A 57473-nucleotide genomic window follows, 5' to 3' on the forward strand; every position below is an offset into this window, starting at 1 on the left:
CTCTGAACAGGACGCCCCGGGAGGAGGTGGGGGCCCTGAACCTTCGATCCGTCACCCTCGGGCCCGGATCAGTTGTAGGGGTGCGGCGACATCGGGGAGGAGGTCGATGTCACCGCGGGCTTCGGTCACGCCGGGAGGAGGTGGCGTGGCCGAGGCCGAAAACCTTATTGGCCGTAAGCCGCTTCCAGAGCGACGCGGCGGATCATCGAACGACCCAGGCCCAGGTCGGCCAGCTCGCGGTTGCTCAGGGCATCCAGTTCGCTCAGCGTTTCGCGGTAGACGCGATACTGGGCCATCCGCTGACGGACCGACCGGATCGCCGCCGACGCACGCTGCGTCGCACCGGTTTCGAAGTTGTTCGAAGCGCTAACAAAAGCCATCATCTGCCTCATACGTCTGTGCGGCGGTACCCTCGGCCCCGGACCCTTCCGGTTGCTGTGTCCGCCGCTGTTGACGCAAACATCGCCATTATGCTGCGGTTGCACAATCCCGGAAAAGGTCAATGCTGCCATGCGGCAAATGCATATGACGTGCTGACCTATTTTTTAATCTTTCGGGCGCCAAGGCTGCTGCTTCGCCGGGCATCCCGTGTCTGTCCCCGCCCTTGTCTGCCCCCGCGATCCGTGGTCCCACTCGGGCAGAACCAAGGAGAGTGTCCATGCCCGTGTCCCGCGACGATATTCTGTCCACCCTTCGCGGCACTGCCCTGCCTGACGGGGGGGATCTGGTGTCGCGTGACATGATCCGCGCCCTCACGGTTGAAGGCGGGGTCGTGCGTTTCGTGATCGAGGCGCCCTCGGCCGAGCAGGCCCAGACCTACGGCCCCGCGCGCGATGCGGCCGAGGCCGCCGTCCGTAGGCTGCCCGATGTCGCGCAGGTCTCGGTCGTTCTGACGGCGCATGGCCCGGCGGCCCGGCCCGGCCCCGGCTCCTCCGGGGCGCCGGCGGGTGCAGGGGGCGGCGCGGGCGGGGACGAGCCGCCCAGCCTCAAGGTGGGACGGCATCCCACGCCGCAGCAGGGGCAGGGGCCGCAGCGAGTCGCGGGGGTCGACCGGATCATCGCCGTAGCCTCGGGCAAGGGCGGGGTGGGCAAATCCACCGTCGCGTCGAACCTCGCCGTTGCTTTGGCACGCGAGGGGCGCCGCGTCGGGCTGCTCGACGCCGACATCTACGGGCCCTCGCAGCCGCGGATGATGGGGGTCAGCCAGCGCCCGGCCTCGCCCGACGGCAAGACGATCATTCCGCTGCAGGCGCATGGCGTCACGATGATGTCGATCGGGCTGATGGTCGATCCCGATCGCGCGGTCGTCTGGCGCGGGCCGATGCTGATGGGCGCGTTGCAGCAGATGCTGGGGCAGGTGGCCTGGGGCGAGCTGGACATCCTGATCGTCGATCTGCCGCCCGGCACCGGCGACGTGCAGCTGACGCTGTGCCAGCGCACGGCGATGACCGGCGCGCTGGTGGTGTCGACGCCGCAGGACGTGGCGCTGCTGGATGCGCGCAAGGCGCTCGACATGTTCCGCACGCTCAAGACCCCGGTCCTGGGGCTGATCGAGAACATGGCCGTCTACCACTGCCCTCATTGCGGGGAGGCGTCGCATCCCTTCGGCGAAGGCGGCGTGCAGGCCGAGGCCGAAAAGCTGGACCTGCCGTTTCTCGGGGCGCTGCCGCTGGCGCTGGACGTGCGCACGGGCGGGGACGACGGCCGTCCCATCGCGGCGGGGGATACGCCCGATGCAGCCCCCTACCGCGCGCTTGCCCGCCGCCTGGTCGCGGGTGGGATGGCGTGATCGCGTAACCCCCGGGTCCGTCCAGCGTCGGACCCGGGTGGGAGATCATGGGACGTGCTGGGCCTTATGGGAAACCATGGGACAGATCCGGGTCTTGCGGGGCGGACTTGCGGTGCCGGGGCCTGTCGTAACGCGTCTGGCCCCGCAGAATCCGGTAGAAGCCGCCCAAAAGTTCCCTCCGGCAGAATCACGACTCGGTGAATCGGCGGCTTGTGGCCCGCTGAGGGGGCAAAGTGCCTGCCGTGGACACCGGATCGGGGCAAGATGTTCCCTGATGTCCGCCCGCGTTAAGTAAAAAAGCGGAACTTTTTTGCCACACGAGGCGTGGCTATATATATGGCCGCTTTTCGGCTGGCCGCCTACATATGGTGTAAAATCCGGGTTATCCCCGTGTTATCCACAAATTTGGGCGGCGACCCGAAGGCCGTCCGGCGGGAAACCGGCCCGTTTTTCGTTGCGTCCCATGTTTTCCCATGGCATCCCTTGGTCATCGAAAGGCAGACGGGCAACGACGCAAACAAAGGCATCCAAGACCTTAAGGCGGCACAATAAAAGAAACGCAGGTTTCATACAGGCAGCCCCCTTCCTGACGATACTGAAATCCGGCGCGCGGGCGAGCAGACATCCCCCCAGGTGGCGCGCGCAGTCGGACGACCCCGGCGACGGGAGAGCGGCGGCGGATCGAAGAATGGCAGCTCTTCGGTCCGCCGTTTCGCGTTCAAATACCAGAATTCCGGGGGCATGAATAGAGCGGGGATCCGGGCTGTGGTCCAGACCTTCAGAGGCGATCACACGAACCCGCTGGACAGCAAGTCCCGTGTCTCGATTCCGGCCGATTTCCGCAAGGTGCTCGACATGGGCGATCCCGACCGCGAGGCGGGAACGCACCCCCGCGTGGTCATCGTCTACGGCGATCACAAGCGGCATCACCTGGAATGCTACACGATCACCGCCATCGATGAAATTGACGAGATTATCAAAGGCATGTCGCGCGGCTCTAAGAGGCGGCGTGCCCTGCAACGGCTGTTCAACGGCCAGTCGGTCACGGTGTCGATGGACGAAACCGGGCGGCTGGTTCTGTCCGCGCGGCTGCGTGCCGAGGCGGGGCTCGACAAGAAGGCCTACATCATCGGCAACGGCGACACCTTCCAGATCTGGAACCCGGAGACCTTCGACGAACTGGCCGACGCGGATCTCGATGCGGACGAGGATTTCGATCCCGACATCGATCCGACGGCCTACCTCTAGGTCCGGGGTATGACGGTCGACCGTTCCTCCGACGCTGCCGCACCGCACGTCCCGGTGCTGATCGGCGCGATCCTCGATCACGCGGCCCCGATCGCGGGCCGCTGGCTGGATGGCACCTTCGGCGCGGGGGGCTACACCCGCCGGCTGCTGGACGCCGGAGCCGAGACGGTCGTGGCTGTTGACCGCGACCCCAGCGTGTTCGATATGGCCCGCGACTGGGCCCCCGCCTACGGCGACCGGCTGCGGATGGTCGAGGGGCAGTTTTCGGACCTCGACACCCATGCCGGCGGGCCGCTCGACGGGGTGGTGCTGGATCTCGGCGTGTCCTCGATGCAGCTGGACCAGGCCGAGCGGGGCTTTTCCTTCCAGAAGGACGGCCCCCTCGACATGCGGATGAGCGGGCAGGGCCCCTCAGCCGCGGATCTGGTGAACGGGGCCGAAGAGCAGGTGTTGGCCGACATCCTGTTCCACTACGGAGAAGAGCGCGCGGCGCGGCGCATCGCCCGCGCCATCGTCGCCGCCCGTGCCACCGCCCGGATCGAGACGACGCGCGCCCTGGCGCGGATCGTCGAATCCTGCCTGCCGCGCCAGAAACCCGGGCAAAGCCATCCCGCCACCCGCAGCTTCCAGGCGATCCGCATTGCGGTGAATGATGAATTCGGCGAACTGGAGCGCGGGCTCGAGGCCGCCGAACGGGCGCTGGCCCCCGGCGGCTGGCTGGCCGTCGTCAGCTTTCATTCAATGGAGGACCGGGTGGTCAAACGGTTCTTTCAGCAGCGCGCGGGCGGCGGCGGCGGCGGCAGCCGGCACGCCCCCGTGGTCGAGGCCGAGCCGCTGCGCTTTGTGGAGGTCAGCAAGGGCATCACCGCCGACGCGGCCGAGCGCGAGGCCAATCCGCGCGCCCGCTCGGCGCGGCTGCGCATGGCACGGCGCACCGACGTGCCGTCGGGCGAGGTCGATCGCACGCGGCTGGGCCTGCCCAGGTTCGAGATCAGGGGGAAGATCTGAATGCGCAACATCCTCTACATCCTCTCGGCGATGGCGGTCATGGGGCTGGCCTTCTGGGCCTACCAGGAAAATTACCGCACGCAGGAAACGCTGAACCGGGCCGAAGGGCTGCGGGCCGATATCCGCGACGCCCGCGAGGAGCTGGCCATCCTGCGCGCGGAATGGGCCTATCTGAACCGCCCCGACCGACTGCTGGACCTCACGATCATGAACTACGACCGGCTGGGTCTTCTGCCGCTGGCGCCCGAGCAGTTCGCGCTGATTTCTCAGGTGTCGTTCCCGCCGCCGCCCGAACCCGAACCCGAGGTCCCCGAACTTAGCGCTGCCGACATCGCCGAGGGCAAGCTGAACGGCGTCTCGCCGGTTTCGATCAACCCAGGGCTCAACGCCCCGGAACAAGGACTCTTCCCATGATCCGTACGCCCCTTCGTCCGCTCGCGCGGGTGCTTCGTGCGCGCGAGACGGGCGAGAATCCCGACGCCATCGAACGCGAGAACCTGCGCCTGCGCCACGAGGAGATGCGCGACAAGTCGCGGGTGCGTGCCGAGGGTCGGCTGATGGTGCTGGCGCTGATCTTCTTCTGCGCCTTCGGCACGATCGGCGGGCGCATGGGGCTGATGGCAGCCTCGGAACCCGAAGAGCCGCGCGCCGCCGCCTCGGGCACCGCGATCACCGCGCAGCGGGCCGACATCACCGACCGCACCGGCCGGATCCTGGCGACGAACCTGCACACCTATTCGCTTTATGCCCAGCCGCCGCTGATGATCGACAAGGTCGAGTCGGCCGAGAAGCTGGTGCAGATCTTCCCCGATCTCGACCGCGACCGGCTGGTCAAGGATTTCACCGGCACGCGCAAGTTCCTGTGGATCAAGAAGCGCATCAGCCCCGAGCAGATGCAGGCCGTCCACGACATCGGCGATCCGGGCCTGCTGTTCGGCCCGCGCGAGATGCGGCTTTATCCCAACGGCAAGCTGGCCGCGCATATCCTGGGCGGCAGCCGCTTCGGCGAACAGGGCGTCAGCTCGGCCGAGGTGATCGGCGTCGCGGGCGTCGAGAAGGCATTCGATTCGTGGCTGCGCGACCCCGCCAACGAAGGCAAGCCGCTGCAGCTGTCGATCGACCTGACCGTGCAGTCCGCGGTCGAGCGGGTGCTTTACGGCGGCATGAAGCTGATGAACGCCAAGGGCGCCGCCGCGGTGCTGATGGATGTCCACACGGGCGAGGTGATCTCGATGGTCAGCCTGCCGACCTTCGATCCCAACGACCGGCCGCGCCCGCTGACCAAGGGCGACGCTTCGGACAGCCCGCTGTTCAACCGGGCGGTGCAGGGGGTCTACGAGCTAGGCTCGACCTTCAAGATCTTCGCCGCCGCGCAGGCGATGGAGCTGGGGCTCGTCGGGCCCGACACGCTGGTCGATGCCGACGCGCCGATGACCTGGGGCCGCTACCGGATCAAGGAATTCGAGGGCCACAACTACGGGCCGATGCTGTCGGTCCGCGGGATCATCGAGAAATCCTCGAACGTCGGCACCGCGCACCTGGCGCTGCAGATCGGCGCCGACCGGCAGCAGGATTTCCTGCGCAGCCTCGGGTTCTTCGACCCCACCCCGGTCGAGCTGATCGAGGCGCCCGGCGCCGCGCCGCTGATCCCGAAGAAGTGGAGCGACATCGTCACGATCACCACCTCCTACGGGCACGGCATGTCGGCCAGCCCGCTGCACCTGGCGACGGCCTATTCCTCGCTTCTGAACGGCGGGCACCGGGTCAAGCCGACGCTGATCAAGAACGAGACGCCGCAGCTGGGGCCCCGCATCGTCTCCGAACAGGTCAGCCGCGATTCGCGCGACATGCTGCGCGGCGTGGTCGAAGAAGGCACCGCCAGCTTCGGCGAGGTGCGCGGCTATCAGGTGGGCGGCAAGACCGGGACGGCGGACAAGCCCAAGCCGACGGGCGGCTACTACCACGACAAGGTGATCGCCACCTTCGCCAGCGTGTTCCCGGCCTCGGACCCGAAATACGTCCTGATCCTGACGCTGGACGAACCGGTCGAAACCTCGGGCGACAAGCCGCGGCGGACCGCGGGCTGGACCGCGGTGCCGGTCGCGGCCGAAACCATCCGTCGGGTCGCGCCGCTGCTGGGGCTGCGGCCGATCATTGAACCCGTGCCGGCCGATGAGCTAACACTCGTCTCGAACCAATGACCACATCGTAAAGGCACGTGGATGCAGGGCGAGACGCGAAACGCCACGCTGGCCGAGCTGGGCCTGACCCTGCCCGGCGGTAAAAGTCAGGAGATCACGGGCATCTCGGTCGACAGCCGCCTTGTCGACGCGGGGCATCTGTTCGCCGCGCTGCCGGGCACCCGGCTGCACGGTGCCGAACACGCGGCCGCGGCACTCGACCGCGGCGCGGTCGCGGTGCTGACCGACCGCGCCGGGGCCGAGGTCGCGCGCGACGCGCTGGCCGGGCGCGACGTGCCGGTGATCCTGGCCGAGGATCCGCGCCAGACGCTGGCCTTCGCCGCCGCGCTGTTCTACCGCCGCCAGCCCGAAACGATGGTCGCGGTGACGGGGACCAACGGCAAGACCTCGGTCGCCACCTTCGCCCGCCAGATATGGGAGGCGCTGGGTCTCAGTGCCATGAACCTCGGCACCACCGGGGTCGAGGGCGCCTATGCCGCGCCGCTCGGGCATACCACGCCCGAGCCCGTGACCCTGCACCGCCTGCTGTCCGAGGCCGCGCAGGCCGGCGTGACCCACGCCGCGATGGAGGCGTCCAGCCATGGGCTGGAGCAGCGCCGGCTGGACGGCGTGCGGCTGGCGGCGGCCGCCTTCACCAACTTCACCCAGGACCACCTGGACTACCACGTCGATTTCGACGCCTATTTCGCGGCCAAGGCGGGGCTTTTCGCCCGGGTGCTGCCCGAGGACGGCACCGCGGTCATCGACATCGACGATCCCCGCGGCCCCGAGATGGCCGCGATCGCCCAGGCCCGCGGGCAGGACCTGCTGACCGTCGGCCGGGCCGAGGGCGCGGCGCTGCGCATCATCGGCCAGCGGTTCGATCCCACGGGGCAGGAGCTGCGATTTACCTGGAACGGAGAGGTGCGGCAGGTTCGGCTGAACCTCATCGGCGGGTTCCAGGCCGAAAACGTGCTCGTCGCCGCGGGGCTCGCCATCGCCAGCGGGGCCGAGCCGGAGCAGGTCTTCGCCGTCCTGTCGCAGCTTTCGACGGTGCGCGGACGGATGCAGCTGGCCGCGCAGCGCAGCAACGGCGCGGCGGTCTTCGTCGACTACGCCCACACCCCTGCCGCGCTGGAAACCGCGCTGGCGGCGCTGCGCCCGCACGTCATGGGCCGGCTTGTGGTCGTCTATGGCGCGGGCGGGGATCGCGACCGCACCAAGCGGCCCCTGATGGGTGCCGCCGCGGCGGCGGGGGCCGACGTGCGCATCGTGACCGACGACAACCCGAGGTCCGAAGATCCGGCGGCGATCCGGTTGCAGATCACTGCCGCCGACGGTGCCGCGCTCGACATCGGCGACCGGGCCGAGGCGATCCTGCGCGGCGCCGCGGCGCTCGAGCCGGGCGACGCCCTGCTGATCGCGGGCAAGGGACATGAGACGGGGCAGACCGTGGGCGACGACGTGTTTCCCTTCGACGACGTCGAACAGGCCAGCCTGGCCGTTGCCGCCCTGGACGGTCACATCGCATGACACCTCTATGGACCGCGGCCGAAGCCGCTGCCGCCACGGGTGGCACGGCCACCACCGACTGGACCGCCACCGGCGTCTCGATCGACACCCGCAGCCTTCAGCCGGGCGACCTTTTCGTCGCGCTGGCCGACGTGCGGGACGGCCACGACTTCGTCGCGCAGGCGCTGGCACGCGGGGCCGCCGCCGCTCTGGTGTCGCGCCGACCCGACGGCGTGGCCGAGAACGCGCCGCTATTGGTCGTGGACGACGTGCTGCCCGCGCTCGAGGCGCTGGGTCGCGCGGGCCGGAACCGCAGCGCGGCCCGGGTCGTGGCGGTCACCGGCTCGGTCGGGAAGACCTCGACGAAAGAGATGTTGCGCACGGCTCTGGCGGGGCAGGGCCCGATCCACGCCGCGGAGAAGAGCTTTAACAACCACTGGGGCGTGCCGCTGACGCTGGCGCGGCTGCCGCAGGACGCCGCCTACGCGATCATCGAGATCGGCATGAACCACCCCGGCGAAATCGCTCCGCTGGCGCGTCTGGCCCGGCCGCATGTCGCGATGATCACCACCGTCGCCGCCGCGCATCTTGAGGCCTTCGAGAATATCGAGGGCATCGCCCGGGAAAAGGCGTCAATCTTCGACGGGTTAGAGCCGGGCGGGCTGGCGGTGGTCAACGGCGACCTGCCCACCACGCCGATCCTGGTCGACGCCGCGCGCGCCGCGGGCGCCCGCATCGTCACCTTCGGAGAGGGCCGGGCGCTGCACCACAGGGTGACCGAGATATCTCTGGCATCCGACAGCACGACGGCCCGCGCCCGGGCCTGGCGCACGCCGCTTCTGCTGAAGGTGGCGACGCCGGGGCGGCATTTCGCGGTCAACGCCCTGGGCGTACTGGCCGTGGTGCGCGGCATCGGCGCCGACCGGGCGCGCGCGCTTTGCAACCTTGCCGCCTGGGTCCCGCCCGAGGGGCGTGGCCTGCGCGAAACGCTGGTGCTGGACGAGGTCGACGATCACCTCCGCTTCGACCTCATCGACGACGCGTTCAACGCCAACCCCAGTTCGATGGCCGCCGCGCTCGACACGCTTGCCGCGGCCGAACCCACAGACGGCCTGGGCCGTGTCAGCCGCGGGCGGCGCATAGCGGTGCTGGGCGACATGCTCGAGCTTGGGGATACCGAGCGCGACCTGCACGCTGCGCTGGCGGATTTGCCGGCGATGACGCGGATCGCCCAGGTGCATTGCGTGGGCCCGCGGATGCAGGCCCTGCACGACGCCCTGCCCGAGGACAAGCGCGGCGAATGGGTCGAGGATGCGACGACCCTCGCGGCCCGGGCGCACCAACTGGCGGACGCCGGCGACATCGTGCTCGTGAAGGGGTCGAAGGGCAGCCGGGTGTCGCTAGTCGTTGACGCCATTCGTAAACTGGGTCATCGCGTCGCCCACGATGGCTAAGGGGAACGCCTAATGCTCTACTGGCTGACCGAATTCTCGGACGGCGGCGACCTGTTCAATCTGTTTCGCTACATCACCTTCCGGGCCGGCGGAGCGTTCTTCACCGCGCTGATCTTCGGCTTTCTCTTCGGGCGACCGCTGATCGCCCTGCTGCGCAAACATCAAAAGCGCGGCCAGCCGATCCGTGCGGACGGGCCGGAAGGCCATATCACCACCAAGGCCGGCACGCCCACCATGGGCGGGATGCTGATCCTGGGCGCGCTCGTCGTCTCGACGCTGCTCTGGGCGCGGCTCGACAATCCCTACGTGTGGGAGGTGCTCTTCGTCACGATGGGCTTTGGTGCCATCGGGTTCGCCGATGACTGGGCCAAGGTGACAAAGAACACCCATGCCGGCGTTTCGGGCAAGGTGCGGCTGGGCCTTGGCTTTGCCATCGCCGCCATCGCGACGACATGGGCGTCACTCTTCCACCCGCCCGAGCTCTCGTGGCAGCTGGCTTTCCCGGTGTTCAAGGAGGCGCTCCTTTATCTTGGCCTGGCCTTTGTACCGTTCGGGATGCTGGTGATCGTCGGCTCGGCCAACGCCGTGAACCTCACAGACGGGCTCGACGGCCTGGCAATCATGCCGGTGATGATCGCGGGGGGCACGCTGGGCGTGATCGCCTACGCGGTGGGCCGGGTCGACTTCACCGACTACCTCGACGTCCACTACGTTCCGGGAACGGGCGAGATCCTGATCTTCACCTCTGCCCTCATCGGCGGCGGGCTCGGGTTCTTGTGGTACAACGCGCCGCCGGCGGCCGTCTTCATGGGCGACACGGGCAGCCTCGCCCTCGGCGGCGCCCTGGGCGCGATCGCCGTCGCGATCAAGCACGAGATCGTTCTGGCCATCGTAGGCGGGCTCTTCGTGGTCGAGGCGCTCAGCGTGATCATCCAGGTGCTCTACTTCAAGCGCACCGGCAAGCGCGTCTTCCTGATGGCACCGATCCACCACCATTTCGAAAAGCGGGGATGGGCGGAGCCCCAGATCGTGATCCGGTTCTGGATCATCTCGGTCATCCTGGCGCTGATCGGGCTTGCGACGCTCAAGATTCGCTGACAGCGATCCACGTCGCGCCGCGGGGGTTTCACACCCCCGCACCCCCGTGGAGTATTTGAACAAGAGAAGAAACAGCCGGTGACGGGCTTGTGGGCCTTTCTTCCCGCCGCCGAGCCTTGCTTCTTCTCTTTCCAAAATACTCCCGCCGGAGGCGAGGTCGCGCGCAGGCTCCGGAACGGAGCCGGAGCGCCAGATGGTGTGCGCCGCGAGGCGCTCAATTATTTCGAGAGTCAGACGGTGTCGAGGTAGAGGTCGACGCGCTCTTCCGGGGTAAGTTCGGCGATGTAGTGCCGCTCCTGCCGCTTCGTAGCGACGTAATTCTCGATCAATGCTGGGGGGAATATGCGGGCGATGCGGGCGTCGGTCTCGAACAGGTCGATGGCCCGGCCCCAGTCGTCGGGCATCCGCGGCAGGCTTTGGGTATAGGCGCTGCCCGTGATCGGGGCAGGGGGGGCGAGGCCGTCCTCGATCCCGGTAAGGGCAGCGCCGAGAATGGCTGCGAGCATCAGGTAGGGGTTCACGTCGCCGCCGGCCACGCGATGTTCGACCCGTCGGGCCTGGGGGGCGCCGGCAGGGATGCGGACCGCGGCGGTACGGTTCTCGTATCCCCAGGCGATGGCGGTGGGCGCATGCGCGTCGGGAACCAGCCTGTCGTAGCTGTTGGAATGCGGCGCGAAGACCAGCGTCGAGCCGCGCACCGCATCGAGGCACCCGGCGACGGCGTGCCGCAGAAGCTCGGTCCCCTCGGGGCCGCCATTGTCGAAGACGTTCCTGCCCTCGCGATCCAGCAGCGAAAAATGCACATGCATCCCGTTGCCTGCGTAGTTCTCGTAGGGCTTCGCCATGAAGCTGGCCGCGAAGCCGTGCCGCCGGGCCAGACCGCGCACCAGAAGCTTGAAGAACCACGTGTCGTCCGCTGCCTTAAGGGCGTCGGCCTGGTGGGTCAGGTTGATTTCGAACTGCCCCAGGCCCGCCTCCGAGATCATCGTCTCGGCGGGAATGTCCATCGCCTCGCAGCCGTCGTAGAGTTCGGTGATGAAGCCGTCCCACGCATCGAGCGCGCGAAGGCTCAGGATCTCGGCCCCCTGCCGCCGCTTGCCCGACCGGGGCGAGGCCGGCATCCGCAACGTCTTGCCGCTGTCGTCGATCAGGTAGAACTCAAGCTCGGTCGCGACCACCGGCGTCAGGCCCATCTCGGCAAACCGTGCCTGCACGCGGGCCAGCGCGTGGCGCGGGTCGCCGTCGAAGGGGCGCCCGTCCTCGTGGTACATCCACAGCGGCAAGAGCGCGGTGGGTGTGTCGAGCCACGGCATGGGAACGAAGCCGCGCTCGGTCGGGTGCAGCACGCCGTCGGGATCGCCAGCGGCGAAGACAAGCGGGCTGTCGTCGATGTCCTCGCCCCAGATGTCGAGGTTCATCACCGACAGCGGAAACCGCGTGCCTTCGACGGCGACCTTGTCGGCGAACCGCGCGGGCATGCGCTTGCCCCGCGCCTGCGCATTGAGGTCGGCTGCGGCCACGCGGATGGTGCGGACCTCGGGATTGTCTTGCAGAAAGCTCATCTGATGATCTGGGGGCGGATGCGCAGGCGCGTCCGGCTCTCCGGCATGTGACGGTTAAGCCGCAGGTTCGCCCGGCCGAACAGCCAGATGACGACCAGCGTCAGCAGGATGAAGTAGCCTGCGAGGATGGGGTAGGGGACGAAGGGGTTGAACGTCTTATCGGCGAAATAATTCGCGTAGTAAAGCGCGTCGCCCTTTTGCTGCCACGCGGGGAAACCGGAGAAGAACACCAGCGTGGTGGCGTGGAAGAGAAAGATCGCCTCGTTCGTGTAGGAGGGCCAGGCCAGGCGCAGCATGGTGGGCCACAGGATCCGGCGGAACCGGCTCCACCCGGCCATGCCGTAGGCGTCGGCGGCCTCGATCTCGCCCTGCGGGACCGAGCGCAGGGCGCCGTAGAAGATCTGCGCCGAATAGGCCGAGGTGTTGAGGAACAGCACGATCAGCGCCCCCGCCCATGCCCGCGTCAGCCAGCGGGTGTCGGCGGTGATGCCAAAGATCTCGATCCCGTTGCGGGGAAGCAGGACGAAGGCTTCGTAGGCCAGGAAGAACTGGATGAAGAGCGGCGAGCCGCGGAAGACGAAGACGAACCAGTCCGCCGGTTTCGACAGCCAAGGCGATGCGGCGTTCTTCGCCACCGCGACGGCGGTGGCCAGGAAGAACCCCGCCAAGAGCGCGAGGGCCCCGAAGTAGATGTTCCAGATCATGCCCGAGCCGATCAGCGTCACCTGTTCGCACAAGGTAAAGCCCTCGCGGGGCAGCAGCCGCTCGCCGAAGCCCAGCGAGCGCAGGCCGTAGGCCTGTATCGTCTCAATGCAGCTCATGCGGCCTTGCCCCGTAGCGCGCGGCCACCCATCGTGGCCTGCCCGTGGCTCAGCCGCCGGGTGACGCGCTCAAGCACGATTTCCGAGATCTTGGTCAGCAGCAGGTAGAAGACCAGGAGAGCCAGGAAATACCAAAGCCGCCAGTCGGGGTGCGGATAGGCGTAGATCTGGGTCTTGGCCCCGCCCAGTTCGCGCGCCCAGTAAACGATGTCCTCGACCCCCAGAAGGAACAGCAGCGGCGTCGCCTTGATCAGGATCATCCAGAGGTTCGACAGTCCCGGCAGGGCGTAGACCCACATCTGCGGGATCAGGACGCGTCGGGTGGCCTGCCGCTGGGTCATGCCGTAGGCGGCGGCGGTCTCCAGCTGTGCCTTCGGCACGGCCCGCATCGCCCCGTAAAGGACGTTGGCCGCGAAGGCGCCGAAGACGATGGCGAAGGTCAGCACGGCAAGGGCAAAGCCATAGACCTCGTGCACCCATTGCGGCGCCGCCGACAGCGGCATCTTGGCGGCGGTACAGACGACGAAGTCGTTGCCCTGCCGGATCGGCAGGTCCCAGTCGGGGCATTTCACCTGGTGGCGCAGCCATTCGATCCCCTGGTCGAGGGCGATGACGAAGAAGAGAAAGAACGCGATGTCGGGCACGCCGCGAACGATGGCGGTATAGCCCTTGCCGATCCAGCGCAGCGGCGCGATGCGCGACCGCGCGGCCAGTGCGCCGCCAAAACCGAAGAGCAACGCCACGGGCGCGGTCACGGCCAGAAGCAGAAGCACGGTGCCGAAGGAGGCATAGAACGCCATGTGCTTGCCCGTGGTCAGGTAGCAGGCCAGCCAGCGGCCCCCTTCGAGCAAGTCCGGATCGGTGCAGAAATCCAGCATCAGGCCGGGCCCCCGGATGATCCCGTAGCGCCGCCGATAGTAGGGCCTGATCTTCGGTGCAGGACGCCCAGGCTTTCAGACACCGGCCCGCCGGTTCGTGCCTTGTTGCACCGGCCCGGGGCGGGCTGCGCGGCGTGGATCCGGGCCCGCCGCGACGGGCGGGCACGGGGTGCGATCACGCGCGGCGATCCCCCGGCCGCGCCGGGGCGGCGGCCTCCGGTCATCGCCGGACGGGGTAATGGGAGGGAACGCCGCGCCATGGTCTTATTCGTAGGTCGTCGTGTCCTCGCCGAACCACTTGATCAGCAGCTCGTTCAGGGTGCCGTCCTCCTTCATCTCGGTGATCACGGCGTCGAAGGTGTCCTTGAGCTCGCCGTCGCTTTCGCGCAGGCCCATGCCGATCCCGTCGCCCAGCGGCACCGGCTCGCCCACGATCATCATGTCGGGATCTTCGTCCGCCACCGGCTTCAGGAAGTCGTAGTCGGCAAAGACGGCATCCGCCTCGCCGTTGCGCACCGCGGCGACGGTTTCGTCGGGCGTGGCGAACTCAAGCAACGTCGCGCCGGTCTCGGCTACGTGCGCGGCCTGGATGGTCGAGGCCTGGGCCGCGACCACGCCGCCCTCCAGATCGGCATCCTCGCTCATCGCGACATAGACCGACTCGGTCGGCGGATAGTAATCCTGGGTGAAGTCGATGACCTCGTCCCGCTCGTCGGTGATGCTCATCCCGGCGAGGATCGTGTCGTAGTTCGACGAGACGAGGTTGGGGATGATCGAATCCCAGTCGTTGGTGACCCATTCGCAGGTCAGCTCGGCCCGGGCGCAGAGTTCGTCGCCCAGCTCACGCTCGAACCCGTCAAGCTCGCCCGCGTCGTTGATGAAGTTGTACGGAGGGTAGGCCCCTTCCGAGCCCATGCGGATCGTGTCCTGCGCCATCGCGGCACCGGTGCCGAGCGCGAGCGCCGCGGCGCTGAGGATCAGGTGTTTCATCTCGGGTCTCCCTTGCTTGGTTCTTACTTGGTTCTTGCTGGTCTTGTTCGGTGTCACGCCGCCGTCGCGGAGAGGAAGGCGCGCAGCCGGTCTGTCTCGGGCTGGCCGAACAGCCGGGCGGGTGGGCCCTCTTCTTCGATCCGGCCCTGGTGAAGGAACACGACATGCGACGAGCAGTCCCGCGCCATCGCCATGTCGTGGGTGACGAGGATCATCGTCCGGCCTTCCTCGGCCAGCGCCTTGATCACCCGGATCACTTCCTGTTCCAGTTCGGGGTCGAGCGCCGAGGTCGGTTCGTCGAACAAAAGCGCGCGCGGTTCCATGCAGAGCGCCCGCGCGATGGCGGCGCGCTGCTGTTGCCCGCCCGACAACTCGGCCGGGTAGGCATCGCACTTGTTGCCGATGCCCACCTTGTCGAGATAGGCGCGGGCGCATTCCTCGACCTCGGCGCGGTCGCGGCGCAGCACGGTGACGGGCGCCTCCATCACGTTTTGCAGGATGGTCATGTGGGCCCAGAGGTTGAACTGCTGGAACACCATCGACAGGTTCGTGCGGATCCGCGTGACCTGCCGACGATCGGCGGGGCGGCGGCCATGGCCCTCGCCCGTCCAGCGCACGGCCTCGCCTTCGAAAAGGATCTCGCCACGCTGGCTGTCCTCCAGAAGGTTGGCGCAGCGCAGAAGCGTGGATTTGCCCGACCCAGACGAGCCGATCAGCGATACGACCTGTCCCCTGGGCGCGGCGAGGTCGACACCCTTGAGCACCTCGATCGCGCCGAAGCTTTTGTGCAGATCGCGAATATCGATGACGTGCGGGGTGTGGGTCACGCGGGGCCTTGCCGTAAAGTTGGGGAAATTTGCGCGAAGGCGACGGCCAATTGCAACGCCTTATCACACGTCACGGGCGTGCAGAGCCCGATTTCATGGCAATTGCCCACGCTTTGTGCGGAAAACACGGATCATGGGAGTACATGCGAATGCAGGCCGGGTGCGTGCCATGGGGCTGCCCGAGGCCGCGTAACTCTCTGCGCCCAGGGTTCGCCGACGGCCCCCGAGCCACGGCGCCGATGTCCGACGTCGCAGGCGGGCCGGCGGCCGTTCACGTGGCGCCGGGTCTCTTCGCCTCGACCCGTTGGCGGGCGAGGGCACTGTCGCGGTCGTTGACGCCCAGCATCGGCGCGACCAGCCGCAAAAGCGCATCCTCTTCCTCGTCGCGCACACCGTCGGCGAGCACGATCTCCCACAACGCCTCGATCACCTGCTCGCGGTCCTCGTAGGGCACGGCATCCTTGATCGCGCGGGTGAAACGGACGGTGTCGGGGGCCTCGGCCTCAAGCGTCTCGGCCTCGCCGCGCAGCTTCGACGCCTCGAAGGGCGACATCGCGTAGCGACGGGCCAGGATGCGGTCTATGCGCGACCTCTCGTCGGTCTCGTAACTGCCGTCCGAGCGGGCGATGCGCACCAGAAGGGCGGCCATAGCCAGGCTGGCATCGGGCGAGGAAAGCGGGGCGGGGTCGGGCGCGGTCAGACGCTTGAGGAAATCGGCAAACATGGCGATGAACATAACCCGTCCGACGCGGTGGGCAACGTGTGTCAGCGGGGCGACCGCGCGGGGGCCGCGACGGGCGGTGCCACGGGGCGCAGGGGCGGGCGCGCAGGATGGGACCGGCACCGTCCCGGGACGCGGCCCGCAGGCTGCGAGAGGCGCCGAAAATGGCACGGATGCAACGGTCTGAAAGACAGTTTCGCGACGCATGCAACCAACTTGCATCCAAAGGCGCTTAGGCATCATGTACCTGTAACCGCTGCCACGGTTCCGCCCCTCGCGGGCGACCACTTTCTGAAAGCTTTCACATGTCCGCCAAAACCCTCTCCGCCGCGCTCGGCCTGTCCGTCCTGACGCTGGGCGCCCTGCCGGCAGCCGCGCAGGACTACCTGTCGCAGTCCGCGGCCGGATCGCCCGACCTGATCTTCAACCTGCGCGGCGGCGTCGCCGCCAAGCCCAGCTATTTCGGGTCGGATGATCTGGAGGTCGGTCCCGATCTGGGCTTTTCGCTGGGCTATGCGCGGCTGGGCGGGTTCGAGTTCGGCAACCCCGATCCCACCTTCGAACCGCGCGGCGTGAACCTGCGCGGCTCGTTCCGTTATGTCCCCGGCCGCGATGACGACGACGATGCCGAGCTGACCGGCCTCGACGACGTCGATTCCTCGATCGAGCTGGGGCTGGGCGTCGCCTACACCATGCAGAACTTCGAAGCCTTCGCGGACATGCGGTACGGCGTCACCGGGCACAACACCTTCGTCGCCGACCTTGGCGCCGACGCGATCCTGCGTCCGACCGACCGCCTGACGCTGACGGCGGGTCCGCGGGTGTTCATGGGCACCGATCGCTATGCCGACACCTATTTCGGGGTCAGCGGGGCGGAATCTCTGGCCAGCGGGCTGGACGCCTACGAGGCCGACGGCGGCATCCTGTCGGCCGGCGTCGAGGTGGGCGCGACCTACCAGATCAACGACGACTGGGGTGTCGAGGGCGCGGTGGCCTACCAGCAGTTCGTGAACGACGCCGAGGATTCGCCGATCGTTCGGCAGGGCAGCGACGAAGACGTGCGCGTCCGCCTGGGGATCACCCGCAAGATCACGCTCGACTTCTGATCTCGTCCGGGTGCCACAGGGCACCCGACCATGCATGCCCCCCGGGCCCGCAGCGGCTCGCCGGGGCACCGAGGTTCAGGAAAAGCCCCGCCCGGCAGGAGATGCCCGGCGGGGCTTTTCTTTGTCCTGCGCCGCGATCCGGGTTCCGAGCCCCGCCGGGCGCAGTTTCAAGGTGCGCGGGGCTTTCTGCACCTCTCGGCGCAACCATCACGGGCCCGGGGCGTTCGGGGCAGGATGACTGATCCGCACAGCCCCTTTTCCCCCGCCGTAGCCGCGCTCGCCGCCCTTCTGATCCTCGTTGCCGGGCAGGGGGGCGCGCAGGATGGCGCGCCCGTCACGCAACCGCCGGACGACAAGCCCGCCACACCCACCACGATCACCACGACCTCTGCCACATCCGCGTCCTCGTTCAGCCCGTCGGATCCGATCGATGTCGCCGTGGCCGACTATCCGCCCTTCGCGATGCAGACGCAGGACGGCGCGTGGACGGGCGCCGCGCTGGACCTCTGGCGTCTTGCGGCCGAGGAGATGGGCGCAAGCTACAGGCTGACCCCGCTCGAAGGCGACGCGGCCCAGGCACTTCTGGGTGGCGCGGACCTGGTGATCCCGGTCACCGCCACGCCCGACCTGTCGCGGCAGGCCGACCTGACCCAGCCGATCTACACCGCGCGCATCGGCGTCGCGGCACCGCGTCCCTCGCGCCTGATGGCGGTGGTCACGGGGTTTGTCTCGTGGCAGTTCCTGCGGCTGATCCTGGGGCTTTCCGCGCTGCTTCTGATGGTCGGAGCACTGATCTGGGCGATCGAGCGTCGGGGCAATTCCGAGCAGTTTAACGAACGTCCGATCCGGGGCCTGGGCGATGGGTTCTGGTGGGCCGGCGTGACCCTGACCACCATCGGCTACGGGGACAAGGCGCCGCGCACGGCGCTGGGACGCGGCATCGCCATGCTGTGGATGCTGGTGGGGCTGGCGGTCAGCGCGGCGCTGACCGCGGCGGTGGTGAACCTGTCGGGCGTCGACGGGCGCACCGACCTACCCGAAAGCCTCGAAGGTCGCATGGTGGGCGTGGTCGAGGGGTCGACCACGCAGCGGTTCCTTGCGCGCGAGGATGTGACGATGCGCAGTTATTCCGACGTGGGCGCGGCCTTGAAGGCACTGGACGAGGGCGCGCTGGACAGCGTGGCAGCGGCGGAACCCGCGCTGCGCCACGCCATTGATGCCAGTGGAACGCTGGAGCTGCGCATCGCCTCGACCCGGCTCGACCCGCATTACGTCGGCTTCGCAACGCCCGAGGGGTCGCCGCTGCGCGAAAGGCTGGACGAGATCCTGTTGACCCGCCTGACCAGCGAAAGCGGATGGGACCTGTTGAACCGCTACCTGCCGCAGGGCGACTGACACCAGTTCCGAACGGCGACCGGCCCCGCGTTGCGACCGTCCCCCCGGGGGGGGGACGGCAGTCATCCCTTCACGCACCGGCCAAACCACGGCCTTCGCGTCAGTACCGAGAGGGCACGTAAAGTTCGGGCGGCAGCACGGCGCGTTCGTAGTCGGGGTTGAAGACCCGTTCGGGCAGTTCGACGTCTTCCTGCGCGACCTCCTCGTAGGGGACGAGGCTCAGCAGGTGGTCGATGCAGTTCAGCCGCGCGCGCTTCTTGTCGTTGCCGGGGACGATGTACCACGGCGCCTCGGGGATGTTGGTGCGGGCGAACATCTCTTCCTTGGCCTTGGTGTAGTCTTCCCAGCGAATGCGCGACTGCAGGTCCATCGGGCTGAGCTTCCACTGCTTCAGCGGGTCGTGGATGCGGATCTGGAACCGCATCTGCTGTTCCTCGTCGGTGATCGAGAACCAGTATTTCACGACCCGGATGCCCGAACGGACCAGCATGCGTTCGAATTCGGGCACGTCCTCGAAGAACTGTTCGACCTGGTCGTCCGAGGCAAAGCCCATCACCCTCTCGACGCCCGCGCGGTTGTACCATGACCGGTCGAAAAGAACGATTTCGCCGCCCGCGGGCAGGTGCGGCACGTAACGCTGGAAATACCACTGCGTCTTCTCGCGGTCAGACGGGGCCGGCAGGGCAACGACCCGCACGATCCGCGGGTTCAGCCGCTGGGTGATGCGCTTGATCACGCCGCCCTTGCCGGCGCTGTCGCGTCCTTCGAACAAGACGACGATCTTCTCACCCGTCCGCGCGACCCAGTCCTGAAGCTTGATCAGTTCGGCCTGCAGGCGCAAAAGCTGGGTGAAATACTCGCGTCGGGGAATCGAGGGGCCTTGCGTGCGCTCGTAGATCTCGCGGATCTTCAACGACAGGACGGCATCCTCAAGCTCGATCTCGTAATCTTCGTCGAGCGTGTTCTTCAGCTCGACGTCGAGCCAGTCCTCGGTGATTTCTTCTTTCATTCCCGCCCTCTTGGTGGTCGTCGCAACGCGTAGATCATGAATATGTAACGCGGCTGTTGCAGGATGGGATGCGCGGTTTCACCGCGGAGGAACAGGGGCTGCCCTGGGCGGACCCGTGGACCTTCGCCCGGCCCTCACCACACGAGGCAGAATAGAAAACGCCCCCGCGCCGGGGGGCGCGGGGGCGATGATAACGGGTCAGTGGGGGGCGGTCACCGGTCGCCGGACAGCTTGTCCTTGAGCTTGCCGATCCCCTTCTGGACCTTGCCTTCGGCCTGGTCGGCCTGGCCTTCGGTCTGAAGATCCTCGTTCCCGGTCACATCGCCGGCGGTTTCCTTGATCTTGCCGGCGGTATCTTTCGCAGTGCCTTCGGTTTTGTCATCGGCCATTTTAGTGCCCTCCTTGGCTATGCAGGGACAACACCGCGAGGGGGCGGCTGTTCCGTAGAGGGCCTGCACGACACGCAGCCGTGACCGATATCCGCAGGGCGATCCCGTGCCCGGCGCTTAGACGAGGCGCGACACCTCTTTCGCGGCGCGGACGAAATCCTTGAACAGCGGGTGCGGATCGAAGGGCTTCGACTTCAGCTCGGGGTGGAACTGGACGCCGATGAACCAGGGGTGATCCGTGACCTCGACGATCTCGGGAAGGCGGCCGTCCGGCGACAGGCCCGAGAAGCACAGGCCCGCCTCTTCCAGCTGCTTGCGATACTTGATGTCCACCTCGTAGCGGTGGCGGTGGCGTTCGTGGATCGCGGTGCGGTCATAGACCTCGGCCACCTTCGACCCCTCTTTCAGCGTCGCGTCGTAAGAGCCCAGCCGCATCGTGCCGCCCTTGTCGTCCAGCACCGACCGCGCCACCGTCTCGTTGTCCTTGATCCATTGCTTGAGGTGGAAGATCACGGGCTCGAACCGGGCCGAGGCGCCGTGCCCGGCCTCGTGGTCGAATTCCTGGCTGCCGGCCTTCGGCATGTTGGCAAGGTTGCGGGCCGCCTCGACCACCGCCATCTGCATGCCAAGGCAGATGCCCAGGTAGGGGATCTTGCGCTCGCGGGCAAAGCGGGCGGCGTTGATCTTGCCCTCGGTCCCGCGCTCGCCGAACCCGCCGGGGACGAGGATGGCGTGGAAGCCTTCGAGATGCGGCGACGGATCCTCGCGTTCAAAGATCTCGGCATCGATCCACTCGGCCCGCACCTTGACCCGGTTGGCCATGCCGCCGTGGGTCAGGGCCTCGGCGATGGATTTGTAGGCGTCTTCCAACTGCGTGTACTTGCCGACGATGGCGACGCGCACCTCGCCCTCGGCGCTGTAGATGCGGTCGTAGACATCGTCCCAGCGCGCCAGGTTGGGCCGCGGTGCGGGCGAGATGCCGAAGGCATCCAGCACCGCCTGATCCAGCCCCTCGCGGTGATAGGCCAACGGTGCCTCGTAGATCGACTTGAGGTCGTAGGCGGGGATCACGCTGTCGGGGCGGACCGAGCAGAACAGCGCCAGCTTCTCGCGCTCCTTCTGCGGGATCGGCCGTTCCGATCGGCAGACAAGGATGTCGGGCGCGATTCCGATCGACCGCAGTTCCTTGACCGAGTGCTGCGTCGGCTTGGTCTTGAGCTCGCCCGACGCCGCGATCCATGGCAGCAGGGTGAGGTGCATGAACACGCTCTGCCCGCGCGGCTTTTCCTGCGCGAACTGGCGGATCGCCTCGAAGAAGGGCAGGCCCTCGATATCGCCGACCGTGCCGCCGATCTCGCACAGCATGAAATCGACCTCGTCCTCGCCGATGCGGATGAAATCCTTGATCTCGTTGGTGACGTGCGGAATCACCTGGATCGTCTTGCCCAGGTAGTCGCCGCGCCGCTCCTTCTCGAGCACGTTCTGGTAGACCCGCCCGGACGAGATGGAATCAGTCCGTCGCGCCGCGACGCCGGTGAACCTTTCGTAGTGGCCGAGGTCGAGATCGGTTTCGGCGCCATCGTCGGTGACGAAGACCTCGCCATGCTCGAAGGGCGACATCGTGCCCGGGTCGACGTTCAGGTAGGGGTCGAGCTTGCGCAGCCGCACGGTGAAGCCACGCGCCTGCAACAGCGCACCCAGCGCCGCCGAGGCCAGCCCCTTGCCGAGCGAAGAGACCACACCGCCGGTGATGAAGACGAAACGTGCCATTTCTCGAGAAAGCTCCCGTGTACCTGTCGTTTGGAAAGGGGGCGATTCGGCGTGAATGTGCCCCCGGTCACGGGATTTGACCTATAGGCGCGAACCGGGCGCGTGGCAACCGGCGGCGACGTGGTCAGGGGCCCGCTAACCCCGGGTTATCCATCCCTAGTGGTTTGATCTCACTGGGAAAAACCCCGTTGAAAGGAAAAGCCCGCCGCGCCTGTTGCAGGCGGGCGGGCCCTTGTCGGCCTGTGGTGGGCCGTCGGATCAGTCGGCGCGCGGCGTGATCGGCGCGTCGGGTGCGGCGTCGCCGTCGGCCGGCGGGGGCAGCAGGTCGCCGCCCCCAAGCCCGGGCGCGTCGCCGATCGCCTCTTCCTCGACCGCGGGGGCCGAGGTGCCGACGCGGTCGAGCACCGACCCGGTCGACGAGCTTTGCGCGGCGATGATGGTCAGGCCCAACGACGTCAGGATGAAGGCGATGGCCAGGCCCCAGGTCATCTTGTTGAGCGCGGTTGCCGCGCCCCGCGACGACATCACGCCGCCACCGCCGCCGCCGCCCATGCCGAGCCCGCCGCCTTCGGAGCGCTGCAACAGCACCACGCCGATCAGGCACAGGGCGAGGATGAGGTGGACGATGAGAACGACGTTTTCCATGGAGCTTCCCGCAGCGCGTGACCCGGCCCACTTAGGCAATTCGGCCGGGCGGTGCAACCGGGTAGCGCCCGCGCGCCCCGACGCGTCTTGCCGCCGCGCGCGCCTTGGGCCTGCGCGCGGCCCTTGCACCGCGCATCCCGGCTGCGGCTATGCGCAGGCGCCCGGTGGCGCGGAGGCCCTCCGCCACGCAGCGGTCGCGCAGCCGGACGTGCAGGGCGTGCAAGGGCAGGGGCACCGGCCCACGGGGCACTGCCGCGGCATTTCGCGGGTTTCACCGCCCGTCCCGCGGGGCTATAGAGGCGCCGTTTTGGCAGGAGTGACTTGATGGCAAACGTGGTCGTCGTGGGCGCCCAGTGGGGCGACGAGGGCAAGGGCAAGATCGTCGACTGGCTGAGCGAGCGGGCGGATGTGATCTGCCGGTTCCAGGGCGGGCACAACGCCGGCCACACGCTGGTCATCGACGGCGAGGTCTACAAGCTGCATGCCCTTCCGTCCGGCGTGGTCCGCAAGGGCAAGCTGTCGGTCATCGGCAACGGCGTGGTGCTGGACCCCTGGCACCTGTTGAAGGAGATCGACGCGATCCGCGCGCAGGGGGTCGAGATCACGTCGGAGACGCTGATGATCGCCGAGAACACGCCGCTGATCCTGCCGTTCCACGGCGAACTGGACCGCGCCCGCGAATCGCAGGCCTCGGTTGCGAAGATCGGCACCACCGGTCGCGGCATCGGCCCCGCCTACGAGGACAAGGTCGGCCGCCGCGTGATCCGCGTCGCCGATCTGGGCGACGACGCGACGCTCGCGGTTCGGGTGGACCGTGCTCTGGTGCACCACAACGCGCTGCGCGCCGGCCTGGGGCTTGAGCCGATCGACCGCGACGCGCTGATCTCGGAGCTGCAGGCTATCGCGCCGCGCATCCTGGAATACGCGGCGCCGGTCTGGAAGGTGCTGAACGAAAAGCGCCGCGCCGGCCGCCGCATCCTGTTCGAAGGGGCGCAGGGCGCGCTTCTCGACATCGACTTCGGCACCTATCCCTACGTGACCTCGTCCAACGTGATCGCAGGCCAGGCGGCGACCGGGACCGGTGTGGGGCCCGATGCCATCGACTTCAGCCTCGGCATCGTCAAGGCCTACACCACACGCGTGGGCGAGGGGCCGTTCCCGTCCGAGCTGCACGACGCCGATGGCGAGCGGCTGGGCGAGCGTGGGCATGAATTCGGCACCACCACGGGGCGCAAGCGGCGCTGCGGCTGGTTCGACGCCTGCCTGGTGCGGCAGACCTGCGCCACCTCGGGCGTCAACGGCATCGCGCTGACCAAGCTTGACGTGCTGGACGGGTTCGAGACGCTGAAGATCTGCACCGGCTACGATCTGGACGGCACGCGGCTGGACTATCTGCCGACCGCCGCCGATCAGCAGGCGCGCTGCACCCCCGTCTACGAAGAGCTGGAAGGCTGGAGCGAATCGACGGAAGGCGCCCGCAGTTGGGCCGACCTGCCCGCCAACGCGGTCAAGTACGTCCGCCGCGTGGAAGAGCTGATCGACTGCCCGGTGGCGCTTTTGTCCACCAGCCCCGAGCGCGAGGATACCATCCTCGTGACCGACCCCTTCTCCGACTGATGGCGCTGGGACCGAAAGCACGGCGACGCTGGGCGATCTTCATCCTCGTGGTGCTGTTGCCCGTATACATCTTCGTCGCCGTGACGTTGGTGGGATTTCTCGACCGGCCGCCGGTGCTGGTCGAACTGGCGATATACGTCGTGCTGGGGGTGCTCTGGGCGCTGCCCTTCAAGCGGCTGTTCCTAGGCGTCGGTCGCTAGCCGCCGAAGTCCGTCCGGCCATCGTCCCGGCCCGCCGCCGCGGCTGTCGCCCTGCGTGCAATCCCGACCGGGCTGCAAACCGGCCCCGGGGCGCCGCCCTGTCAGCGCCTGTCGCGGGGCGGCAGGTTGGCCCCTTCAGGATGCGTGGAGTTTTTCCATTCGGCACAGGCGTCCACCCAGCCGCCTCCGCGGCACGGACGTGCTGCGGCGTTTGATCGCCCTGCGATTTCACGCTTCCAATCCTGCGCCTTGCAATCATGGCAGCGCCTCGTATCGCATGGCAGAGCTGAGCCGGTAAAATCCCCTGCCCGCCGCCCGCACCGCAGTTGGGGGGCGGTGCCAGCGCGTTCCCGTGCGCCCGCCCCGGGTGTCCGGCGCCTTACTCGCCCACCGCCCTGGCCTGTGTGGCGTAGCGGGTATCTTCGGCGATGGCGAAGCGGCCCTGTCCCAGCTTGCGGATTCGGCCTTCGCGCAGCAGCTGGCCGAAGCTCTTCAGCCCCTCCTCGCGGCTGATCTCCTCGTCCTGAGCCACCGTGGCCGCACGACGCAGAAGCTGCGGGCGCGACAGCTCGGGCTGGCCCTCGACATAGGTTGCGTAGGCGGCGGCGGCCTCGAGGATGTCGGGCAGGTTCTTGGCCCCCACGCGTGCCGCGAAGTCGGAGAAGCTGACCGACTGATCCGCTGCCGTCAGCGTGTCGGCGCCCAGGCCCGGCGCGGGATCGGGGGCGGCGACGCGCCGGGGGCGCACGGCGTCGCGCCGTGCCGCGACCTCGGCCGGATCATCGATGCGCTGCTCGCGCACCAGCATCAGCGGCGCCGGGCGGTCTGCGATCGGGTTGCGCGGACGCGGCGTGGGCGTGCCGCCCTCGACCGGGCGGCGCGGGCGCACCACCTTGGCCAGGTCGTCGCGGTAGCGGTTCATCGCCTCGACCTCGGCCGGATCGGGGCGGTTGCCCTTCAGCAGCCGGTCGGCGCGCGTCGCGGCGACCGCGGCCTTGAGATGCGCGATGGCCGAGCGGCGGCGCGTGTTCTCGCCGTTGGTCAGCTTTGCGTTGGTTTCGGACAGTAGCCGGTCCAGCGATTGCTCGTCGCCGTTCTGCTGGTTGGCCGGTTCGTCGTCCGCATGTTCCTCGGCCGCCTCTTCTGGGGCCTCGGCCAGGTCGGCATAGCGGGCGCGGCGCTCCGTCTCGGCGCGGGCGGCATCGCGGGCCGCCGCCTCGGCCGCGTCGCGTTCGACCTGCGCCAGCTCGGCGGCCAGCGCGTCCTCTTCCTCGGGGTCAAGGCTGCTGTCGCCGATCAGGTCGCGGATGCCGCGGGTCAGGTCGTCCTCGTCCGCCTGACCGAGGGTCGGTGCGGCGTCCTCAGCGGTCTTTTCGGTCGCATCCGAGCTGTCTTCGTCCTCGATTTCCTCGATCTCGCCGGCGGCGAGCGCAGCTTCGAATTCGCTGCGCTTCATGCGGATGACCCGGGCCTGCGGGCGGCCGTCGGGGGCGGCTTCTTCGGTTTCGACCTCGATCTCGTCTTCGTCCAGTGCGACGGCGTCTTCGGTCAGCTCGAACGCGGCCTCCGGCTCGGTCACGGCATCGTCGTCGTGGGTGTGGCTTTGCGTTGCGTCCGTCTCGATCGCATCGGTTTCGGCCACGTCGCTTTCAGCCGCGTCGCGTTCGGCGGGCGTCTCGGTCAGGCGGACCGCCGCGATACGGGTTTCGCGCACCTCGGCGAACAGCGCGGTGACAGCGGCGCCCGTGGCAGCGTCATCCTCGTCCGTCACCTCGGGGTCTGCGACCGGATCCGCATCGAGTTCGCCGTCCAGATCCTCATTCAGGACTTCGGCCAGATCCTGGGCCACATCCTCTGGGCTGTCGGCCGCGACCTCTGCGTCCGGGGCATCCGGGGCAATACCCTCGGCGCTCCGATCTTCGCGGGCAAGGCTGTCGCGCAGCGCGGCAAAGAGGGCCTCGGGGTCCTCGTCCTCTGCCTCGGCTTCGAACCCGTCCGCATCCCCCGCGGTGTCGGTCCCGGCGGTTTCCGCGTCGGGGGCGTCAAAGTCAGGGGCGTGGCGACCCTCGGTCTGATCCTTGGTCTTTCCTGCGGTCTCACCTGCGTCCAGCACGTCGGGCGTGGCGGGGGCGTCGCCCGCCGCCAGGTCAGCATCGGTTCCGCCCGCCTCTTCGCGCTCGAGAGCGGCGAACATGGTCTCCAGCTCGTCGCCCGATCCGGCAGGTTCGGCGGAGTCCTCGGCGTCGTCCCGCGGGGCGACGGTCGCCGCGGAGGCAGGGTCGGCCAGGGCTTCGATCGCGGCTTCCAGCACGGTGTCGACGGCCGGGTCGTGCGCGGTGCCAGGGGCCGCCTCGGTCTCGTTCGCGGCGTCGGGCGCGGCGTCGGACGTCTCGTCCGCGTCCCGGGCTTCGTCCGCGGCAAGGGCGATCAGCGTTTCGGCGGCGATCAGCGCTTCAGCTTTGTCCTCGGCATCGGCGGTGTCGACCTCACCCTTGTACTCGGCGACCTCGGCGGCCAGCGCGGCGCTGACCAGAGACCGCATGTCGGGGGAGGCGGCGGCGTCGGACACGGCGTGCTCGGGCGTGGCGCGGTCCGGGACGGAAACGGAATCGGTCACGGCGGTTTCGGGATCGGGGTCGGCCTCCAGCGCCTCCGTCATCTCATTAGATGCACCGCGGGGCTTTGCCCCGTCGATCGCGGCAGGCTCGGCCGGTGTGTCCGCTTGCCCGTCAGTGTCGTCCGTCGCGGCGCCATCGTCCGGCGTCGTGTCCTGCGTGGGGGCCGGTTCGGTGCGGTCGACGAGGTGGTCGGCGACGGTCAGCCGCGATTCGGTCTCGTCATCCTCGGGCGTCACGTCAAAGTCTTGCGCAGCCTCCGGTTCGGCAGCGGCGGCATCGACGGGCGTCTCGTCGTCGGGGGTCGCGAAGGCGTCGGCGATCGAGCCCATGAAGGCCGGTTCCGTCGGCTCATCCTCTTCGAAGGTCGCGGCCATCGGATCGGGGCGGTTGCGCGCGCGGGCCACGGCGGCACGGATGCGGGCCAGCTTGGCGGCAACGCTGTCGGCAGCGGGGTCGACCTCGGCCCCCGTCGCGGCTTCGGCTGCGGCGGGCGACACCTGTGCGGCCCCGGGCGCGGCGTGGTCCGCGGCGGGCTGGGCGCCTTCGTGGTGCGAGGCTGGCGCCGTCGCCGGGGCGATGGCGGTCGAAGGGCGATCTTCGGAGGACTGGGGCGCCGTTGCGTCGGGCGTGGCCGGCTGCGATGCCGACTGAACGGCGGGCTGCTCGACCGGCCGGGCGGAGGCCTCCGGGGTGGGCTGCTGGGCGGCGAGCGGACCGGTGCCGGAGCTTTGCCGCAGAACCAGCCCCTGTTCGCGGTCGATCCGCGCCTCGACCTGCGCGCGGCTTTCGCGTTCGGCGATGCGGTGCAGCATTTCGGCGTCGGGCTGCGGCGGTTCGGCGCCGAAATACCGGTCATGCGCCGCCAGATCGCGGAAGTACTCGGCGATGGACCGCATCGTGTTGAAGGGATCGTCGAACCCCTCCAAGGTGCACGAGAAGGTCCCGTATGACACGGTGAGAATTTTGCTCGTCCCAACCATTACTCGCTCACTTCCTGCTCCGCTCCGGCAAGGGTGTATTTACCACGCATTGGTTCGCAAATCCGAACAGAACTGGGTTCATTGCGGCTTCTTTTCAGGGCCAATTTGTGACGACGTCTGCCTTACGCGGTCAAGATCGTGACCAGCGCTCCGGTTCTGAGCAGCGCCGCACCCGTGACTTTGCTGGGCGGGGGCGCCGTGACGGCCACGGATCTCGCGCTGGCGCTGCGGATCGCGCCGCAGCTTGTCGCCGCGGATGGCGGGGCGCAGGCGGCGCTGGATTGTGGCGTCTGTCCCGACGCGGTGGTGGGCGATTTCGACTCTCTGGGGGAGGCCGCGCGCGCCGCGTTGCCCGCCGACCGGCTGCACCATGTCGCCGAACAGGAGAGCACGGATTTCGACAAGTGCCTGCACGCGGTCGAGGCGCCGCTGCTGCTGGCGCTGGGGTTCACCGGCCTGCGGCTGGATCACACGCTGGCGGCGCTGAACGCGCTGGTACGCCACGGCGCACGGCGCGTGGTGATGCTGGGCTCGGACGACATCTGCTTTCACGCCCGCGGGGACGAGCGGTTGGACCTGCCGCCGGGTCTGCGGCTGTCGCTGTTCCCGATGGCTGCGGTCACGGGCCGCTCGGAGGGGCTGGAATGGCCCATCGACGGGCTGAAGCTTGCGCCCGACGGGCGGGTCGGCACGTCGAACCGGGTCACGGGGCGGGTCCGGCTGCGGTTGTCGGGGCCGGGGATGCTGGTCCTGCTGCCCCGGGCGGCACTGGCGCCGGTGCTGGCGGGGTGGGGCTTTGCCGGGCCAGGCGACGTTCGCGCAGGATGACGTAAAGCCCCGCGGCCACCGTGACGGCGATGCCCGCCGCGGCGGGGCCGTTGGGCAGGTCGCGAAACATCGCGAAGCCCACCACCGTGGCGACCGGGATTTCGAGATATTGCATCGGCGCCAGCGTCGCGGCGGGGGCATAGCGCAGGCTGGCGGTCATCAGCAGATGTCCCCCGGTGCCGAGCGCGCCCATCAGCAGCGCCAGCCAGATCACCGTCGCGTCGTCGGGCCGGACCGGGGCCAGCGCGGCATCGCCCGTCGCGGCGAAGAGCGCGAGCAAGGGCAGCAGCACAGCCGAGGCCATGAGCCCGTTCAGGAACTGCATCGAAACGGCATCGACCTGCCGCGCGACCCGGCGCGTGACCAGCATGAACAGCGCAAAGCTGAGCGCCACCGCGAGGGGCAGCAGGGCAGGGGCGCCGACCTCGGCGAAATTGGGCTGCACCACCAGCAGCGTGCCGGCAAAGCCCGCGGCGCAGGCGGCCAGCCGGTGGGGGCCGACCTCTTCGCCCAGGAAAAGGCGCCCCATCAGCAACAGAAGGAAAGGCATGACGAAGACGATGGCTATGCAGTCGGCCAGCGGCAGAACCCGCAGCGCGAGGAACATCGCGGTGATGCCGACCATGTGCAGGGCGGTGCGCAAGGCCATCAGCCCCAGCATCCGCCGGTCATAGCGCAGGGGCAGCCGCCACAGCCAGACCAGCGGCGCGAGGTAGAGCGCCTGCAGAACGAAGCGCGCGGCGACAAGCTCGGCCATCGGCAGCCGGGTGCCCAGCAGCTTTGCCACGCCATCGCCCGTGGGCGCGATCACGCAGAAGCCGAGCATCAGGAGGATGCCGAGAAGCGGGCGGTCGGTCATACCCCCGAACCCTAGGCGTGGGTCGTCCCGAGGGCAACGCACGTCGAACGTGTGCGGCCTGTCAGCCGCGTGGTTCCGAGGCGCCGAAGGGGAGGGGGCCGCGTCCGGCGGTTCGCGCCCCCCGCGGCCGTCGTTGCAGGATGCGACGCCTCTTGTCGCGCCGGGACACGCACGCGCCGTGGCCGGCCCCGCAACGCGTCCCGCTGAGGGAACACCCCTTGGGCCCGATGGTCCGGGGGGCTGCGCGCGGTTTGTCCGGGCGTTGCCCGGGGCGGGGGTCAGAGCAGTTGCGACAGGATCAGCGAGGTCGCGGCAGATAGAAGGGCCGCCGCGGGCACGGTGATCAGCCATGCCGCGATGATCGTCAGGAAATGCGAGCGGCGCACCAGCTTGCGGCGGCGCCGCTCTTCCTGCGCCATGGTGCGGTCGCGGCGGCGGGTCTTCTTGAGCCTGCGCACCCGCCGCTCGGCATGCCATTCGCGGTAGAAGCCGACGCCGAAGATGCCGCCGATAGCGATGTGGGTCGAGCTGACCGGCAGGCCCAGCCACGACGCGGCGATGACCGTCACCGCCGCCGACAGCGCCACGCAGTAGGCCCGCATGGGATTGAGCTTGGTGATCTGGTTGCCCACCATTCGGATCAGCTTGGGCCCGAAGAGGATCAGGCCAAAGCTGATCCCCGCGGCCCCGATCACCATGACCCAGAGCGGGATCGCGACCTGACCGGAAACCAGTCCGCTGGCATCCGTGCCGACGATGGCGGCCAGCGGCCCCACCGCGTTGGCCACGTCGTTGGCGCCATGGGCAAAGGACAGCAGCGCCGCCGACACGACCAGCGGCAGCCGGAACAGGGCGTTGAGCGATTTCTCCTCGTCGGGCAGGCCCTGCGACTGGACCCGGATCAGCGGCCGGCTGATGATGCCGGCGATCAGCCCCAGCGGCAGCGCGATGGCCAGGGCGGTGCCGACGCCGATATCGGCCACGTGGCTCAGTCCCTTGATGGCGAGGTAGCCGGTAAAGGCCGCGGTCATCACCCCGATCAGGGCGGGCACCCATGTCCGCGCCGCCTCGATCCGCTGCGGGCGGTAGACGATGGCAAGGTTGATGAAGGCCAGCATCAGCGCCGCGATGACGCCGCCCATGAAAGGCGAGATCACCCAGCTGGCCGCGATGGCGCCCATCGTGGACCAGGACACGGCGGAAAAGCCCGCCGCCGCCACGCCCGCGCCCAGCACCCCGCCCACGACCGAATGCGTGGTCGAGACCGGGGCACCGATCCACGTGGCAAGGTTGACCCAGATCGCCGCCGACAGAAGCGCGGCCAGCATCGCGACGATGAACGCCTCGGGGCTGGCAAAGCTCGCCGGACTGACGATGCCCTTCGAGATGGTCGAGACGACGTCGCCGCCCGCCAGCAGCGCGCCTGCGCTTTCGCAGATTGCGGCGATGGCGATCGCGCCCATCATCGACAGCGCCTTGGCGCCCACGGCGGGGCCCATGTTGTTGGCGACATCGTTGGCGCCGATGTTCAGCGCCATGTAGGCGCCGAAGGCGGCGGCGACCACGACGTAAAGCGACCCCTGCGTCGTGACCATCCCGGCCGCCAGCGCGGCGAGGCCGATCAGCAAAAGCGACATGCCCACACCCACCAGCGGGCGCGACACGAACATCGTCGCGGATTCGACGCGAGAGACCCGGTTCAGGTCGGAATCTAGGGTTTTCCAGCGGTAGGTATTGTCCGTGCTGCTCACGTATCCGTCCCGGTCAGAGGTCTTGCAAGCCGCGCAGGCGCGGTTCGACGCCGCGCAGCAGCGTGGCAAGGTCGGGTTCGTCCACCATGTCCGCGGCCTCGGCCGGCGCGATCCACCGGCGGGTGCGCTCGGAGGCCTCGGGGAAGTCGTCGGACTGCGCGACCAGCCGGAACGCGAAGACGTCGACCTCGGTATGGACGGGCACGCCGCCGCGCATCCGCTTGGCGTAGGTATAGCGTCCGATGGCCCGGGCCTCGGGGGCGAGCGTCACGCCGCCTTCCTCCCACGCCTCTTCGCGCGCGGTGTCCTCGGCGTCGAGCCCGGTCTTGGGCCAGCCCTTGGGCAGGACCCAGCGCCCGGTTCCGCGAGAGGTCAGCAACAGGATTTCAATCCCCGACTCCCCGGCGCGCCAGCAGAGCGCCGCCACCTGGTAACGCGGCGGGCGGCGCAGGATCGGCGACAGGTAGTCGGTCCAGAGACTGCGGAACATGGAAACAGACGCCCTCCGGGGCTCAAGCGATCGGCAAAGGCTGCCTATAAAGCGTAATGCCGAATATGACAAATGTGACAGTCAGATCCGCGGGACGATGAAATCGGGCGTGATCCCGGCGCGGGCGATGGCGTGGTCCACGTCGAGCCCTGCCAAGGATCCCTCGTCCGTGACCAGCGCCGTGGCGAACCCGGCCTGCGCCCCGCCCAGGATATCGGTGTGCAGCGTGTCGCCCACCATCAGCACCCGCGCGGGGGCGAGTCCCGGCGCGCACCTCGCCAGCGCGAGGTCGAAGATCTCGGGGAAGGGTTTTCCCAGGAACCGCGGCGCGATCCCGGTCGCGTCGGTCAGCGCGTGGGCGAACCAGCCCGGTTCGCGCGACAACCCGCCTTCGCGCGGGGCGACAAGGTCGGGGTTGCCCACCCAGACCGGGCGGGGACGGGCGCGCAAGGCGTCCTCAAGCAGGGATTGCCGCGCCGCGGTCCAGCCGTCAGATCCCACCAGCAGAAAGCCCTCGGCCCGGTCATAGGCCGCGGGATCGTCGCCCAGCCACAGAGGGTCCAGCGCCGCCAGCTCGCCCGGATCGGTGGCGGGGTTCATCATCGCGCCCCAACGCCGCGGCGGCGCCTTGGCCAGCGCGGCCAGCAACGCGTCGCGGCTGGTCACGACCTCCGCCTCGTCCAGGTCGAAGCCCAGCCGGTGCAGGCGGGCCATCATGTGCGCCTTGGGATAGCCGGCCGAGTTCGAGACCACGGCGATGGCCTTGCCTGCCGCCCGCAGCGCGGCAAGGCGCGCGACCGCGCCCGCGATCGCGGTATCGCCTACGTTCAGCACGCCATAGGCGTCGAAGAGGATCAGGTCGTAGCCCGCGGCCACCGGACCCAGATCCGCGCGGCGGATCGGGCTGCGGGGCCGGGTGGGGGCGGCGAGGGGCGGCAGGCGGTGCCGGACCTTCCGGTAAAGCTCGAAAGCCTCGGCCGGCGCGACGGTAGCCGGGGTCCCGTCTTCGCCCGCCTGATCGCTGCCTCCCTGACCGCCGACCTGCGGATTGCCGAGCCCGTAATCGCCGGGCCGGACAGGGTTTGGGCCCGACGCTGGATCGGGCGCCAGATCGGCCTCTTGGTCGGCCACCGGATCGGGCGCGTGGTCCGCCCGGCGCCCGGTTGCGGGCGGCGGGCGGCGGGCGGCGTCGGTCCCGCTCACAGGATGCGACGCCGCAGGAAGGCCGAGACGACCTCGCCCAGGATCACCAGCGCGAGGATGGCCAGCAGCACCGTCGCCGCCTCGGGCCAGTTGAAGGTGTCGATGGCGCCTTGCAGGATGATCCCGATGCCGCCCGCGCCGACCAGCCCCAGCACGGTGGATTCGCGCAGGTTGATGTCCCAGCGCAGGATCGCCACCGCCCAGAAGGTCGGCATAACCTGCGGCACGATGGCGTAGGCGATGACCTTCAGCCGCGACGCGCCCGTGGCCTCCAGCGCCTCGACCGGGCGCTTGTCGATCTCCTCGATCGCCTCGCCCAGCAGCTTGCCTATGAACCCGATCGAGCGGAACATGATCGCCACGATCCCGGCCACCACGCCGGGCCCGAAGATCGCCACAAAGAGCAGCGCCCAGATGATCGTGTTGACCGACCGCGAGGTCACCAGGATCAGCCGCCCCAGCCACAGCGTCGCCTGGTTGGGCGTGGTGTTCTGGGCGGCGAGGTAGGCCACCGGCAGCGACATCAGCACGGCGAAGGCGGTGGCGAAGGTGGCGATGTTCACCGTGTCCCACAGCACGTTCAGGATGGTGCCGAGGTTGCTGGCGTCGGGCGGGTACATCCGCCCGAACAGGTCGCCCATCTGCGCGGGCGCCCCCCAGACCCACATCCACACGACTTCGATCGAGGACAGCGACCAGACGATGGCGATGGCACAGGCGGCAAGGATCGCCCAGCGGCGCAGCTTCTGTTTCGGGGTGAAGCGCGTCCACTCGTCGCGCCCGAATTGTTCGGAAATCGAGGTCATTGGATGCGCTTCCTGATCTGTCCGCTCACGCCCTCGGACACGAGGATCACGCCGACGATGACGATGGTGATGGCGAAGGCAAAGTCGTAGTCATAGCGGCCGAAGGCATTGGCCAGCGTCGCGCCGATGCCGCCCGCGCCCACGATCCCCACCACCGCCGAGGCGCGAAGGTTGCTGTCGAGCTGGTAGATCGACAGACCGATCTGGCGCGGCATGATCTGCGGGAAGATCGCGTAGACGAGGGTCGAGAGATAGGGCGCGCCCGCGGCGCGCATCGCCTCGACCTGACCGTAATCGATCTCTTCGATGCGTTCGGCCAGCATCTTGGCGACGAAGCCGATGGAGTAGACGATCAGCGTCAGCACCCCCGCGAAGGGGCCGAAGCCCACCGCCTTGACGAAGATGATCGCCACGATCACCGGGTGGAAGCTGCGGGCGACGATGATGATCGCCCGGCCCAGGTAGAACACCGGCAGGGGCGCGATGTTGCGCGCCGCCATGAAGGCGATGGGGATCGACAGAAGCACCCCGCCCACGGTCGCGAGGATCGCGATCTTGAGGCTTTCGAGGAAGCCGTCGATCAGCAGCCCGCTGCGTTCGAAGCTCGGGGGGATGGCGCCGCCGAAGATGTTGGCGGCCCGGCCCAAGCCCTCGGCCACGCGGCCCCAGTCGATGGGCATGGTGACGCCCACCCAGCCGAAATAGAGGATCGCGCCCAGGTAGACCGCCCACCGCAGCGCGGGGTTGGCGATGAAGGGCGGGCGGGACCAGGTGTCGCGCGGCGTGCCTTGCGGCGCGGCGGAACGGGGCGGGGTATCGGCGGTCATGACGCCTCCTTCAGCGGGTCGCTGCGGTCGGCGTGGGGGCTGCCCGAGTAGATTTCGTCCATTGCCGCCTTGTCGAGCGCGGCGGGCTGGTCGTCGAAGATGATCCGCCCGTAGCGCATGCCGACGATGCGGTCGGTATATTCCTTGGCCTCGGTCACGTTGTGGATGTTGATCAGCACCGGCAGCTTCAGTTCGCGCGCGAGGTCGCGCAGAAGCCCCATGATCTGCTCGGAGGTCTTGGGGTCCAGCGAGGCAGTGGGTTCGTCGGCCAGCAGGATCTCGGGCTCCTGCATCAGGGCGCGGACCACGCCCACGCGCTGGCGTTCGCCACCCGACAGCTGGTCAGCGCGGGTATCGGCATAATGCGCGATGCCCACCCGCTCCATCAGCTCGAAGGCGCGGCGGATGTCGGCCTTGGGGTAGGACCGGCTGAGCGCGGCCCAGGTCGAGATATAGCCCAGCCGCCCGGACTGGACGTTCTCCATCACCGTCAGACGGTCGACCAGGTTGAAGCCCTGGAACACCATCCCGATCTTGCGCCGCGCGGTGCGCAGGGCGCGGCCGCGCAGGTGGGTCAGCTCGGTGCCGTTAAGCTCGATCGACCCCGAGGTGGGTTCGACCAGCCGATTGATGCAGCGCAGCAGGGTGGATTTGCCGGCGCCCGAAGATCCGATGATCGACACGACGCTTTCGCCTTCGATCATGAGGTCGAGGTTCTTCAGGACCGGATCGCCGCTGCCGTAACGTTTGACGAGGTCGGTAATCTTCAGCATGAGATCGCTTTCGTTGCGGGGGCCGCTGCCAGGGGGGTGCCGACACGGGGCACCGGCGGGCGCAGGGCCGGTGAGGCGGCCATGAACCCGGCCTTCCAGTCGGCCGGAGACGGGGGCAGGGTCGCGCGTCGGGCCACGGGCGGCACCGCGCCGGATCAATCGCCGGGGTGGTGCCTGTCGCGCAGACGGCGGTGGGCAGGGCCGGCGGCAGTGCCGCCAGCCCCGCGCCGGTTCACTCGGCGGCCAGGCCCTGCGGCGTGTACTCGACGCCGTTCGCGGCCTGGATCTGCCGGATCACCGCCCACTGCTTTTCATAGGTCACGGGGATGAACTTCGACACGCCCGTGAATTCCTCGCCCAGCTCGGTGCCCGCGAAATCGAAGGTAAAGAACGCCTCCTCGATCTTGTCCTTCAGCTCGGGCGTCAGGTCGTGCGCATAGGTGTAGGAGGTCGTCGGGAAGGGATCGCTTTCCCACACGATGCGCACATCCTCGGGGTCGTAGAGCCCGCGCTCGGCCATCCGGTCGACGACCTCCGACGCCACCGGCGCGGCGTCGTAGTCGCCCGCCACGACGCCCAGCATCGACTGGTCGTGGCTGCCGGAATAGGTGACCTCGTAATCCTCGTCGGGCACGACACCGAGGTCGGGGAACAGCGCGCGCGGCGCCTGGTTGCCCGAGTTCGAGGTGGGCGAGGTATGCGCGACCCGCTTGCCGGCAAGGTCGGGCATTTCCTGGATGTCGCTGTCGGCCTGGGTGTAGACCTGCAGCTTGTAGCCGAACTGCCCGTCATCGCCGCCCATGATCGCGAAGGGCACCGCGCCGGCGAGGTTCACCGCGAAGGGCGTGGGCCCGGTCGAGAACCCCGCGATGTGCAGGCGGCCCGAGCGCATCGCCTCGACCTCGGCCGAGTTCGACTGCACCGCGAAGAACTGCACGTTCTTGCCGGTGACCTCTTCGAGATGTTCGATGAACGGGGTCCAGATATCTTCGTAGATCGCCGGATCTTCGACCGGGGTATAGGCAAAGACCAGCGTTCCGGGATCCTGAAGCTCGCTTTCGTCGGTGGGCGCATCGGCGACCAGGTCGCCGTCGGCATCGCAGTACATCGCGTCCAGCGCGCCGCGGTTCTCGCAGTCGTCCTGCGCCTGGGCTGCACCGGCGGACAGGGCCAGGGCGGCCAGAATCGCGGCGGTCGAGGTCAGTTGCGGTTTCATATGGTTTCCTCCCATTGCGGCGCCCCGCTCCCTCAGGGCGCCTGATTTTCAGGAGAACACCACTTAAATGTGGGAGTTGCAACATTTACGTTACAAAACTCTGGCTTTATCCATATCGGACTGTTTCCGGGGTGCGCGGGCGATGACCGAAGACACGAAGCGGCGGCTTCGCAAGGGCGAGCGGCGCGATCAGATCCTTCTGGAGCTGCGGCTTGCCCCGCATGTGCGGGTGGCCGAGCTGGCCGGGCGCTTTGGCGTGACCACCGAAACCATTCGCCGCGATATCGATGACCTGGGCCGCGCGGGGCTTCTGGACCGGTCCTACGGCGGGGCATCGGCGCGGGCGCCGGGCGGGTATCGCGGGCTCGACGAACGCAGCCGCGAACGGGTGAGCGAACGCGACCGCCTTGCCCGGCTCGCCGTGGCCGAGGTGCGCGAAGGCGACAGCCTGATGATCGACGCGGGCTCGACCACCATGGCGTTCGCCCGGGCGCTGGCGCTGTCCGACATGGCGGTGACGGCGGTCACCAACAGCCTTCAGGTGGCGATGATCCTGGGCAGCGCGCCGCGGGCCCGGGTGGTGCTGGCGCCGGGCGGCTACCGCCATGACGAGGCGGCGGTGATCGGCACCGCCACGGTGGATTTCCTGCGCGGCTACCACGTCGACGCCTGTTTCCTGGGCGCGGCGGGCATCGGCGTGCAGGGCGTGAGCGAGGCGGTCGAGGGCTTCGCGGCGATCAAGCAGGCGATGCTGGCGCAGTCCGCGCGCCGGCATTTCATCCTCGACGCCAGCAAGTTCGGGCGCGTGCACCTGTCCCACGTCGCCGCACCGGGCGAGATCGGCACGCTGGTCTCGGACGCCGCACCCACCCCCGACCTGCACGCGGCCCTGTCGGCCGCGGGTGCCCGGATGCTCTACCCCGACGGAGGGTGAGGGCCGCCTGCGGCAGGCGGGGGGGCGCGAGGGTCGACAGGCACCGGCTCCGCGCGCCGTCTGGTCCGCCCGGTGCACCAGTCGCTTGCCGACATGGGCGAGACGCCCGCCATGGTCGTTCCGGCGGTCGCTGTGGCGGCAATCCCGCAGGGGTGCCGAAGGCGCGCGGCCGGGCGGTGCGTCCGACGCGGCGCCCGGAGCCCGCCCGTCAGCAGTTCGGCACGTTCACGGCAAGACCGCCGAGCGAGGTTTCCTTGTACTTCTCGCTCATGTCCCGGCCGGTCTGGCGCATCGTCTCGATCGCGGCGTCGAGCGGGACAAGGTGGCTGCCGTCGCCGCGCAGGCTGAGCGAGGCCGCCGACACCGCCTTGATCGCGCCCAGCCCGTTGCGTTCGATGCACGGCACCTGCACGAGCCCGCGCACCGGGTCGCAGGTCATGCCCAGGTGATGCTCAAGCGCGATCTCGGCGGCGTTCTCGATCTGCTCGGGGCTGCCGCCCAGCACCGCCGCCAGCCCCGCCGCGGCCATGGCCGAGGCGCTGCCGACCTCGGCCTGGCAGCCGCATTCGGCGCCCGAGATCGAGGCGTTGAACTTGATCAATCCGCCGATCGCGGCGGCGGTCAGCAGGAACTCGGGCACCCCGGCGGGCGTGGCGCCCGGCACATGCGTCAGCCAGTAGCGGATGACCGCCGGGATCACCCCCGCCGCCCCGTTGGTCGGCGCGGTCACGACCTGGTTGCCGGCGGCGTTCTCTTCGTTGACCGCCATGGCATAGGCGCTCATCCAGTCGTTGATGACGTGCGGCGGGGCAAGGTTGCGGCCCCGTTCGGCCAGCAGGCTGTCGTGGATCCCCGCCGCGCGGCGCCGCACGTTCAGCCCGCCGGGCAGGGTGCCGCTGGTCGCCAGCCCGCGGTCGAGACAGTCCGACATCGTCTCCCAGATCCGCGCAAGCCCGCGGTCCAGCGCGGCAGGGGTGCGGCGGCTAAGCTCGTTGGCCCGTTTCAGCGCGGCGATGCTGTCGCCCGTGGCGGCGCACATCTCCAGCATCTCGGCGGCGGTCTTGAAAGGGTACGGCACGGGCGGACCGTCGTCGCGGGCCGCACCCTCGGCCAGCTCGGCCTCGGTCAGGACGAAACCGCCGCCGACGGAGTAGTACGTCTCGGACAGGATGGCGTCGCCCTGCGCATCGGTGGCGGTCAGGATCATGCCGTTGGCGTGGCCGGGCAGGGTGCGGTCGTAGTCGAAAACCAGATCGGTCGCGGGATCGAAGGCCAGCGGCCCGAGGTCGGGCGGCGTGACCTGCCGGTCGCGGCGGATCTCCTCCAGTGCCGTCTCGGCGGCTTCGGCGTCGTAGGTTTCGGGCGACAGGCCGGCGAGCCCCAGAATCGTGGCGCGGTCGGTCGCGTGGCCCGCGCCGGTGAAGGCCAGCGATCCGTGCAGCGAGGCCCGCACCCCCGCGGCCGCGAAGGGAGAGCCGCGCAGGCGGTCGAGGAACCGGCCTGCGGCCACCATCGGCCCCATCGTGTGGGATGAGGACGGGCCGACGCCGATCTTGAAGAGGTCGAGGACGGAAAGGAACATTGGGACAGCATGGCGCCGCAGGCCCCGGCCGGCCTGTCCGGTTGCGACCATTCGGGCGGGGAAAGCGCAATCTGCCCCGACGGTAGGCGTCAGCGTCCGGGGGACGTTTCCATGGCCCGGGCCGTTTCCGCGGTCGCGGTCGCGCTTACGGTCGCGTTCCCGGCAGGGGCCGGGCCGGGCCGAGGCGGGGCGAACGGCGATCTGGCCCGGTGCGGAGCAGGCGCCCGTGCGAAACGTCGTCGTGCCGGCTCTGTCGGGGGCAGCAAAGCTGGCGCAAGTCTCCTTCTGTGCCCCACTGACCGATGCAGGCCATCGATCGGCGGGAGGCTTTCGTGAAAGGAGTTTGCCGTCGCCTCGGTCTGTCTGCCGGCGGCCATCCAGCGGCCACGAACATCCGCTCGGCGCGCCCGGGGGGCAGCAGACCGAAACTGCGTGGGGACCGGACGCCGCAGCATGCAGGCACCGGTGAGTGAGGCGCAGCCGACAGGCCGCGCTGCGGACTGACCAGCGTGGGACCCCGGGGACCGCCCCCTGCGCCGGGCGGGCGGCCCGCTTCGGCCCGGCGGTTAGTCCAGACGCACGCGGGGCTCGGGGCGGCCCTGTCCGGCGTTGCGCAGCTCGAATGTCTGGCCGGGGCCGGGACGGGCCTGCTCGGTCCCGCTGCCGTCGCCGCCCGCGGTGGTGCAGAAAAGCGTCGTCAGGTCCGGGCCGCCGAAGGCGGGGCAGGTCGCCAGGGGGGCCGCGGCGCAGCTGACGGTGTGCAGCAGCGCCCCGTCGGGGGCATGGCAGGCCACGCGCGCGCCTTCGTATTCGGCGACCCACAGGTTCCCCACCGCGTCGGTCACCGCCCCGTCGGGTTTGCGCGCCGTGCCGGTAAGGTCGAGGAACGTCTCGCGTCCACCTTCTGGCCAGCCCTGGGCGTCGAGCGGCTGGCGCCAGATGATCTGGGCCCGGGTGTCGGTGAAATAGGCATGAGCCCCGTCCGGGGCAAAGCAGATCGCGTTGGGGATGCTGATGCCGCCGAAGAGCTTGCGCAACTCGCCGCGATGCCAGCGGTAGATCGCCCCGCGACCGGTGTCGGCCTCTTTCGACATGGTGCCGATCCAGAACCCGCCCAACGGGTCGGCGCGGCCGTCGTTCGACCGCGTCTCGGGGTCGTCGGCCTCGAGCGGGCACAGCAGCGTCTCGGTGCCGCTGTCGAGGTCCAGCACGAAGAGCCGGGTTTCCGAGGCCACCACCATGCGGCTGTCGTCGACGATCCCCATGGCCGAGATCATCTCGTCCATGTCGCGGTGTCCGGGGCCGTCGGGGCCGTGCCACATCAGGCGCGAGCTGAGGATGTCGACCCAGAAGAGCTGCGCCCGGCCCGGGTGCCACAAGAGCCCCTCGCCCAGCTGGCAGGGCCGGGCGTCAAAGCGGTCCGCGGCGGTGTCGTGGGGAACGTCTGTCATGTCGTCTCTCCTCCTCGTCTTGTCTCGGGCCCCGCCACGGGGGCGTCACGGGGGGCGATGCGGGACGCCGTGCCAGCCCGGCCCGGCCTGCGTCGGGCGAAGACGGTCCCGCCAGGGGCCCTGCCGGGCGGGGAATCGCGGCGGGCAACCCGCCCGATTGCCGCCACCGCCCCGACGCGCCGGTTTCCGCACTGCGGGCCCCCGGCAGGTCGCCCCGGGCGCGGGACGCCCGGGGCGCGTGTGCGCCCGGCTTCAGGCGCCGGCGATCTCGTCCCAGGCGGCGACCACGTCGCGGGCGCGGGCGGCGATGTCGGCGGTGCTGTCGCCCGGCCTGTACAGCGAGGTGCCAAGGCCGAATCCCGTGGCCCCCGCGCGGCGCCATTCGGCAAAGTGGCGCGGGCCGACGCCGCCCACCGCGTAGACCGGCAGCGTGGCGGGCAGCACGGCGCGCAGCGCCTCCAGCCCGTCAGGCCCCAGCTTGAACGCGGGAAACAGCTTGAGCCCCGTGGCACCGGCCTTGATCGCGGCGAAGCACTCGGTCGCCGTGTAAACGCCCGGCAGGGTTTCAAGCCCGAGGTTGCGCGCAGCCGCGATGACCGCGGGATCGGCGTTGGGCGCCACGACCATGCGGCCACCGCGCCGCGCGACCTCGGCGACCTCGGCCGGGTCCAGCACGGTGCCGGCGCCGATCAGCGCCGCCTCCCCGTGCGCCGCGACCATGGCCGACAGGCTGTCATAGGGCGCGGGAGAGTTCAGCGGCACCTCGATCCGGGTGATCCCGGCCTCGATCAGGGCGCCCGCCGCGGCGGCGGCCTCGGTCGGGTCGATCCCGCGCAGGATCGCGACAAGGGGGCGGCTATCGGCGATGACGGCGGCAAGGGTTCCCATCACGCGGCCCCCTTCAGGCGGGCCCGCGCGGCGGTCAGCCCGGCGGTGATCAACGGATCGGGGGGCACGACCGTCACCTGCACGCCCTGACCTTCGAGCGCGCGCGCGTAAAGCCGCATGGCGTCGCCTTCGCCCACAAGGGCGACCTCGCGTCCCAGCCAGTAGGGGCGCGAGGCGGCAAGTTCGGCCCCCAGAAGCAGGCCCATCAGCCGGGCCGAGGCGGTTTCGGGCGGCATCGCGTTCAACAGCCCCTCGGCCCGCAGCGCGAACATCCGGCTGGCCAGCGCCTCGGGGCGCGACATCGTCTCGCCCACCGCGGCATCGAAGGCGGGGTCGTCGCGACCGCCGGGCTCCAGCGTCAGGCGCAGGATCGACTCGCTGGCCAGAAGCGCGAAAAGCTCGCCCGTCATCGCGGTCTGGAAGCTGACGACCTCGCCCGCGCTGACATGCGCCCAGCGGGTCTGGTCGCCGGGCAGGCAGACCACGCCGTCGAAGTCGGGACGCCCGGCAAGGTAACCGGCGATCAGCGTCTCTTCGCCGCGCATCACGTCGGCGGGCTTGTCCTGCCCCAGGCCGCCGACGATGCGCAGGTCCAGGCCGTCGCCAGCGGGCGCGATGGTCAGCCCGTCGCCCAAGGGGGAACAGGGCACGCGGGCATAGGGCGCCTCGGCCCAGCCGTGGCGCGCGCCGACGGATCCGCAGGCCAGGACAAGGCAGGGGCTGGGCAGCTGCCAGTCCCAGACCAGCGCCCGCAGCGCCGGTTCGAACCCGGCGGCGTCCAGCGCCGCCGACCCGAGGTCCGAGCGGCGGTCGTCCAGCACCGTGCCGTCCTCGGCCATGGCCCAGGCCCGCAGGCCGTCCATGTTCCAGTCCAGCGCGATCCAGTCCGGCGTCACCGGGTCCTGCGCGGTGGTGTCGAAGCTTTCGCTATGGGTGTTCACTGCCTCTCCCCTCGGGCTGCTCGGGCCGTATCCTTGCAGGCTGCGGCGGGGCCTGCAACCTGTGCCGTGCCCTCACGGCGCGCGGCGGAGCAAGGCAGGCGGCAGAGGCGGGGCCGGGGCGGTCCGTTCGTCGCGGCCCGTGCCTATCGGAGCTGCGCCCCCCAAGCTACGCGCCCGGGCCGGGGGATCAGCGCCGCACGGGATCACGCCCGTAATACAGGCCCACGACGTGCTCGGCCTCGGCGAAGAACAGCCAGCGGATGACCACCACGCCCGCGACATGGCTGACCACGGCCAGCGCGGCGAGGATGTGCGAAAACGGCAGGACCAGCAGACCCACGGGCAAGAGGACTGCCAGAGCCAGGCCGATCACGCGCAGCTTCGCCACGTGCTTGCGGGCAACGACGAACACCATCTCGCGCGTCAGGTAGTTGCTGCCCGTGTGCGGCGGCTCGAACTGGCGAATGCCTCCGGGGGCACCAAGCCCCGTGGCCGAGGGGATCGAATGCCGTCGCGCGGCGAAGCGGCGGTCGCCGTCCATCCAGGCGGCGATCTGCGCGCCGCCGGTCAGGATCAGAAGAAGGAGGGCCGCCGTGACCTGCCCCGCCAGAAGCGCCCCGCCCGACAGCGCGTAGCCAAGAAACAGGGCGGTCGTCGACCAGTGGTTCCAGCGTGGCACGGTCCGCAGCTGCGCATAGATGCGTGACGTCGCCACGACCGTGCCCAGGCAAAGCGCCGTCCCCAGCCAGCCCAGCGGCGCCACCCGCAGGCCCCATAAGAGGTGCAGCACGGCATAGATCCCCATCACGGCAAGCGTCGCGGCCGAGGCCCAGGCTTCACGCGACAACCAGCTGCTGCGCCATTCGCGGAACGCCTTCAGCGCGCGCTCGGGGTGGCCCAGATGCGCGGTCGAGGCAAGCAGCCCGCCACAGGCCAGTGCGAAGCCCAAGGAGTAGAAGGCCCAGGCGCTCAGCCCGTCGAACCGGGGCAGCCCGACCCCCAGCAGAGCCAGCAGGCCGAAGCCCAGGCCGCTGGCGGTGGTAAAGATCAGAAGCGACGCGGCGGGATGCATCAGAGCCGCTCCAACGCGCGGTCGAGCCACCCCAGAAAGCCGCGCGGCTCTTGCGCGACCGGCTCCAGCAGGGGGGCCAGCACGTCGATCTCGTCGTCCTTGGGCCGGGGGGGCAGGTACTTGTTCACCGGCCGCGTGCCCAACTCGGGCATCAGGTCATAGCCGCCACGCGCGGCCACCAGCTGCGACACGTCGCTGTCGGGGTCGCCCAGGTCTCCGAAATGCCGCGCGCCCGCAGGGCAGGTGCGCACGCAGGCGGGGGTGCGGTCCTCTTCGGGCAGGCTTTCGTTGTAGATCCGGTCGACGCAAAGGGTGCATTTCTTCATCACCTTCTCGGACGGGTCCTGTTCCCGTGCGCCGTAGGGGCAGGCCCAGGCGCAGAGGCCGCAGCCGATGCAGTCGGATTCGTTGACCAGCACGATGCCGTCCTCGGCCCGCTTGTAGCTGGCCCCGGTGGGACAGACGGTGACGCAGGGCGCATCCTCGCAATGCAGGCAGGACTTCGGGAAATGCACGATCCGCGCGGGCGCGTCCTCGGGCGTGATCTCGTAGGAGTGCACGCGGTTCAGGAACGCGCCCTCGGGCGCCGCGCCATAGGGATCGGTTTCGGCCAGCGGGGCGCCGTAATTCTCGGTGTTCCAGCCCTTGCAGGCGATCACGCAGGCATGACAGCCGACGCAGGTATCGAGATCGATGACGAGGCCGAGCTTGACCGCGGCACCCTCGCCGGATTGGGGCGGCAATTGCGTCACGTCTCGCGGTCCTCCTCTGTCGCGGTCTGGGCATCGGGGCCGCGCGGGATGGGGGCCTCGGGCGCCCGGGGCGCGGGGGCGGCGGCGTCTTGCGCCGGGGTGGCGCGGGGCCGGCCCGCGCCGCGCCATGCCGCGCCCACGCGCCGCAGCATCCCCGCGATACCGCCTCCCTCGGCCTGCGGCGCATCCGTGGCCGGCTCGGTGGAGGTGCCGGCGGAGGTACCGGCGGAGGTGCCGGGCGATGGGCCAGTGCCGACCGCGCCGTCGGGGCCCGCTCCCGCCTCGCTCTTCCGCTTCGCCGCCGTCGCCCGGCGCAGCACACCCGGCCCCCGCCCCACGGGCGAGGCCTGCGGCGGGGTCACCGGAAACGCCTCTCCGGGGTTCTTCACCTTCTCGATCCGCACCCGCAGGTCGAACCATGCCGCCTGCCCGGTGATCGGGTCCGAGTTGGACCAGCGGTAGCCATCGCCACGCTCGGGCAGAAGCTCGGGGATCAGGTGGTTCAGCAGAAAGCCCTTCTTAGCCTCGGGCGCGCCGTCCTTGAGGGCCCAGGCGCCCTTGCGCTTGCCGATGGCGTTCCATGTCCAGACGGTGTTCTCGTTCAGCGCCGCCATGTGCGCAACCGGCACCACGATCTCGCCCGTGGCGGACGACAGCCGGGCCCAGTCGCCTTCGGCAAAGCCATGCGCCTGCCAGACCTTCGTCGGCACGAAAAGCGGGTTCACCCCGTGGATCTGGCGCAGCCACGCGTTCTGCGATCCCCAGGAATGGTACATCGCCATGGGCCGCTGGGTCAGCGCGTGCAGGGGGTATTCCACGGGGTCGGCCAGCCCGTCCGACAGCGGCGGGTACCAGATCGGCAGCGGGTCGAAGACCAGCTTGACCTCTTCGCGCAGCCGCTCGGGCGGGGGCGGGGCGGCCCTGCCTTCGGCCGCCATCTGGAACCGCCGCAGCGGTTCGCACCAGAGCTGGAAGAGGTAGGGCTGCGGCGTGTCGTAGAACCCCATCGACACGGCCCAGTCCTGGTAGGCCGCGTTCCAGGGTTTGAAATACCGCGCCTCCTCCGGCACATGCGCCTGAAAGAAGCCGCCGTTCTTGATGTAGCTGTCGATCTGTGCGGCATTGGGCGCGCCGCGCCCAGGGGTCTGCCCGCGCTCGCCCACCCGCCAGCCGGCCAGCGGCCCGACCCCGGGGCGGCGTTCGTGGTTGGCGATGTAGTCGGCGTAGTTCTCGTACTTCGCGGAGCCGTCCTCGACGAACCCCGGCAGCTCCAGCCTGTTCGCCAGCTCGATCAGCACCGACTGGAACCCGCGCACGCCCGCGTGGCCCGCACGCTCGGGCTCGACCACCGGCCAGCGGATCGCGTCCGCCGCAGCGTCGGGTTCGGAAATCGGGCGGTCGAGCAACGAGATGCAGTCGTGCCGCTCAAGGTAGGTCGTATCGGGAAAGACCAGGTCGGCAAAGGCCACCATCTCGGACGAATAGCTGTCGGCGACGATGATATGGGGGATGCGGTAGGCACCGTCTTCGTCCGTATCGGTCAGCATCTCCATCGTGGCGCCGGTGTTCATGGACGAATTCCACGCCATGTTCGCCATGTAGAGCATCAGCGTGTCGATGCGGTAGGGATCGCCCGCATGCGCGTTGGCGATGACCATGTGCATCAGCCCGTGCGCTGACAGCGGCGCGTCCCAGGTAAAGGCCTTGTCGATGCGCCTGGCCCGGCCGGCCCCGTCGATCAGCAGGTCCTCGGGGCCCTGCACGAAGCCCAGGTGCGGCCCGTCCAGCGGCTGTCCCGGGCGGCATCCGGCATGCGGTTTCGGGTGCGCGGTCGCGGGCTTGGGGTAGGGCGGCTTGAACCGCATGCCGCCCGGGGTCTCGACGCTGCCGATCAGGATCTGCAGCAGATGAATCGCGCGGGCGGTCTGGAACCCGTTCGAATGGGCCGAGATGCCGCGCATCGCGTGCATCGCCACAGGCCGCCCGGTCATCGTCTCGTGCCGCTCGCCGCGGAAATCGGTCCAGGGCTGGTCGATCGTCACCGCCCGGTCGAAGGCCGCCGCCGCGATCTCGGCCGCGATGCGGCGTATGCGGCCTGCGTCGATCCCAAGCTCCGGCGCCACCGTCTCGGGCGCATAGTCGGACGACAGGTAGCGCTCGGCTATCAGCTGGAACGCCGCGCGATGGGTAACGCCCGCGCGCCGGATCTTGCCCGACAGGTCTGGCCTCACGCCGGGGGCGTCGTAGGGCGCGGGCTTGCCCGTGCGCCGGTCGATCACCAGCTGCCGGCCTTCATCGTCGCGCAGGGCCAGACCATGGGTCGCGGATTTCGGATCACCGTCGATCAGTACCGGCGCATTGGTCCAGCGCGCAAGGTAATCGAGGTCGATTTTCCCCGCCTCCAGCAGGCAATGCACGAGGCTCAGCACCAAAAGCCCGTCGGTCCCGGGCGTCACGCCGACCCATTCGTCGGCCACGGCGTTATAGCCCGTGCGGATCGGGTTCACGGCGATGGTCTTGACGCCCCGCGCCTTCAGTCGCGACATCCCCATCTTGATGGGGTTGCTGTCATGGTCCTCGGCCACGCCGAACAGCAGGAAAAGCTGCGTCTTCTCCCAGTCCGGGCTGCCGAATTCCCAGAAGGCGCCGCCCATGGTGTAGATGCCCGCCGCCGCCATGTTGACCGAGCAGAAGCCGCCATGCGCGGCATAGTTCGGCGTGCCGAACCCCTGCGCCCAGAGGCTGGTGAAGCTCTGGCTCTGGTCCCGCCCGGTGAAAAAGGCCAGCTTGTCCGGCGCCGCGTCGCGCAAGGGGCGCAGCCACGAAAGCGCCGTCTCGAACGCCTCCTCCCACGAGATCTCCTCGAACTCCGCCGCACCCCGCGGCCCCACCCGCCTCAGTGGCGCCCGCAGCCGGGCGGGCGAGGTGTGCTGCATGATCCCGGCGGCCCCCTTGGCGCACAGGACGCCGCGGTTCACCGGGTGGTCCCGGTTGCCCTCGATATAGGCGACCTCGCCGTCCTTGAGGTGCACGTTGATCCCGCAGCGGCAGGCGCACATGTAGCAGGTCGTCTGCCGCACCTCGTCCGAAGGCGCGGGCGACAGGTCAAGTTCGGGATCGGGCAAGCTCATGATCGGCCTCCTTGCAGGGGCGTCGGGATATCTCGCAAAGACGGCATCATCACGGGCCCCACCTCATCCGCCCCGTCGGCAAAGAGCAACCCCCGGCGCATCACATTGCGCCCATGCCCTACCCCCTTGCGCGCCCTGCGTTTCTTCTCTTCCCGAAATACTCCCGCCGGAGGCTCCAAGGCCGGCCAAGCGCGCCTCCCTCCGGCCCTGCATCACGCCGCCAGGACCCGCGCGGTATCCCGTGCGATCCGTCCTTCCTCGTCGGCGGGGACGACATGCACCGGCACCTCTCCGGCCCAACGCAGGCCCGCGACGATGCGATCCCGCACGGTGTCCGCGTTCTCGCCGATTCCGCCGGTGAAGGCGATGGCGTCCAGCCCCTCCATCGCGGCGATCAGGCTGCCGGCCTGCCGCACCGCCCAGTAGCAGAAATGGTCCACCGCGAACCGCGCCGCGGCGTCGTCGCGTGCCAGCAGCGCGGCCATGTCGGACGCCCCGGCCAGACCGCGCAAGCCGCTCTCCCGGTTCAGCAGCCGGGCCGCCTCGTCCTGCCCGAAGACCTCGACCAGCCGCAGCACGGCGTTGCCGTCGATTTCGCCTGTGCGGGTGCCCATGGTGGTGCCCGAAAGCGGCGAATACCCCATGCTGGTGGCGACCGACCGGCCGTCGCGAATCGCGCAGAGCGAGGCGCCGTTGCCAAGGTGCAGCGCCAGAAGCCGGTCGGGCAGGGGATCCAGGGCCTCGACCAACCCCGCGTAGCTCAGCCCGTGAAAGCCGTAGCGGCGCAGGCCCAGGGCGCGCGCCGGCTCGGGCAGGGCGTAGGTGGTCGCGACCTCGGGGTTGGTCGCGTGAAAGGCGGTATCGAAGCTCGCGCATTGCGGAAGTCCTGGCGCCGCGGCGGCCAGTGCCCGGATGGCGGACAGGTTGTGCGGGTTGTGCAGCGGCGCCAGCGGGATGCAGGCCTCGATCCCGGCCATGACCTCCGCGTCGATCCGGCAGGGGGCGGTCAGCTCAGCCCCGCCATGGACGACGCGGTGCCCAGCCGCGTCCAGATCGCCCGGGCCGCATCCCCGGTCCGAGAGGTCGGCCAGCAGCAGCCCCAGCGCGGCCGCGTGGTCGGGCGCGCTGACGGGCCGTCGCGCCTGGCCCAGCACCAGCTGCCCGGAACCGCCGATCTCGGTCACGCTGCCTGACAGCTCGGGCACGAGGTCGGGTCCGAAAAGCTCGACCTTGACCGAGGAGGATCCCGCGTTGACGACCAGTATGCGCCCGCTCATCGCCGCGCGCTCCGGGCCAAGTTCTGGCCGAAGTCCTGACCCGCGTCTCGTCCGGCAGCGGTCAGGGGACCGCCTCCGGTCAGCGCATCGGTCGCGTCGCTGCCTGCGGTTGCGGCGATGGCGCCCAGCGCGGCGGTGGCGATCCGCGCGCCGGCCTTCTGCGATCGGCTGGTCAGCAGGATCGGCACCCGGGCCCCCAGCACGATCCCGGCGGCGCAGCAGCCCATCCCCAGCACCATCAGTTTGAACACCGCGTTGCCGGTGGTGATGTTGGGCGTCAGCAGGATGTCGGCATCCCCCGCGACGGGACTGTCGTACCCCTTGTCCAGTGCAGCCTGCCGCGAAAACGCCAGGTCCAGCGCCATCGGCCCGGCGACATCGGCGCCGGGGAGGGCGGTCTGCGCCCAGGCCGCGATCTCGACCGCCTCGACCGAGTTCGGAAGCGACGCGATAGGGTCTTCGGTGGCGCTGAGGATCGCGGCGCGGGGACGGTCGGTGCCCAGCTGGCGCGACAGCGCGACGGCGTGGGCCAGGCAGGCCTGCCGCGTCTCGATATCGGGGTCGACGTTCAGGGCCGCGTCGGTCAGTAGCAGCGGACGCTCGGCCCCGGGCGCTGTGATGTGGAAGATGTGACCGCAGCGGGCCCCCGGCGCGCGAAGCCCGGCAGCGCTGGGCAGAAGACCCTTGAGAAAGGTCGATGTGTGGATCTGTCCCTTCATGATCGCATCGGCCTCGCCCGCGCGGGCCAGAGCGGCGGCGCGGGGGGCTGCGGCCTCCATCGGCGCCTCTTCGATGCGCAGGTCCTGCAGGTCCCAGCCGATCTCGTCGGCGATGGCGCGGATCTTGGCGGGATCGCCGATCAGGATCGGTTCGGCCAACCCCAGCTCGGCTGCTTCGCGGATGCCCTGCATCGGGTTCACGGCGCCCGCGTTGACGACCGCCACCCGCGGCGGCGGCAGGGTCTGCGCCCGCGACAGAAGCCCCGGCGGGCAGGCAGGCTCGACGGGCGACAGGAAGGGAAAGGCGGGGCGGGTCATGGCAGTCTCCCGGAGGTGGTAGATACCCGTCCGAGATGGACGCGGAAGCGGGAAAAGGTCAACGTCTCCCGCCCCTTGCGTGGCGACCGCGGCTGTCGTGCCGCACGCCCGCGCTGCGTCCGCCGACAGCCGGCAAACCCCTTGCCCACTGGCCCGTGCGCCCCTCTGCCGCGCCTGCCGCAGCGCGGGCATGCACCGCGGCGATGGCGGGAATGCGGAGGGTGCATCGGGGGGCAGCGCAGTCAGGGGGCGGGATGTGGCGCGGCTTCGCCCCGGACTGACGGCGCCGCGGCGCAGGTTCGTGGGCCGGGACGTGACCGTGGGGCGCCGGGCCGACGCGCAGCAAGGTGCCTGCGCGACCCGGGGGCCACACGCCGACCGCGGGCGCGCAGAGCCGGGCACCCCGCTGCGCGTGGCGGGCGGTTTCACCCCGCCATATCCGCGGCCGAGATCCCGGCCACGCGCTCGGGCTTCTTCATCGCGTCACGGCGGAAGGGTTCGCCCAGTTCCTGGTTCAGGATGACCTCGATGAAGGTGGTCCGGCCCTCTTTCTGCAGCTCGATCGCGCGGTGCAGCGCCTGCGTCAGGTCATCCATCGTGGTCGCCTGCACGCCTTCCAGCCCGCAGGCCCGGGCGATCGCGGCGTAGGACACGCCGGTGTCGAGTTCCGTGCCCACGAAGTTGTCGTCGAACCACAGCGTCGTGTTCCGCTTCTCCGCGCCCCACTGGTAGTTGCGGAAGACCACCATGGTGATCCCCGGCCAGTCGTCGCGTCCGCAGGCCGTCATCTCGTTCATCGAGATGCCGAAGGCCCCGTCGCCCGCGAAGCCCACGACGGGCGTGTCGGGGCAGCCGATCTTGGCGCCCAGGATCGCCGGAAAGCCGTAGCCGCAGGGGCCGAAGAGGCCGGGGGCAAGATACTTCCGCCCCGCCTCGAAGGTGGGGTAGGCGTTGCCGATGGCGCAGTTGTTGCCGATGTCGGTCGAGATGATCGCTTCGGCGGGCAGGGCGGCGGTGATCGCGCGCCAGGCCTGGCGCGGGCTCATCCGCTCGGGGTCGCGGTCGCGGGCGCGTTCGTTCCAGGTCGTGCCCTCGTCGTCGTCCTCGTGGTCGAGGCTGGTCAGCTCTTGCGCCCAGCGCGATTTCGTCTCGGCGATCAGGTCGCGGCGGCTGCGGTCGCCCACCCCCTCGGGCAGGGCGTCGCGGATCGACTGCGCGACCTGCTTCGCATCGCCCACGATCCCCACCGTCACGGCCTTAGTCAGGCCGATGCGGTCGGGGTTGAGGTCGACCTGAATGACCTTCGCGTCCTTCGGCCAGTAGTCGATGCCATAGCCCGGCAGGGTCGAAAAGGGGTTGAGCCGCGTGCCCAGCGCCAGCACCACGTCGGCGCGCGCGATCAGCTCCATCGCCGCCTTCGACCCGTTATAGCCCAGCGGGCCCACCGACAGCGGATGCGAGCCCGGGAAGGCGTCGTTGTGCTGGTAGCCGCAGCAGACCGGGGCATCCAGCGCCTCGGCCAGCTCGGCCACCGACGGGATCGCGCCCGACAGCACCACGCCCGCGCCGTTCAGGATCACGGGGAACTTGGCGCTACCCAGAAGCTCGGCCGCCCGTGCCAGCGCGTCGGCGCCGCCCGCGGGACGCTCGAACTCGACGATGGCGGGCAGGTCGATGTCGATCACCTGCGTCCAGAAATCGCGCGGCACGTTGATCTGCGCGGGGGCCGAGGCACGTTTCGCCTTCTGGATCACGCGGTTCAGCACCTCGGCGATGCGCGACGGGTCGCGTACCTCTTCTTGGTAGGCGACCATGTCCTCGAACAGCTTCATCTGCTCGACTTCCTGGAACCCGCCCTGACCGATGGTCTTGTTGGCGGCCTGCGGCGTGACCAGCAAAAGCGGCGTGTGGTTCCAGTAGGCGGTCTTCACCGCGGTAACGAAGTTGGTGATGCCGGGGCCATTCTGGGCCACCATCATCGACATCTTGCCGGTCGCGCGGGTATAGCCGTCGGCCATCATGCCCGCGTTGTTCTCATGCGCGCAGTCCCAGAAGCGGATGCCGGCCGCGGGAAAGAGATCCGAAATCGGCATCATCGCCGACCCGATGATCCCGAAGGCATGCGCGATCCCGTGCCGTTGCAGCACTTTCACGAAAGCTTCTTCGGTGGTCATGCGCATGATGCCGGTCTCCTTGCTGTGGCGGGGCGAAGGTAGGCGCGCGCCGCGTCCTCGGATAGGGCCAGCCATGCCCGCGGGATAAGACCAGTTTATGCCGTGAGGCGACGTGCCCCAGCGCTCCTGCCCGTGCCCCGGGCGGAGCCAGCCAGAGCGTGCAGAGCCTACCAGGTCTCGGTCGCCCTCGGACCCCCGCCTAGGCCAGCGCGGCGGCGATGCGGGCCACGCCCTCGGGAATGCGGTCGGCGGAGATCGAGGAATAGGCCAGCCGGTAGTGATCGCGCGGCGGCCGGGCCCCGGAAAAGAAGGCCCCGCCCGGTTCGATCAGCACGCCCGCGCTGCGCAGCCGCATCGCCGCCTCTTCGGTGTCGCGGCCCGGGGCGCGCATCCACAGGGACGATCCGCCATAGGCTCCGCCGCCACCCGCCCGGGTCAGGCCATGCGCAGCGATTGCCTGTTCCAGCACGCGGCGGCGATCGTGCAAGGCCCTCGAGACCCGGCGCACCATCGCGTCGTGATGGCCGAGTGACAGGAAATGAGCCGCCGTTCGTTGCACGTGCCCCGGCGGATGGCGCAGCACCGCCAGCCGCAGCGCCCGCGCCTCGCGGATGAAGGCGGCCGACCCGACGAGGTATCCAAGCCGCAGCCCCGGGAAGAGCGATTTCGAGAACGAGCCGACATGGATCACCCGCCCCTCGGTATCCAGCGCCTTGAGCGCGGGCAGGGGAGCGGCGGCAAAGGACATCTCGAACTCGTAGTCGTCCTCGACGATCAGGAAATCCTCGGACGCCGCGCGGGCCAGCAGCGTCTCGCGCCGGTCTCGCGGCATGGTGATCCCGGTGGGGCAGTGATGGCTGGGCGTGACGAAGACGGTGTGCACGCCCTCGGGTATCGCCTCGGCATCGAGGCCGCGGTCGTCGACCGGCACGGGCAGCACGGTGCAGCGCGACTGGCCGAGGATGTCGCGCAGGCCCGGGTAGCCCGGCTCCTCGATCACCGCGGTGCGCCGGGCGTTCAGGAGAACCTCGGACGTCAGCCACAGCGCGTTCTGCGCGCCCATGGTTATCAGGATCTCGTCGGGGTCTGCGCGGATGCCGCGGCGGGGCAGCAGGCGGTGCGACAGGTAGTCGACCAGCATCGCGTCGTCGCCATCGACGGCGTCCGAGGTCAGTGCGCCGAAATCTCGCGTCCCCAGCGCCCGTACCGCGCAGAGCCGCCAGTTGGCATGGTCGAAGAGCGCGGGGTCGGCCTGGCCGTAAAGGAACGGGTAGCGATAGCTGCGCCAATCGGGGGGCTTGCGCAGCGCGGCACTGTCGGAGAACCGGCGCGCGAGGGCCCGGTTCCAGTCCACCCGGTCTTGGCGCGTCCGCGGCAGGATGCCCGAGGGATGCGGCGCGCCGTCCGAGACGTAGTAGCCCGAGCGCCCCCGCGCCGTCAGGTAGTCGTCGGCCAGAAGCTCGGTATAGGCCAGCGTCACGGTAATGCGGCTGATGCCCAGATGGGCGGCCAGCCCGCGGGACGATGGCAGCTTCTCGCCCCGGCGGAAGCGTCCCGACAGGATCCCCTCGGCCACCTGCCGCTGGATCTGGGATTGCAGCGTGCCGGTGTCGCCGGGGCTCAGGGCGAAGGCTTCGGCAGGGATCGGCATCGGGGCGGGGGTCCAGGGATTGGGCGGTCAGGCAACAGGACGGGCGCGCCCGTTGTCCCGACTGTAGAAACCTGCAGGCACCGGATGCAAGGCAGGCCGGCGGTCTGCGCGCCCGCTCTGAGGCCACAGCGCCCCGAGCTGCCGGATTTTCCGGCAGTGCCATGGGGGCGCCGCCGGCGCAGCTGATAGGACGATAACGCCGGGCCCCGGAGCAGGCCTGCACCAGCAGAGCGCCCAGGCGACCGCGTCGCAGAGAGCTGCCCGCGTTTTTCGTCTTTGTGGGAGAGGCCTAGGGTTTCCTGCCGGTCCGATCCGCGACGCGGGGCTGACCGGGTCCGGTTGTCTGCCGGTGGTCAAGCAAGCGCCCGGATCACCGGGCGCTTGGGGTGTATCAGGCCGCGTCCGGCCGGGGCGGACTCAGCCGGCGGACCGGGCCGCGGGCTTGCGCCGCCGCGGGCGCCGCTTGGCGGGCGCGTCCGAGGCGGGCTTGGCCCCCCTGGCCGGGCGTCCACCGCCGTTGCCGCCACCGCGGTTGCCGCGACCGCCCGACTTGCCCGAGGGCTTGCCGCGTCCGCCGCCCGAGCTGCGTCCGGTGTCGGGCCATGGCGTGCCGCCGGCGACGTCCAGCTCCATCTTCACCTGCTTTTCGATGGCGCGCAGGTCGCCCATCTCCTCGGCATCGCAGAATGCGACGGCCCGGCCGCTGGCGCCGGCCCGGGCGGTGCGCCCGATGCGGTGCACGTAGGTTTCAGCCACGTTCGGCAGGTCGAAGTTGTAGACATGCCGGATCTCGGGGATGTCGATGCCGCGCGCGGCCACATCGGTGGCGACAAGCACCCGGATCTCGCCCGAGCGGAAGCCGTTCAGCGCACGGTCGCGCTGGCCCTGGCTCTTGTTGCCGTGGATCGAGGCAGCGGCGAAACCCTGCGCCACGAGCCCCTTCATCAGCCGCTCGGCCCCGTGCTTGGTGCGCGAGAACACCAGCGCAAGCTCGTCGCGGTGGGTGTCGAGCAGCTTGGCCAGAAGCTTGGGCTTGTCGGACTTCTCGACGAAGTGGACCTCCTGCTCGATCCGGTCGGCAACCTGGCCCGGAGGTGCGACCTCGACCCGGACGGGCGAGGTCAGGTAGGCGCGCGACAGCTCCTCCATCTGTTTCGGCATGGTGGCCGAAAACAGCATGGTCTGCCGGTCCTTGGGCAAAAGCGGCGCAATCCGGCGCAGCGCATGGATGAAGCCCAGGTCGAGCATCTGGTCGGCCTCGTCGAGGACGAGGAACCGCGTGGCGTCAAGCCGCACCGCCTTGTTGTCGAGGTGGTCGATCAGCCGCCCCGGGGTCGCGACCAGGATGTCGGTCCCGCGGGCCAGGCGCTGGGCCTGCCCGCGCGGAGACACGCCGCCGACCACGAGGCCGATGCGCAGCCCCGTGCCCTCGGCCAGGGCGCCCAGGCTTTCGGTGATCTGGCGGGCCAGTTCGCGCGTGGGGGCAAGGACGAGGCCGCGCACGGTCTTGGGCGCGGCCTTCTCGGGTTCGGCCAGCAGCGCTTCAAGGATGGGCAGGCCGAAGGCAAGCGTCTTGCCCGACCCGGTCTGGGCAAGCCCCATGACATCGCGGCCCTGCATCGCATGGGGAATCGCCTTCGTCTGGATCGGCGAGGGATCGGTGATGCCCTGGCGGGCAAGGGCGGTGGTCAGTGCGGGCTGAAGGCCCAGCATGTCGAAGTCCATAAAATGTCCTTTCCACGCGCCTCTGTGACACGTGGCGATGCGGACCAGGCGCGATGCCGATCCGGAAATGGGTGCGCGGATGCCGCGGGGCGCGGCATGCAAACGCGGGCCCCAATGCGTGATGTCGGGAAACTCATGTCAGGTGACGGCCCGGGTGGGACGATTGATCTCGTCCAACTGCTCACGCGGCAGGGGCGGCGTCATCTTCACGAAGGGAAGTGGACCCCGAGGGCGGGGAAGTCAAGTCCGACCTCTGCCTCGCGTCGGCCGATGGACCGGGGGCTTCGCGCCCCCGGACCCCCGCGGAGTATTTCACGAAGAAGAGAAACAAGGGGCTTCGGCTTCTCTTCTTCTGAAATACTCCCGCCGGAGGCGACAGCCGCGCCCCGCGCGGCCCTTTTAAGCAAACGGCGTGGCGCGTCAGCGCCTCAACTTGACAGCACCCGGGCCAGCGCGGCGTCGATGGTGTCGACGATGCGGTCGATCTCGTCCGCGGTGACGATAAGGGCGGGGCTGAGGCAGAGCGTATTGTTCCGCCCAGGAAGCGACCGATTGGTGGCGCCGATGATCACGCCGTTGGCCATGCAGTCGGCTACCACGGCCTGTACCTGCAGCTCGGGCAGGGGGCTGCGGCTGGCACGGTCGGTGACCAGCTCGGCCCCGCAGAACAGGCCCAGCCCGCGGACGTCGCCCACGCAGGCGTGCCTTTCCTTAAGGCGCTCGAGCCCGGCCATCAGCTGCGCACCGCGGGCCCTGCAGTTCTCCAGAAGTCCTTCGTCCTCGATGATACGCATGTTCTCGAGCGCGGCCGCCGGGCCCGCGGTGCAGCCCGCGAAGGTCGAGATCGAGCGGTAGTAGTTCAGCGGGTCCGTCGCGTCGTCCTTGAACATCTCGAACACCCGCTCGGTCGTCACGCAGACCGATATCGCCGCGTAGCCCGAGGCGACGCCCTTGGCCATCGTCACGAAATCCGGCTCGATCCCGTAGTGCTGGTAGCCGAACCATTCGCCCGTGCGGCCCAGCCCGCAGACGACCTCGTCGATATGCAGAAGGACGTCGTACTTGCGGCAGATCTCCTGGACCCGCGGCCAGTAGCCCGGGGGCGGCGTGATGACCCCGCCCCCTGCGGTTACGGGTTCCAGAACCAGGCCTCCCACCGTCTCGGGGCCCTCGCGCAGGATCACCTCTTCGATGGCGTCGGCGGCACGACGGCCATAGGCCTCGCCCGACAGCGCGCCCCAGCCCTGTTCGGCGGCATGGTATTCGTTGCAATGCGGCACCTCGACGAAGCCCGGCGCGAAGGGGCCGTACTGAGCCTTGCGCTCCTCCTGACCGCAGGAGGACAGCGCCCCCAGCGTGGTGCCGTGGTAGTCCCGCGCGCGGTACAGGATCTTGTGCTTGCGCCCGCCATGGCGCTTTTCGGCGATCTGGCGGATCATCTTGTAGGCGTTCTCGTTCGCCTCGCTGCCCGACGAGGCGTAGAACACCCGGCTCATCCCCGGCATCCTGGCGATCAGCTTCTCGGCGAACTGCGCCGCGGGGATCGAGCCCGTGGAGGAGGAGAAGAAGTTCAGCTTGACCAGCTGATCGCGCACCGCGTCGGCGATGCTTTCGCGCCCGTAGCCCACGTTGACGGTCCAGACCCCGCCGGACACCGCGTCGATGTATTCGCGCCCCGAGATGTCCCAGACGCGGATGCCGCGGCCTTCGGTGATGATGCGGGGATCCACCGTTTCGAACGGCTTGTGCTGCACCATGTGGTGCCAGACATGGGCGCGGTCGGCTTCGATGACGTCGCGCGGATCATTGACGTGGAAGGGGAGGGTCATGGGGCGCACCCTTTCGGAAAAGCTTCGGGACGACCCCCGGAGCGGACGGTTCGGCCGGCGCGGGGGCAAGGGCGCTTTGGTCTTCGGACACGTCGAAAATGCAGCGTCCGAAGGGCCAGGCGTTGGGGAAGCTTTGCCTATGCATTCGGCACCCTGATAGGGCCAGATGCCTTGCATGGATGGTGCCAGAACAGCGCGAGCGGGGCGCCGATCATTCAGCTATGCCGGGCAAGTCATTGAAATTTCGTGTGCCTTAGGCCCGGGTTTTTTGCATCCGCACTGGAAATCGTGCGGTGCGCCTGTATTTTGAGCGGAGCAAGACGATTGACGGGCGGGGGGCCTGCGGGTTTGCTTTCCGACAACGGCGGCGGGGTTGCATCCCGGTCCGCGTGGCGTTTGTCCACGCGGTCGTGGACGGGTCCCTGCCTGTCGGACGAAAGCCCGGCATCCGCGATCGGG

Annotated in this window: 46 protein-coding genes and 1 pseudogene; 14 read left to right on the forward strand and 33 right to left on the reverse strand. The window is 69.4% G+C overall.

Annotated features, from left to right (window positions below):
- Nucleotides 1–164 precede the first annotated feature (164 nt).
- Entirely contained in the window at nucleotides 165–380 is a 216-nt protein-coding gene (locus tag EKE94_RS07145; protein WP_127906315.1) for a DUF1127 domain-containing protein, read from the reverse strand.
- 278 nt (nucleotides 381–658) lie between these two features.
- Between EKE94_RS07145 and EKE94_RS07150 the strand changes: the two genes are divergently transcribed.
- The 8 genes from EKE94_RS07150 to mraY all read left to right on the forward strand — a co-directional run bounded on the left by EKE94_RS07150 (nucleotide 659) and on the right by mraY (nucleotide 10289).
- Nucleotides 659–1789, forward strand: a complete 1131-nt coding sequence (locus EKE94_RS07150) for an Mrp/NBP35 family ATP-binding protein (protein WP_127905907.1) — start codon at nucleotides 659–661, stop codon at nucleotides 1787–1789.
- A gap of 765 nt (nucleotides 1790–2554) precedes the next feature.
- The gene (gene mraZ / locus EKE94_RS07155; protein ID WP_235855923.1) at nucleotides 2555–3037 is read left to right on the forward strand and encodes a division/cell wall cluster transcriptional repressor MraZ; all 483 of its coding nucleotides are present in this window, start codon (nucleotides 2555–2557) and stop codon (nucleotides 3035–3037) included.
- A 9-nt stretch (nucleotides 3038–3046) separates the two neighbouring features.
- Nucleotides 3047–4045 carry a 16S rRNA (cytosine(1402)-N(4))-methyltransferase RsmH gene (gene rsmH / locus EKE94_RS07160; RefSeq protein ID WP_127905908.1) on the forward strand — a complete coding sequence of 333 codons (999 nt, stop codon included), beginning with the start codon at nucleotides 3047–3049 and terminating at the stop codon, nucleotides 4043–4045.
- Nucleotides 4046–4459 carry a cell division protein FtsL gene (gene ftsL / locus EKE94_RS07165; RefSeq protein WP_235855924.1) on the forward strand — a complete coding sequence of 138 codons (414 nt, stop codon included), beginning with the start codon at nucleotides 4046–4048 and terminating at the stop codon, nucleotides 4457–4459.
- Nucleotides 4456–6246: a peptidoglycan D,D-transpeptidase FtsI family protein gene (locus EKE94_RS07170; protein ID WP_127905909.1), complete on the forward strand. Its 1791-nt coding sequence runs from the start codon at nucleotides 4456–4458 to the stop codon at nucleotides 6244–6246. The genes ftsL and EKE94_RS07170 overlap by 4 nt, the downstream gene beginning before the upstream one ends.
- Nucleotides 6247–6267: 21 nt before the next feature.
- Nucleotides 6268–7758 (forward strand): UDP-N-acetylmuramoyl-L-alanyl-D-glutamate--2,6-diaminopimelate ligase, encoded by a 1491-nt coding sequence (locus EKE94_RS07175; RefSeq protein ID WP_127905910.1) that lies wholly within the window; start codon nucleotides 6268–6270, stop codon nucleotides 7756–7758.
- Nucleotides 7755–9191 carry a UDP-N-acetylmuramoyl-tripeptide--D-alanyl-D-alanine ligase gene (locus EKE94_RS07180; protein WP_127905911.1) on the forward strand — a complete coding sequence of 479 codons (1437 nt, stop codon included), beginning with the start codon at nucleotides 7755–7757 and terminating at the stop codon, nucleotides 9189–9191. Before EKE94_RS07175 ends, EKE94_RS07180 begins: the two co-directional genes overlap by 4 nt.
- A gap of 12 nt (nucleotides 9192–9203) precedes the next feature.
- On the forward strand, nucleotides 9204–10289 hold the full coding sequence (gene mraY, locus EKE94_RS07185) for a phospho-N-acetylmuramoyl-pentapeptide-transferase (RefSeq protein ID WP_127905912.1): 1086 nt from the start codon (nucleotides 9204–9206) through the stop codon (nucleotides 10287–10289).
- Nucleotides 10290–10519: 230 nt separating this feature from the next.
- On the opposite strand, the gene EKE94_RS07190 is transcribed toward mraY, so the two are convergent.
- From EKE94_RS07190 to EKE94_RS07215, 6 genes are all read right to left on the reverse strand, one after another.
- A complete protein-coding gene (locus EKE94_RS07190) occupies nucleotides 10520–11851 on the reverse strand; it encodes a glutamine synthetase family protein (protein ID WP_127905913.1) in 1332 nt (443 codons plus the stop codon).
- On the reverse strand, nucleotides 11848–12672 hold the full coding sequence (locus EKE94_RS07195; protein WP_127905914.1) for an ABC transporter permease: 825 nt from the start codon (nucleotides 12670–12672) through the stop codon (nucleotides 11848–11850). Before EKE94_RS07195 ends, EKE94_RS07190 begins: the two co-directional genes overlap by 4 nt.
- Nucleotides 12669–13550 carry an ABC transporter permease gene (locus tag EKE94_RS07200; RefSeq protein ID WP_127905915.1) on the reverse strand — a complete coding sequence of 294 codons (882 nt, stop codon included), beginning with the start codon at nucleotides 13548–13550 and terminating at the stop codon, nucleotides 12669–12671. The genes EKE94_RS07195 and EKE94_RS07200 overlap by 4 nt, the downstream gene beginning before the upstream one ends.
- A 264-nt stretch (nucleotides 13551–13814) precedes the next feature.
- Nucleotides 13815–14540, reverse strand: coding sequence for a transporter substrate-binding domain-containing protein (locus EKE94_RS07205; protein WP_127905916.1), 726 nt, complete (start codon nucleotides 14538–14540; stop codon nucleotides 13815–13817).
- A 53-nt stretch (nucleotides 14541–14593) separates the two neighbouring features.
- Nucleotides 14594–15367, reverse strand: a complete 774-nt coding sequence (locus tag EKE94_RS07210) for an ABC transporter ATP-binding protein (protein ID WP_127905917.1) — start codon at nucleotides 15365–15367, stop codon at nucleotides 14594–14596.
- Nucleotides 15368–15638: 271 nt separating this feature from the next.
- Complete coding sequence (locus tag EKE94_RS07215; protein WP_127906317.1) at nucleotides 15639–16091, reverse strand: tellurite resistance TerB family protein; 453 nt, start codon at nucleotides 16089–16091, stop codon at nucleotides 15639–15641.
- Between the two features lie 302 nt (nucleotides 16092–16393).
- Here EKE94_RS07215 and EKE94_RS07220 point away from each other — a divergent pair, with 302 nt between their 5' ends.
- Together EKE94_RS07220 and EKE94_RS07225 are read left to right on the forward strand one after the other, a co-directional pair.
- The gene (locus EKE94_RS07220) at nucleotides 16394–17194 is read left to right on the forward strand and encodes a MipA/OmpV family protein (protein ID WP_127905918.1); all 801 of its coding nucleotides are present in this window, start codon (nucleotides 16394–16396) and stop codon (nucleotides 17192–17194) included.
- 234 nt (nucleotides 17195–17428) lie between these two features.
- Complete coding sequence (locus tag EKE94_RS07225; RefSeq protein ID WP_164870852.1) at nucleotides 17429–18589, forward strand: ion channel; 1161 nt, start codon at nucleotides 17429–17431, stop codon at nucleotides 18587–18589.
- A 100-nt stretch (nucleotides 18590–18689) separates the two neighbouring features.
- Here EKE94_RS07225 and ppk2 read toward each other — a convergent pair whose 3' ends face one another.
- The 4 genes from ppk2 to secG form a co-directional block, all read right to left on the reverse strand.
- Complete coding sequence (gene ppk2, locus EKE94_RS07230) at nucleotides 18690–19598, reverse strand: polyphosphate kinase 2 (RefSeq protein WP_127905920.1); 909 nt, start codon at nucleotides 19596–19598, stop codon at nucleotides 18690–18692.
- 212 nt (nucleotides 19599–19810) lie between these two features.
- Nucleotides 19811–19987, reverse strand: coding sequence for a CsbD family protein (locus EKE94_RS07235; RefSeq protein ID WP_127905921.1), 177 nt, complete (start codon nucleotides 19985–19987; stop codon nucleotides 19811–19813).
- A gap of 117 nt (nucleotides 19988–20104) precedes the next feature.
- Nucleotides 20105–21757: a CTP synthase gene (locus EKE94_RS07240; RefSeq protein WP_127905922.1), complete on the reverse strand. Its 1653-nt coding sequence runs from the start codon at nucleotides 21755–21757 to the stop codon at nucleotides 20105–20107.
- A 258-nt stretch (nucleotides 21758–22015) separates the two neighbouring features.
- A complete protein-coding gene (gene secG, locus EKE94_RS07245) occupies nucleotides 22016–22402 on the reverse strand; it encodes a preprotein translocase subunit SecG (protein WP_127905923.1) in 387 nt (128 codons plus the stop codon).
- Nucleotides 22403–22726: 324 nt separating this feature from the next.
- Here secG and EKE94_RS07250 point away from each other — a divergent pair, with 324 nt between their 5' ends.
- Together EKE94_RS07250 and EKE94_RS07255 are read left to right on the forward strand one after the other, a co-directional pair.
- Entirely contained in the window at nucleotides 22727–24019 is a 1293-nt protein-coding gene (locus EKE94_RS07250) for an adenylosuccinate synthase (RefSeq protein WP_127905924.1), read from the forward strand.
- Complete coding sequence (locus tag EKE94_RS07255; protein WP_127905925.1) at nucleotides 24019–24219, forward strand: DUF2842 domain-containing protein; 201 nt, start codon at nucleotides 24019–24021, stop codon at nucleotides 24217–24219. Before EKE94_RS07250 ends, EKE94_RS07255 begins: the two co-directional genes overlap by 1 nt.
- Nucleotides 24220–24598: 379 nt before the next feature.
- Here the strand turns inward: EKE94_RS07255 and EKE94_RS07260 are convergent, their stop codons facing one another.
- Nucleotides 24599–27790, reverse strand: coding sequence for a hypothetical protein (locus tag EKE94_RS07260; RefSeq protein ID WP_127905926.1), 3192 nt, complete (start codon nucleotides 27788–27790; stop codon nucleotides 24599–24601).
- Between the two features lie 225 nt (nucleotides 27791–28015).
- On the opposite strand from EKE94_RS07260, the pseudogene EKE94_RS07265 reads away from it, so the two are divergent.
- Nucleotides 28016–28477: pseudogene (locus tag EKE94_RS07265) on the forward strand (thiamine diphosphokinase); the annotation flags it as partial.
- Nucleotides 28478–28520: 43 nt separating this feature from the next.
- Here EKE94_RS07265 and EKE94_RS07270 read toward each other — a convergent pair.
- The 8 genes from EKE94_RS07270 to phnD form a co-directional block, all read right to left on the reverse strand.
- The gene (locus EKE94_RS07270; RefSeq protein ID WP_235855925.1) at nucleotides 28521–29504 is read right to left on the reverse strand and encodes a DMT family transporter; all 984 of its coding nucleotides are present in this window, start codon (nucleotides 29502–29504) and stop codon (nucleotides 28521–28523) included.
- A 278-nt stretch (nucleotides 29505–29782) separates the two neighbouring features.
- Nucleotides 29783–31255, reverse strand: coding sequence for an inorganic phosphate transporter (locus EKE94_RS07275; RefSeq protein WP_235855926.1), 1473 nt, complete (start codon nucleotides 31253–31255; stop codon nucleotides 29783–29785).
- Nucleotides 31256–31268: 13 nt separating this feature from the next.
- A complete protein-coding gene (locus EKE94_RS07280; protein WP_127905928.1) occupies nucleotides 31269–31745 on the reverse strand; it encodes an NUDIX hydrolase in 477 nt (158 codons plus the stop codon).
- Nucleotides 31746–31826: 81 nt separating this feature from the next.
- The gene (locus EKE94_RS07285; RefSeq protein WP_206615042.1) at nucleotides 31827–32684 is read right to left on the reverse strand and encodes an HAD-IIA family hydrolase; all 858 of its coding nucleotides are present in this window, start codon (nucleotides 32682–32684) and stop codon (nucleotides 31827–31829) included.
- A gap of 260 nt (nucleotides 32685–32944) precedes the next feature.
- Complete coding sequence (phnE, locus tag EKE94_RS07290; RefSeq protein ID WP_127905929.1) at nucleotides 32945–33754, reverse strand: phosphonate ABC transporter, permease protein PhnE; 810 nt, start codon at nucleotides 33752–33754, stop codon at nucleotides 32945–32947.
- The gene (gene phnE / locus EKE94_RS07295; protein WP_127905930.1) at nucleotides 33751–34581 is read right to left on the reverse strand and encodes a phosphonate ABC transporter, permease protein PhnE; all 831 of its coding nucleotides are present in this window, start codon (nucleotides 34579–34581) and stop codon (nucleotides 33751–33753) included. Before phnE (EKE94_RS07295) ends, phnE (EKE94_RS07290) begins: the two co-directional genes overlap by 4 nt.
- Complete coding sequence (gene phnC / locus EKE94_RS07300) at nucleotides 34578–35354, reverse strand: phosphonate ABC transporter ATP-binding protein (protein ID WP_127905931.1); 777 nt, start codon at nucleotides 35352–35354, stop codon at nucleotides 34578–34580. The genes phnE (EKE94_RS07295) and phnC overlap by 4 nt, the downstream gene beginning before the upstream one ends.
- 232 nt (nucleotides 35355–35586) lie before the next feature.
- On the reverse strand, nucleotides 35587–36570 hold the full coding sequence (gene phnD, locus EKE94_RS07305) for a phosphate/phosphite/phosphonate ABC transporter substrate-binding protein (protein ID WP_127905932.1): 984 nt from the start codon (nucleotides 36568–36570) through the stop codon (nucleotides 35587–35589).
- Nucleotides 36571–36712: 142 nt separating this feature from the next.
- On the opposite strand from phnD, the gene EKE94_RS07310 reads away from it, so the two are divergent.
- The gene (locus EKE94_RS07310; protein ID WP_127905933.1) at nucleotides 36713–37504 is read left to right on the forward strand and encodes a DeoR/GlpR family DNA-binding transcription regulator; all 792 of its coding nucleotides are present in this window, start codon (nucleotides 36713–36715) and stop codon (nucleotides 37502–37504) included.
- A gap of 208 nt (nucleotides 37505–37712) precedes the next feature.
- Here EKE94_RS07310 and EKE94_RS07315 read toward each other — a convergent pair whose 3' ends face one another.
- The 13 genes from EKE94_RS07315 to EKE94_RS07375 form a co-directional block, all read right to left on the reverse strand.
- Nucleotides 37713–39086, reverse strand: coding sequence for an L-serine ammonia-lyase (locus tag EKE94_RS07315; protein WP_127905934.1), 1374 nt, complete (start codon nucleotides 39084–39086; stop codon nucleotides 37713–37715).
- Between the two features lie 566 nt (nucleotides 39087–39652).
- A complete protein-coding gene (locus tag EKE94_RS07320; protein WP_127905935.1) occupies nucleotides 39653–40537 on the reverse strand; it encodes an SMP-30/gluconolactonase/LRE family protein in 885 nt (294 codons plus the stop codon).
- Between the two features lie 252 nt (nucleotides 40538–40789).
- Nucleotides 40790–41425, reverse strand: coding sequence for a 2-dehydro-3-deoxy-6-phosphogalactonate aldolase (locus tag EKE94_RS07325; RefSeq protein WP_127905936.1), 636 nt, complete (start codon nucleotides 41423–41425; stop codon nucleotides 40790–40792).
- On the reverse strand, nucleotides 41425–42366 hold the full coding sequence (locus EKE94_RS07330; RefSeq protein WP_235855927.1) for a 2-dehydro-3-deoxygalactonokinase: 942 nt from the start codon (nucleotides 42364–42366) through the stop codon (nucleotides 41425–41427). The genes EKE94_RS07325 and EKE94_RS07330 overlap by 1 nt, the downstream gene beginning before the upstream one ends.
- A gap of 187 nt (nucleotides 42367–42553) precedes the next feature.
- Complete coding sequence (locus EKE94_RS07335; protein WP_127905937.1) at nucleotides 42554–43438, reverse strand: dimethyl sulfoxide reductase anchor subunit family protein; 885 nt, start codon at nucleotides 43436–43438, stop codon at nucleotides 42554–42556.
- Nucleotides 43438–44190: a 4Fe-4S dicluster domain-containing protein gene (locus tag EKE94_RS07340; RefSeq protein WP_127905938.1), complete on the reverse strand. Its 753-nt coding sequence runs from the start codon at nucleotides 44188–44190 to the stop codon at nucleotides 43438–43440. The genes EKE94_RS07335 and EKE94_RS07340 overlap by 1 nt, the downstream gene beginning before the upstream one ends.
- Nucleotides 44187–47321 (reverse strand): molybdopterin oxidoreductase family protein, encoded by a 3135-nt coding sequence (locus EKE94_RS07345; protein WP_127905939.1) that lies wholly within the window; start codon nucleotides 47319–47321, stop codon nucleotides 44187–44189. Before EKE94_RS07345 ends, EKE94_RS07340 begins: the two co-directional genes overlap by 4 nt.
- A 212-nt stretch (nucleotides 47322–47533) precedes the next feature.
- Nucleotides 47534–48598, reverse strand: coding sequence for an acetate/propionate family kinase (locus tag EKE94_RS07350; protein ID WP_127905940.1), 1065 nt, complete (start codon nucleotides 48596–48598; stop codon nucleotides 47534–47536).
- Complete coding sequence (locus EKE94_RS07355; RefSeq protein WP_127905941.1) at nucleotides 48595–49635, reverse strand: phosphate acyltransferase; 1041 nt, start codon at nucleotides 49633–49635, stop codon at nucleotides 48595–48597. Before EKE94_RS07355 ends, EKE94_RS07350 begins: the two co-directional genes overlap by 4 nt.
- A gap of 425 nt (nucleotides 49636–50060) precedes the next feature.
- Complete coding sequence (gene xsc, locus EKE94_RS07360) at nucleotides 50061–51815, reverse strand: sulfoacetaldehyde acetyltransferase (protein WP_127905942.1); 1755 nt, start codon at nucleotides 51813–51815, stop codon at nucleotides 50061–50063.
- A 193-nt stretch (nucleotides 51816–52008) separates the two neighbouring features.
- Complete coding sequence (gene pdxR, locus EKE94_RS07365; protein WP_127905943.1) at nucleotides 52009–53460, reverse strand: MocR-like pyridoxine biosynthesis transcription factor PdxR; 1452 nt, start codon at nucleotides 53458–53460, stop codon at nucleotides 52009–52011.
- 417 nt (nucleotides 53461–53877) lie between these two features.
- A complete protein-coding gene (locus EKE94_RS07370) occupies nucleotides 53878–55185 on the reverse strand; it encodes a DEAD/DEAH box helicase (protein WP_127905944.1) in 1308 nt (435 codons plus the stop codon).
- Nucleotides 55186–55613: 428 nt separating this feature from the next.
- A complete protein-coding gene (locus EKE94_RS07375) occupies nucleotides 55614–57014 on the reverse strand; it encodes an aminotransferase family protein (protein ID WP_127905945.1) in 1401 nt (466 codons plus the stop codon).
- Between the last annotated feature and the right edge of the window lie 459 nt (nucleotides 57015–57473).

Origin of the sequence: Mesobaculum littorinae, from assembly GCF_004011175.1 — a bacterium.
GTDB lineage: Bacteria > Pseudomonadota > Alphaproteobacteria > Rhodobacterales > Rhodobacteraceae > Tranquillimonas > Tranquillimonas littorinae.

Coding starts and splice junctions, on each gene's coding strand:
- EKE94_RS07145 (WP_127906315.1), bottom strand. CDS start 380: ATGGCTTTTGTTAGCGCTTCGAACAACTTCGAAACCGGTGCGACGCAG.
- EKE94_RS07150 (WP_127905907.1), top strand. CDS start 659: ATGCCCGTGTCCCGCGACGATATTCTGTCCACCCTTCGCGGCACTGCC.
- rsmH (WP_127905908.1), top strand. CDS start 3,047: ATGACGGTCGACCGTTCCTCCGACGCTGCCGCACCGCACGTCCCGGTG.
- ftsL (WP_235855924.1), top strand. CDS start 4,046: ATGCGCAACATCCTCTACATCCTCTCGGCGATGGCGGTCATGGGGCTG.
- EKE94_RS07170 (WP_127905909.1), top strand. CDS start 4,456: ATGATCCGTACGCCCCTTCGTCCGCTCGCGCGGGTGCTTCGTGCGCGC.
- EKE94_RS07175 (WP_127905910.1), top strand. CDS start 6,268: ATGCAGGGCGAGACGCGAAACGCCACGCTGGCCGAGCTGGGCCTGACC.
- EKE94_RS07180 (WP_127905911.1), top strand. CDS start 7,755: ATGACACCTCTATGGACCGCGGCCGAAGCCGCTGCCGCCACGGGTGGC.
- mraY (WP_127905912.1), top strand. CDS start 9,204: ATGCTCTACTGGCTGACCGAATTCTCGGACGGCGGCGACCTGTTCAAT.
- EKE94_RS07190 (WP_127905913.1), bottom strand. CDS start 11,851: ATGAGCTTTCTGCAAGACAATCCCGAGGTCCGCACCATCCGCGTGGCC.
- EKE94_RS07195 (WP_127905914.1), bottom strand. CDS start 12,672: ATGAGCTGCATTGAGACGATACAGGCCTACGGCCTGCGCTCGCTGGGC.
- EKE94_RS07200 (WP_127905915.1), bottom strand. CDS start 13,550: ATGCTGGATTTCTGCACCGATCCGGACTTGCTCGAAGGGGGCCGCTGG.
- EKE94_RS07205 (WP_127905916.1), bottom strand. CDS start 14,540: ATGAAACACCTGATCCTCAGCGCCGCGGCGCTCGCGCTCGGCACCGGT.
- EKE94_RS07215 (WP_127906317.1), bottom strand. CDS start 16,091: ATGTTTGCCGATTTCCTCAAGCGTCTGACCGCGCCCGACCCCGCCCCG.
- EKE94_RS07220 (WP_127905918.1), top strand. CDS start 16,394: ATGTCCGCCAAAACCCTCTCCGCCGCGCTCGGCCTGTCCGTCCTGACG.
- EKE94_RS07225 (WP_164870852.1), top strand. CDS start 17,429: ATGACTGATCCGCACAGCCCCTTTTCCCCCGCCGTAGCCGCGCTCGCC.
- ppk2 (WP_127905920.1), bottom strand. CDS start 19,598: ATGAAAGAAGAAATCACCGAGGACTGGCTCGACGTCGAGCTGAAGAAC.
- EKE94_RS07235 (WP_127905921.1), bottom strand. CDS start 19,987: ATGGCCGATGACAAAACCGAAGGCACTGCGAAAGATACCGCCGGCAAG.
- EKE94_RS07240 (WP_127905922.1), bottom strand. CDS start 21,757: ATGGCACGTTTCGTCTTCATCACCGGCGGTGTGGTCTCTTCGCTCGGC.
- secG (WP_127905923.1), bottom strand. CDS start 22,402: ATGGAAAACGTCGTTCTCATCGTCCACCTCATCCTCGCCCTGTGCCTG.
- EKE94_RS07250 (WP_127905924.1), top strand. CDS start 22,727: ATGGCAAACGTGGTCGTCGTGGGCGCCCAGTGGGGCGACGAGGGCAAG.
- EKE94_RS07255 (WP_127905925.1), top strand. CDS start 24,019: ATGGCGCTGGGACCGAAAGCACGGCGACGCTGGGCGATCTTCATCCTC.
- EKE94_RS07270 (WP_235855925.1), bottom strand. CDS start 29,504: ATGACCGACCGCCCGCTTCTCGGCATCCTCCTGATGCTCGGCTTCTGC.
- EKE94_RS07280 (WP_127905928.1), bottom strand. CDS start 31,745: ATGTTCCGCAGTCTCTGGACCGACTACCTGTCGCCGATCCTGCGCCGC.
- phnE (WP_127905929.1), bottom strand. CDS start 33,754: ATGACCTCGATTTCCGAACAATTCGGGCGCGACGAGTGGACGCGCTTC.
- phnE (WP_127905930.1), bottom strand. CDS start 34,581: ATGACCGCCGATACCCCGCCCCGTTCCGCCGCGCCGCAAGGCACGCCG.
- phnC (WP_127905931.1), bottom strand. CDS start 35,354: ATGCTGAAGATTACCGACCTCGTCAAACGTTACGGCAGCGGCGATCCG.
- phnD (WP_127905932.1), bottom strand. CDS start 36,570: ATGAAACCGCAACTGACCTCGACCGCCGCGATTCTGGCCGCCCTGGCC.
- EKE94_RS07310 (WP_127905933.1), top strand. CDS start 36,713: ATGACCGAAGACACGAAGCGGCGGCTTCGCAAGGGCGAGCGGCGCGAT.
- EKE94_RS07315 (WP_127905934.1), bottom strand. CDS start 39,086: ATGTTCCTTTCCGTCCTCGACCTCTTCAAGATCGGCGTCGGCCCGTCC.
- EKE94_RS07320 (WP_127905935.1), bottom strand. CDS start 40,537: ATGACAGACGTTCCCCACGACACCGCCGCGGACCGCTTTGACGCCCGG.
- EKE94_RS07325 (WP_127905936.1), bottom strand. CDS start 41,425: ATGGGAACCCTTGCCGCCGTCATCGCCGATAGCCGCCCCCTTGTCGCG.
- EKE94_RS07335 (WP_127905937.1), bottom strand. CDS start 43,438: ATGCATCCCGCCGCGTCGCTTCTGATCTTTACCACCGCCAGCGGCCTG.
- EKE94_RS07345 (WP_127905939.1), bottom strand. CDS start 47,321: ATGAGCTTGCCCGATCCCGAACTTGACCTGTCGCCCGCGCCTTCGGAC.
- EKE94_RS07350 (WP_127905940.1), bottom strand. CDS start 48,598: ATGAGCGGGCGCATACTGGTCGTCAACGCGGGATCCTCCTCGGTCAAG.
- EKE94_RS07355 (WP_127905941.1), bottom strand. CDS start 49,635: ATGACCCGCCCCGCCTTTCCCTTCCTGTCGCCCGTCGAGCCTGCCTGC.
- xsc (WP_127905942.1), bottom strand. CDS start 51,815: ATGCGCATGACCACCGAAGAAGCTTTCGTGAAAGTGCTGCAACGGCAC.
- pdxR (WP_127905943.1), bottom strand. CDS start 53,460: ATGCCGATCCCTGCCGAAGCCTTCGCCCTGAGCCCCGGCGACACCGGC.
- EKE94_RS07370 (WP_127905944.1), bottom strand. CDS start 55,185: ATGGACTTCGACATGCTGGGCCTTCAGCCCGCACTGACCACCGCCCTT.
- EKE94_RS07375 (WP_127905945.1), bottom strand. CDS start 57,014: ATGACCCTCCCCTTCCACGTCAATGATCCGCGCGACGTCATCGAAGCC.